Annotated in this window: 47 protein-coding genes and 1 riboswitch (2 of these 48 cut by a window edge); of the genes, 17 read left to right on the top strand and 30 right to left on the bottom strand. The window is 49.4% G+C overall.

Annotated features, from left to right (window positions below):
• On the top strand, positions 1-4,627 hold the 3' portion of the coding sequence (locus tag G9409_RS07235) for a non-ribosomal peptide synthetase (RefSeq protein ID WP_166808134.1). It extends 29 nt beyond the left edge of the window; the window shows 4,627 of its 4,656 coding nt (coding positions 30-4,656); its start codon lies beyond the left edge, outside the window; it ends in the stop codon at positions 4,625-4,627.
• A gap of 27 nt (positions 4,628-4,654) precedes the next feature.
• On the opposite strand, the gene cbiR is transcribed toward G9409_RS07235, so the two are convergent.
• The 20 genes from cbiR to pal form a co-directional block, all read right to left on the bottom strand.
• The gene (gene cbiR / locus G9409_RS07230) at positions 4,655-5,455 is read right to left on the bottom strand and encodes a cobamide remodeling phosphodiesterase CbiR (RefSeq protein ID WP_166808133.1); all 801 of its coding nucleotides are present in this window, start codon (positions 5,453-5,455) and stop codon (positions 4,655-4,657) included.
• Entirely contained in the window at positions 5,452-6,723 is a 1,272-nt protein-coding gene (locus G9409_RS07225; RefSeq protein ID WP_166808132.1) for an ABC transporter ATP-binding protein, read from the bottom strand. The genes cbiR and G9409_RS07225 overlap by 4 nt, the downstream gene beginning before the upstream one ends.
• 13 nt (positions 6,724-6,736) lie before the next feature.
• Positions 6,737-7,777 carry a FecCD family ABC transporter permease gene (locus G9409_RS07220; RefSeq protein ID WP_166808131.1) on the bottom strand — a complete coding sequence of 347 codons (1,041 nt, stop codon included), beginning with the start codon at positions 7,775-7,777 and terminating at the stop codon, positions 6,737-6,739.
• A gap of 4 nt (positions 7,778-7,781) precedes the next feature.
• Complete coding sequence (gene cobO / locus G9409_RS07215; protein WP_235923262.1) at positions 7,782-8,309, bottom strand: cob(I)yrinic acid a,c-diamide adenosyltransferase; 528 nt, start codon at positions 8,307-8,309, stop codon at positions 7,782-7,784.
• A complete protein-coding gene (gene cbiB, locus G9409_RS07210; protein ID WP_166808129.1) occupies positions 8,306-9,289 on the bottom strand; it encodes an adenosylcobinamide-phosphate synthase CbiB in 984 nt (327 codons plus the stop codon). The genes cobO and cbiB overlap by 4 nt, the downstream gene beginning before the upstream one ends.
• A gap of 1 nt (position 9,290) precedes the next feature.
• Entirely contained in the window at positions 9,291-10,373 is a 1,083-nt protein-coding gene (gene cobD, locus G9409_RS07205; RefSeq protein WP_166808128.1) for a threonine-phosphate decarboxylase CobD, read from the bottom strand.
• The gene (locus G9409_RS07200) at positions 10,370-11,884 is read right to left on the bottom strand and encodes a cobyric acid synthase (protein WP_166808127.1); all 1,515 of its coding nucleotides are present in this window, start codon (positions 11,882-11,884) and stop codon (positions 10,370-10,372) included. The genes cobD and G9409_RS07200 overlap by 4 nt, the downstream gene beginning before the upstream one ends.
• A complete protein-coding gene (bluB, locus tag G9409_RS07195) occupies positions 11,878-12,522 on the bottom strand; it encodes a 5,6-dimethylbenzimidazole synthase (protein WP_208019681.1) in 645 nt (214 codons plus the stop codon). Before bluB ends, G9409_RS07200 begins: the two co-directional genes overlap by 7 nt.
• A 196-nt stretch (positions 12,523-12,718) precedes the next feature.
• Positions 12,719-14,659, bottom strand: coding sequence for a TonB-dependent receptor plug domain-containing protein (locus G9409_RS07190; protein WP_166808126.1), 1,941 nt, complete (start codon positions 14,657-14,659; stop codon positions 12,719-12,721).
• A 252-nt stretch (positions 14,660-14,911) separates the two neighbouring features.
• A riboswitch (cobalamin riboswitch) is annotated at positions 14,912-15,151 on the bottom strand.
• Positions 15,152-15,285: 134 nt separating this feature from the next.
• Positions 15,286-15,750 (bottom strand): SRPBCC family protein, encoded by a 465-nt coding sequence (locus G9409_RS07185; RefSeq protein ID WP_166808125.1) that lies wholly within the window; start codon positions 15,748-15,750, stop codon positions 15,286-15,288.
• A gap of 289 nt (positions 15,751-16,039) precedes the next feature.
• Positions 16,040-17,032, bottom strand: a complete 993-nt coding sequence (locus G9409_RS07180) for an aliphatic sulfonate ABC transporter substrate-binding protein (protein ID WP_235923261.1) — start codon at positions 17,030-17,032, stop codon at positions 16,040-16,042.
• Positions 17,033-17,125: 93 nt separating this feature from the next.
• Positions 17,126-18,733 (bottom strand): tetratricopeptide repeat-containing S1 family peptidase, encoded by a 1,608-nt coding sequence (locus G9409_RS07175; protein WP_166808124.1) that lies wholly within the window; start codon positions 18,731-18,733, stop codon positions 17,126-17,128.
• 70 nt (positions 18,734-18,803) lie between these two features.
• On the bottom strand, positions 18,804-19,295 hold the full coding sequence (locus G9409_RS07170; RefSeq protein ID WP_166808123.1) for a DUF4405 domain-containing protein: 492 nt from the start codon (positions 19,293-19,295) through the stop codon (positions 18,804-18,806).
• Between the two features lie 82 nt (positions 19,296-19,377).
• Complete coding sequence (locus G9409_RS07165; RefSeq protein WP_166808122.1) at positions 19,378-20,478, bottom strand: glycosyltransferase family 4 protein; 1,101 nt, start codon at positions 20,476-20,478, stop codon at positions 19,378-19,380.
• Positions 20,475-20,927 (bottom strand): RNA polymerase subunit sigma-24, encoded by a 453-nt coding sequence (locus G9409_RS07160; protein WP_166808121.1) that lies wholly within the window; start codon positions 20,925-20,927, stop codon positions 20,475-20,477. The genes G9409_RS07165 and G9409_RS07160 overlap by 4 nt, the downstream gene beginning before the upstream one ends.
• Before the next feature lie 103 nt (positions 20,928-21,030).
• Positions 21,031-21,321, bottom strand: coding sequence for a sll1863 family stress response protein (locus G9409_RS07155; RefSeq protein WP_166808120.1), 291 nt, complete (start codon positions 21,319-21,321; stop codon positions 21,031-21,033).
• Positions 21,322-21,456: 135 nt separating this feature from the next.
• The gene (locus tag G9409_RS07150) at positions 21,457-22,014 is read right to left on the bottom strand and encodes a YXWGXW repeat-containing protein (protein WP_166808119.1); all 558 of its coding nucleotides are present in this window, start codon (positions 22,012-22,014) and stop codon (positions 21,457-21,459) included.
• A gap of 157 nt (positions 22,015-22,171) precedes the next feature.
• Positions 22,172-22,318 carry a lmo0937 family membrane protein gene (locus G9409_RS07145; RefSeq protein ID WP_166808118.1) on the bottom strand — a complete coding sequence of 49 codons (147 nt, stop codon included), beginning with the start codon at positions 22,316-22,318 and terminating at the stop codon, positions 22,172-22,174.
• Positions 22,319-22,927: 609 nt separating this feature from the next.
• Positions 22,928-23,911: a transcriptional regulator gene (locus tag G9409_RS07140; RefSeq protein WP_166808117.1), complete on the bottom strand. Its 984-nt coding sequence runs from the start codon at positions 23,909-23,911 to the stop codon at positions 22,928-22,930.
• 381 nt (positions 23,912-24,292) lie between these two features.
• The gene (gene pal, locus G9409_RS07135) at positions 24,293-24,763 is read right to left on the bottom strand and encodes a peptidoglycan-associated lipoprotein Pal (RefSeq protein ID WP_166808116.1); all 471 of its coding nucleotides are present in this window, start codon (positions 24,761-24,763) and stop codon (positions 24,293-24,295) included.
• Positions 24,764-25,236: 473 nt separating this feature from the next.
• On the opposite strand from pal, the gene G9409_RS07130 reads away from it, so the two are divergent.
• The 5 genes from G9409_RS07130 (at position 25,237) to purB (ending at position 31,495) form a co-directional block, all read left to right on the top strand.
• Positions 25,237-26,151, top strand: coding sequence for a cobalamin-binding protein (locus G9409_RS07130; protein ID WP_235923260.1), 915 nt, complete (start codon positions 25,237-25,239; stop codon positions 26,149-26,151).
• Positions 26,152-26,229: 78 nt separating this feature from the next.
• On the top strand, positions 26,230-27,492 hold the full coding sequence (locus G9409_RS07125) for an MFS transporter (RefSeq protein WP_166808115.1): 1,263 nt from the start codon (positions 26,230-26,232) through the stop codon (positions 27,490-27,492).
• 51 nt (positions 27,493-27,543) lie between these two features.
• Positions 27,544-28,578, top strand: coding sequence for a Gfo/Idh/MocA family oxidoreductase (locus G9409_RS07120; protein WP_166808114.1), 1,035 nt, complete (start codon positions 27,544-27,546; stop codon positions 28,576-28,578).
• A gap of 28 nt (positions 28,579-28,606) precedes the next feature.
• A complete protein-coding gene (locus G9409_RS07115) occupies positions 28,607-30,046 on the top strand; it encodes a CCA tRNA nucleotidyltransferase (protein ID WP_166808113.1) in 1,440 nt (479 codons plus the stop codon).
• 144 nt (positions 30,047-30,190) lie between these two features.
• A complete protein-coding gene (gene purB, locus G9409_RS07110) occupies positions 30,191-31,495 on the top strand; it encodes an adenylosuccinate lyase (RefSeq protein ID WP_166808112.1) in 1,305 nt (434 codons plus the stop codon).
• A gap of 131 nt (positions 31,496-31,626) precedes the next feature.
• Here the strand turns inward: purB and G9409_RS07105 are convergent, their stop codons facing one another.
• Both G9409_RS07105 and G9409_RS07100 read right to left on the bottom strand, forming a co-directional pair.
• Positions 31,627-33,108, bottom strand: a complete 1,482-nt coding sequence (locus G9409_RS07105; protein ID WP_166808111.1) for a sodium:proton antiporter — start codon at positions 33,106-33,108, stop codon at positions 31,627-31,629.
• Between the two features lie 46 nt (positions 33,109-33,154).
• Positions 33,155-35,038, bottom strand: a complete 1,884-nt coding sequence (locus tag G9409_RS07100) for a chloride channel protein (protein ID WP_166808110.1) — start codon at positions 35,036-35,038, stop codon at positions 33,155-33,157.
• Positions 35,039-35,487: 449 nt separating this feature from the next.
• Here G9409_RS07100 and G9409_RS07095 point away from each other — a divergent pair, with 449 nt between their 5' ends.
• The 4 genes from G9409_RS07095 (at position 35,488) to G9409_RS07080 (ending at position 39,674) form a co-directional block, all read left to right on the top strand.
• A complete protein-coding gene (locus tag G9409_RS07095) occupies positions 35,488-35,841 on the top strand; it encodes a P-II family nitrogen regulator (protein ID WP_166808109.1) in 354 nt (117 codons plus the stop codon).
• Between the two features lie 55 nt (positions 35,842-35,896).
• Positions 35,897-37,447: an ammonium transporter gene (locus tag G9409_RS07090; protein ID WP_166808108.1), complete on the top strand. Its 1,551-nt coding sequence runs from the start codon at positions 35,897-35,899 to the stop codon at positions 37,445-37,447.
• Positions 37,448-37,628: 181 nt separating this feature from the next.
• A complete protein-coding gene (locus tag G9409_RS07085) occupies positions 37,629-39,170 on the top strand; it encodes an ammonium transporter (protein ID WP_166808107.1) in 1,542 nt (513 codons plus the stop codon).
• 156 nt (positions 39,171-39,326) lie between these two features.
• The gene (locus G9409_RS07080; RefSeq protein WP_166808106.1) at positions 39,327-39,674 is read left to right on the top strand and encodes a P-II family nitrogen regulator; all 348 of its coding nucleotides are present in this window, start codon (positions 39,327-39,329) and stop codon (positions 39,672-39,674) included.
• Positions 39,675-39,764: 90 nt separating this feature from the next.
• On the opposite strand, the gene pgi is transcribed toward G9409_RS07080, so the two are convergent.
• Both pgi and G9409_RS07070 read right to left on the bottom strand, forming a co-directional pair.
• Entirely contained in the window at positions 39,765-41,408 is a 1,644-nt protein-coding gene (pgi, locus tag G9409_RS07075; protein ID WP_166808105.1) for a glucose-6-phosphate isomerase, read from the bottom strand.
• A 57-nt stretch (positions 41,409-41,465) separates the two neighbouring features.
• Positions 41,466-41,879, bottom strand: coding sequence for an ATP-binding protein (locus G9409_RS07070; protein WP_166808104.1), 414 nt, complete (start codon positions 41,877-41,879; stop codon positions 41,466-41,468).
• Between the two features lie 260 nt (positions 41,880-42,139).
• On the opposite strand from G9409_RS07070, the gene G9409_RS07065 reads away from it, so the two are divergent.
• Complete coding sequence (locus tag G9409_RS07065) at positions 42,140-42,814, top strand: TorF family putative porin (protein WP_166808103.1); 675 nt, start codon at positions 42,140-42,142, stop codon at positions 42,812-42,814.
• A gap of 100 nt (positions 42,815-42,914) precedes the next feature.
• On the opposite strand, the gene G9409_RS07060 is transcribed toward G9409_RS07065, so the two are convergent.
• Together G9409_RS07060 and G9409_RS07055 are read right to left on the bottom strand one after the other, a co-directional pair.
• On the bottom strand, positions 42,915-44,048 hold the full coding sequence (locus G9409_RS07060) for a GNAT family N-acetyltransferase (RefSeq protein ID WP_166808102.1): 1,134 nt from the start codon (positions 44,046-44,048) through the stop codon (positions 42,915-42,917).
• Positions 44,049-44,066: 18 nt separating this feature from the next.
• Positions 44,067-45,125, bottom strand: a complete 1,059-nt coding sequence (locus tag G9409_RS07055) for a 3-deoxy-7-phosphoheptulonate synthase (RefSeq protein WP_166808101.1) — start codon at positions 45,123-45,125, stop codon at positions 44,067-44,069.
• Positions 45,126-45,405: 280 nt separating this feature from the next.
• Here G9409_RS07055 and serA point away from each other — a divergent pair, with 280 nt between their 5' ends.
• On the top strand, positions 45,406-46,986 hold the full coding sequence (serA, locus tag G9409_RS07050; RefSeq protein WP_166808100.1) for a phosphoglycerate dehydrogenase: 1,581 nt from the start codon (positions 45,406-45,408) through the stop codon (positions 46,984-46,986).
• A 97-nt stretch (positions 46,987-47,083) separates the two neighbouring features.
• On the opposite strand, the gene G9409_RS07045 is transcribed toward serA, so the two are convergent.
• The 4 genes from G9409_RS07045 to mscL all read right to left on the bottom strand — a co-directional run bounded on the left by G9409_RS07045 (position 47,084) and on the right by mscL (position 51,672).
• Entirely contained in the window at positions 47,084-48,268 is a 1,185-nt protein-coding gene (locus tag G9409_RS07045) for an ArsA family ATPase (protein ID WP_166808099.1), read from the bottom strand.
• A gap of 179 nt (positions 48,269-48,447) precedes the next feature.
• Positions 48,448-50,103, bottom strand: coding sequence for a lytic transglycosylase domain-containing protein (locus tag G9409_RS07040; protein WP_328700121.1), 1,656 nt, complete (start codon positions 50,101-50,103; stop codon positions 48,448-48,450).
• A 379-nt stretch (positions 50,104-50,482) separates the two neighbouring features.
• On the bottom strand, positions 50,483-51,217 hold the full coding sequence (gene truA, locus G9409_RS07035; protein WP_166808098.1) for a tRNA pseudouridine(38-40) synthase TruA: 735 nt from the start codon (positions 51,215-51,217) through the stop codon (positions 50,483-50,485).
• Entirely contained in the window at positions 51,214-51,672 is a 459-nt protein-coding gene (mscL, locus tag G9409_RS07030; protein ID WP_166808097.1) for a large-conductance mechanosensitive channel protein MscL, read from the bottom strand. Before mscL ends, truA begins: the two co-directional genes overlap by 4 nt.
• Positions 51,673-51,899: 227 nt before the next feature.
• On the opposite strand from mscL, the gene G9409_RS07025 reads away from it, so the two are divergent.
• The 5 genes from G9409_RS07025 to G9409_RS07005 form a co-directional block, all read left to right on the top strand.
• Positions 51,900-53,813 carry an alpha-amylase family glycosyl hydrolase gene (locus G9409_RS07025; protein ID WP_166808096.1) on the top strand — a complete coding sequence of 638 codons (1,914 nt, stop codon included), beginning with the start codon at positions 51,900-51,902 and terminating at the stop codon, positions 53,811-53,813.
• 65 nt (positions 53,814-53,878) lie between these two features.
• Complete coding sequence (locus G9409_RS07020; protein ID WP_166808095.1) at positions 53,879-54,790, top strand: carbohydrate kinase family protein; 912 nt, start codon at positions 53,879-53,881, stop codon at positions 54,788-54,790.
• A gap of 133 nt (positions 54,791-54,923) precedes the next feature.
• A complete protein-coding gene (locus tag G9409_RS07015) occupies positions 54,924-56,687 on the top strand; it encodes a sodium:solute symporter family protein (protein WP_166808094.1) in 1,764 nt (587 codons plus the stop codon).
• Positions 56,688-56,692: 5 nt separating this feature from the next.
• Positions 56,693-57,271 carry a Maf family protein gene (locus G9409_RS07010; RefSeq protein ID WP_166808093.1) on the top strand — a complete coding sequence of 193 codons (579 nt, stop codon included), beginning with the start codon at positions 56,693-56,695 and terminating at the stop codon, positions 57,269-57,271.
• Positions 57,272-57,523: 252 nt separating this feature from the next.
• Positions 57,524-57,671, top strand: the 5' end (the start) of a protein-coding gene (locus tag G9409_RS07005) for a chemotaxis protein CheB (protein ID WP_166808092.1). The gene runs 2,849 nt beyond the window's last position; 148 of the gene's 2,997 nt are visible here — the first part of the coding sequence; the start codon lies at positions 57,524-57,526; the stop codon falls past the right edge of the window.

Here is a 57,671-nt window from a genome sequence, read left to right as displayed (position 1 = left end):
TTACCCGCTCTCCTCGGTTCAGCGTGAACTCTGGTTCGACCAGGCGCTTTTTCCGGATACTCCGATTTACAACGTAGGGGGTTACAGCTTTCTTAAGGGAGAGCTCGACCTCTGCCTCTTCCGGAAGGCGATCACTATGGTTGCAGAGGAGAACGACGCGCTGCGCATGGTTCTGACCGAGAGGGATGGCACTCCTTTCCAGTCCTTTCCCGATATGGGAGAAGCCGCTCTCACCATTGTTGACGTTTCGGATGCAAATGACCCGGAAAAGCGTGCTCTGAACCATATCCGGAAGGAGCACAACAGAGCGTTCCGGATCTTAGGGGAGCCCTTTTTTCGCCATACCATCTATAAACTTGCCGACAAGAGCTTTATCTGGCAGTATCTCTTCTACCATCTCGCGGTTGATGGCCATGCCATGAGTCTGGTTCTCCATCGGATTGCCGCCCATTACAATGCCCTGCTGCAGGGACACGCACTTCCCTTAAGACAGGAATATGCATACCGGGAGTTTCTCCTTTACGACGCACTCCCCCCGGAGCCTGAACGGCTTGAAGGCCACCGGCAATACTGGAGGGAGAAATTCACCCCGCTGCCCGAACCGCTCTTTTCCCCTGCAAGCCGGGAGGGCAGTACCGGAGAGGTGATCCCCGGATCGGTTCATACCGGATACCTCCCGCGCCGGCAATATGAGAGAGCCGAAGCGTTTGCCCGAATGCATTCGGTATCGCTTTTCCATTTTCTGATCGGAATTCTCTATCTCTATTTCACCCGCGTAGAGGATCAGGATGAGTGTGTCATGGGCGTTCCGATGGCAAACCGGAATACACCCCTCTTCAGGGAAACCATAGGCCACTTTGTCGCAGTTATTCCGGAACGATTCAGCTATGGCCGTGATATCAGCTTTACCGAACTCATCAAGGCTGTCTCCGGAACACTGCGCAGGAGCTATCGTCATCAGGGTCTCCCCTTAAGCGAAATCGTCCGTCAGTCAGGAGCGATGCAGCGAGGCAGAAAACGGCTCTACGATCTTGCATTCTCCTGGGAAAAACAGAATTACTCCTTCAGGTTCGGACCGGCTTGTGCCACAGAGAGCGCTTCGCTCGTTCACGATTTCGAACAGATTCCGCTTGCGATATTTGTGCTTGATTTTAGCGAAAACAGGGATGTTCTGATGCAGTTCGCCTACAACCATGCCTATTTTGATGCACCGGAAATCGAGCTGCTTGAGGCCCGGTTGCTCCACCTGATTGACGAGGTTCTCGCCAATCCCGACATGAAGATCTCTGCTCTTGATATCCTGCCGCAGGATGAGAGAGAACAGTTGCTTGTCGGGTGGAATGCTACGGATGCTCCCCTGCCGGAAAAATTCCTTCATCAGATGTTTGAAGCGCATGCGGCTGAACATCCCGATTCCACAGCGCTATGCTTTCAAAACAGTCGCATTGGTTACGCCGAACTCAATGCGGGATCCAATCAGCTCGCTCACGCCCTGATTGCGCTCGGTATCCAAAGAGATGCGCCGGTAGCCATTGCGCTTGAGCGTACACCGGAGATGATTGTAGCAATGATGGCCGTCCTCAAGGCCGGAGGGTGTTACTTGCCCCTCGACCCATCCTGGCCTCCGGAACGCCTTGCATTCATGCTTGAAGATTCCGGAACAGAGCTGCTTCTCACCAGCGAACTGCTGCGGGGGCGCCTGTCGCTTAAGGCAGTGCAAACGCTCTGCCCCGGTGCCGGTAACCCGTTTGTCTCTTCGCAACCGTCAGGAAATCCCGATCTGGCAATCTCCCCGGAGCAGCTTGCCTACATCATCTACACCTCCGGCTCTACCGGAACTCCGAAGGGTGTAGCTGTTTCGCATCGTGGAGTGGGCAATATGGTGTTGGCCCAGATCAGCGCCTTCGGAGTGATGGCCAAGAGCCGTGTGCTTCTGTTTGCCTCTTTCAGTTTTGACGCATCGGTATCGGAAATAGCAACAGCGCTTTGTTCCGGAGCCGAACTTCACCTTCCTGATGAAGAACAACGTATTCCGGGACTCGCTCTGCGGCACTATCTTGAAGATTCGGCCATTACCCATATCACCCTGCCCCCGACAGCCCTTGCCCTGCTGCCGAAGGCCGGGTTGCCTCTCCTTGAATCGCTGGTCGTTGCCGGTGAACCCTGTCCCCCGGCCCTTGCCGCTTTCTGGTCAAAAGGTCGGCGATTTTTCAACGGATACGGACCGACCGAGGCAACCGTATGCACAACAATTGCAGAGTGCAGGCATGAAGATATCTCACCGGACAGGCCGCTCCCTATCGGCCGGCCGATAGCCAATACACGCCTCTATCTGCTTGATCGGAACAGGCAACCGGTTCCGACAGGTATCGCCGGAGAGCTCTATATCGGCGGTGTCGGCCTGGCTTCCGGTTACCTCAACAGGCCCGAACTTACGGCTGAGAAGTTCATTCCTGATCCATTCTCCTCCCGGCCCGGTGAGCGTCTTTATAAAACCGGTGACCTTGTCCGCTACCGCACGGACGGAAATCTTGAGTTTCTCGGCAGGCTTGATCACCAGCTTAAAATTCGCGGGTTTCGCATAGAAGCCGGAGAGATCGAATCAGCACTTACCGCTATTCCGTCAATACGCTCTGCATTGGTCGATGCCCGCAACGATCCCTACGGTCAGCCGGCACTTGCCGCCTGGCTCGTTGCCGCCGGCTCTCCCCCTTCAATCGCCGGTCTGAGAGCAGATCTCGGGCGAACGCTTCCTGATTACATGATTCCGACATCGTTTCTCTTTCTTGATGCCATGCCGCTGACGGTAAACGGCAAGATTGACCGAAAGTCGCTTCCTGATCCGGAACACTCTGTTTCTGAAAATTCAGCAGCCCCTCCTCGTGATCCGGTTGAAGAACTTCTGGTCGAACTCTGGGCCAGGGCGCTATCGCAAAGGAGCTGCAGCATTCATGATAACTTTTTTGATCTCGGTGGAGAGTCGCTCATTGCAGCAAGACTTACGGTGCTCCTCCATGATGCGGGCGGTATTTCGATACCTGTTCGCTGGATATTCGAGGCTCCCACACCCGCACTGCTTGCCGGGCGGATACGGGAGTCCGGCACTCAGCGTGAGCCCTCTCAGCCTGTTCCGGAGAACCCTCTTCTTGCGGGCACGAAATGCATTACGCCCGACCTCCTGCCGTTGGTTGATCTCTCCCGGGAGGAGATTGATCACCTTGTCACTGCAGTAGAGGGCGGGGCCGGTAACATTCAGGATATCTATCCGCTTACGCCGCTCCAGGAAGGGATCTATTTTCACTCACAACTGCAGCGGGATGGTGACACCTGGCAGAGTTGCCATCTCTTCTCCTTTGACTCGCTTGAGCGAGCAGAAGCATTCACCGGCGCAATGCAGGCGGTTGTTGACCGTCATGACATGCTCCGTACCGCATTTGTATGGGGCGCACTTCACGAACCGGTTCAGGTTGTCATGCGTCACGCTGCAGTTCCGTTTACGCTTCTTCATCCAGACAGAGAGGAAGGTCCAATTGCCGATCAGCTGATGCATCTCTTTTCTCCCCGCAGCAACCGGCTCAATCTGGCAGCTGCTCCCCTTATCAGGACAGCCGTTGCAGAGGATGGAGATCGCTGGCTGATGCTTTTTTCTGCACACCATCTGATTATGGATTATACGACCATGAAGGTGGTGTTTGATGAGATTACTGCTCATCTTGAAGGTGATGCAGGGCGGCTCTCTCCTCCGGTCCCCTTCCGCAATTTTATTCCCCGGCTTTGCGGAGCCCATGCACCGGGTATCAGTGAGCCTTTTTTTCGGGATATGCTTGGAGATATCAGCATCCCGACCGCTCCATTCGGCCTGCTCAACGTAAACGGTGACGGCTCGGCAATCGCTGAAGCAAAGAAGGAGCTGCAAGCTGATCTGGCTCTCCGGCTCCGTTCCGTAGCTCGCCTTTTCAGTGCAACACCGGCCGCTGTTTGCCATCTGGCCTGGGCTCTCCTTCTCTCGCGTATATGCGGTCAGGAGGCTGTGGTATTCGGCACCGTTCTTACCGGGCGAATGCAGGGCGGAGAGGGTGTTGAACGGGTCGTCGGTCTCTTCATCAATACGCTTCCGATTCGCCTGACCTGTGACGCACGACCTGTTTCTGAAGCAGTTCGTCAAGCACGCCATCGCCTGCTTGCTCTCATGCGTCATGAATCGGCTTCACTCAGCATGGCCCAGCAATGCAGTTCCGTGCCGTTGCCGATGCCGCTCTTCACTTCACTGCTGAACTATCGACATACACGTCATAGGGAGCAGGGCCTCTTTCGACATGAAGGCATAGAGATGATCATGCATACTGAAGGTGCAACCAACTATCCGTTCGGGCTCTCCATCGATGATTATGATGAAGGGTTCAGCCTCACGGCACAGATGGACTCATCGATTGATCCCGACTGGATCTGCACGCTCTATCTTTCAGCCCTTGGACTTCTGGTCAGGGCGCTTGAAGAGGCTCCCGATACCCCGATTGCTGAACTGGAGCTTTTCTCACCGGAAGAGAGAGGAAAAATCGCCTCCATGCTGCCCCAAAAGCAGAGAGCGCAGGGTCTGCCGCGCTCCCGCCAGAGCGGGACGTTGTAAGGGGGAAAATCATATGCGATGGATCAGTCAGGAGAGAAAGCGCTCCATGACCGCACAGGATGAGTCAAAATCACTCTCTGAAAAGATCTCCATGGTGAAGACCCGTCCGGGATCAGGATATCGGTAAAGGTGCGACATCACCAGATCAAGAGCTTCCGGTTTCATGCATGCAAGCGAGTTGTGATCCTTCCCGTCAAGAGTGCCGTGCATGTGCAGCACTTTTGCTCTGGAGAGATAGCGTTCGAGGTACGCACCGGTCGGAAAGCCGTAAAACTCAAGATGGCCGACATCCAGCGTAACAGAGAGCGCGAACTCTTCGATCACCGGCCAGACCAGCTCAAAGGGGTAGTTGAGGTTTTCTGCACAGAATGTCGACGCCGGTTCCCCGCACCCGTCAAGAAGCATCCGGAGCGATTCGCGAAGGCCTTCGGTAAAATCCCTCTTTTGACTCGCTGAAAAACCGTTGATATCCTCACCAGGCCCGGATTCAAAGTGCAGAACAAAAGCCGATTTCGGCAGCGTACGGGTCAGCTCGATAATACGAAGGCACTTGCCGACCGATTGCTTTCGTACTGCTCTGTCGGGACTACCGAGATAGCTGTCGAGCGGAAGATGAACCGAGTAGGTAAGCGCGGACTCCCCGGCGAGCTCTGCAAGCCTCTGCATGTCTTCAGGAGATGGAAGGTTGCTGAACTCATCGGATTCAAAGAGAACCAGTTCGATATCGTCCACCCTCTCCCTGAGGTATTCAACATTGGGAATGATATCAGCCGGGATGATATAGGAACTTGTTCCGAAACGGAAGGGAAATCGCTGTTTACAACTCATGGGTTGAAGGTGTGGTGTTGCTGGAGCATGCTCATCAGCTCCGGAATAGTTTGCCAGTTGACAGCACCTGCGCTCAACATACTTTTCGATAGAGCAAGTGCCGCTTTACCTTCGGTATAGTCACGCCCGGCAATGTCCGCAGCAAGAAGAACAGTTTTGCCGCTTTTGAGCGCACCTTCGGCAAGCCGGAGGTTGACAAGATTACCTGAACCGAAGGGAACACTGCTCAGAATTACATAATCGGCCGCATCAATCATTGTTGATGCCTCATTGATAGCATCGCTGCCAACAGGAGAGAAGGGCTGTTCAAGCACCGCCCTTATGTTGAGCGCCCTTGCCGCTTCAGCATCGGAGTCGAGGCGGTTGAGTACGCCGGTAGTCACCTCGTACCCTTCAATAAGAAGCCTGCGGTAGAGTTCAAGTCCGCTCCCTCCTCCGGCAATGACATGAACCGTTTTGCCAAGTTTTCGACGTCGTCGCAGCGTATCCTGCGCACCCGATACCTGGAGATATCCGGTATAGGGATCCTGCAGTACACGCAATTCGCAGTTATAGACCCGGCTGAGCAGTTCCGCCTGGAGCACCTCCGCCGGTGTCCCTGCTTTTACCAGAGCACCCTTGTCCATAAGCAGAAAACGGTCCGAAATTCCGGCCGAGAGCGTCAGATCATGGCTGACGAGCAGGATGGTCATCCGTTTTTGACGGTTGAGGTTCATGAGAATCTGGAGCACCTCCTGACGGTGGTTGATATCAAGATGGGCGATGGATTCGTCAAGCATGATGATTTTGGGCTCCTGGGCAAGCACCATGGCAAGGGCAACGCGCTGCTGTTCCCCTCCGCTCAGCTCGGTAAAAAACCGGTCACGAAGTTCCGAAACATCGGTATAGATCATGGATCGCTCAACGATGTCGTGGTCGAGCGGAGAGGGTGAGCCCCATGGCCCGATGGAACTGATTCTTCCGTTCATGACAATCTGGCTCACCGTAAACGCCATGGGTGAGTCGATTTTCTGGGGCACAACGCCAAGAAGCGAAGCCCGCACGGCAGGCTTGAGGTGCCGGACATCCTGACCGAAGAGCGTCACACTGCCCGACAACGGTTTGAGCAGCGCGGCAGCAGTTTTCAGGAGTGTACTCTTGCCGCAACCGTTCGGGCCGATAAGGGAGACAAACTCCCCCTCCGCGATGGCAAATGAGACCCCGTCGAGTACCACTCTCTCCTTGTATCCGGCCGATACATTATCAAATGTCAGTGCGTTTTCACTCATACAAGGGCACCCATTAAGCTATCCATGCCTGCTTCATCCTCCGTTGCAGAATAATCAGAAAGAAAGGCCCCCCCGCAAGAGCGGTCACGACCCCCACAGGAATCTCTACCGGAGCCATAAGGGTTCTGGCGACCGCATCGCAGAGCACCAGAAAGGTTCCCCCTCCGAGAGCGGAAAGGGGCACGAGCCGGCGGTTGTCCGGCCCGAAAAGCGCACGCATGACATGGGGTACAATAAGACCTACGAAGCCGATCATGCCGGAGAGCGAGACCGCTGTGGCGGCAAGCAGTGTCGCACAAAGGAGACCCGAAACAATGATAAGATCTGCATGTACTCCCTGATAGTGGGCCATCTCCCTCCCGAGTGCAAGGGCGTTGAGCCGGGGGGAGAGGAGCCATATTCCGAAAAGGGCCGAAACGATAAGACCGAGAGAGAGGAGCTGCTGGCCGGTGGAGACGGGCTGCAGGCTGCCGAGCATCCACCAGATGACGTTATGCAACCCCTCTACGCTTGCCGTAGAGACCATGAACATGATAATGCTTGAGCAGATCGAACTGACAATAACACCGCTGAGAATAAGAGAGTAAACCGAGGGTTGACCGCTTGACCCCTGCCGGGCAATGCCGTAGACAACCATCAAGGTCAGAACTGCTGAAACAAAGGCGACAACCGGAAGGCTTAATGAGAGAATAACACTCGAACCCGCAAGGATGCTTATGGTTGCGCCGAGCCCTGCGCCGCCGCTGACCCCGAGAACATAAGGTTCGGCAAGAGGGTTGCGCAAGAGAGCCTGAAAAACCACGCCGGAAGCCGAGAGCGCGGCTCCCGTCATCATCCCCATCAACAGTCGACTGTACCGCAGTGAGAGAATTGCGCCTCCTGCCGGAGAGTTCATATCGGGCAGCCCTATACCGGATGGCCCGAAGAGCAGTGACAGCGCGAGAAGCAGTGGAATTGCCAGAAGAAACAGCACAATGCGGAGCCGCGCTTTTTGAGGCTGATTGCTGGTAAAGCTGTTGTCCCGACAGACCCTGGGAGTGCTGCTCTGCTTCATGGCTTCAGTTTTCTACGCCTGCAGAGGCGGCAATACCCTGCTGGAAAGCATGTTTGAGGAGGGTCATCTCCGTAACGGTATCAGCGGCGGCAACAAGCGACGCCGGAGCATTGCGTCCGGTAAGCACAACAATTTTCCCCTCCCTTACACTCCTGAGCGCTTCAAGCAGCGGTTCAATGTCAAAGAGCTGCTCGCCAAGGGCATAACAGACCTCGTCAAGCAGGACTAAGTCATAATCGGGTGAAGCAAGCGCTGCGAGGGCAGCATCAAGCCCTTCACGGGCGGCACGACGATGACTCTCCATTTCAGCGCTTTCGCGATCCCTCGGCAGAAACCCGAGACCGAACTGCTCCCACTCCACCTCCTGAAACCGGCTGAAAAATTTCTGCTCACCAACCGAGCTGTCAGATTTCACAAACTGTATCACCCTTGCCCGCATACCATGACCCAGTGCCCTTGCGAGCATCCCGAATGCCGCTGTGCTTTTGCCCTTGCCATTACCGGTAAAGAGAAGGATTCTTGTTCGTTTCATTGTATCCATATTTCGATTGGTGTTGTGTGGGTCAACAATATCCTGATTCCGATCCCGCACAAAAGAAAGATAATCGCGGTTGTGCGCATCAGGGTTATGCTTTGGCGGATTGTCCGGGGGGTGCACTCCCCCGTTTTAACTCCGAGAATCGGCGCATGGTGCAGCTCTCCACCGTAAGACCTTGGACCTCCGAACTGAACACCAAGCGCTCCGGCAAAGGCTGCTTCAGGATAACCGGCGTTCGGACTTGCGTGCAGTTTAGCGCTTTTCCGGACAGCAGGAAAGATATCAAAAACCCTGAGTTTATTGAAAGCTGCCCCGAACATGATGAAGAGTACCGTTACTCTTGCCGGAAGCCAGTTGGCAAGGTCATCGAGCTTTGCCGATGCCCATCCGAACGCAAGATAGCGCTCGTTTTTATAGCCGAAAGTGGAGTCGAGGGTGTTGACTGCCTTGTAGGCGATTGCCCCGACCGGGCCGAGGAGCAGCGCATAGAAGAGCGGCGCGGTCACGCCGTCAACACTGTTCTCCGCCACACTCTCCGTAGCTGCAAGAGCAATCCCGCCTGCGTTCATCTCCTGCGTATCGCGTCCGACTATACAGGATACCTTTCGGCGTGCTTCGTTAATATCACCGGCTATAAGCGCCCGCTCTACCGCGGCGGCATGATCGCCAAGATCGCGAACGGCAAATGAGGTGTAGAGCAGGTAGATGCTCATGGCAGCTCCACCGAGAGGATGCAGTTTTACAGCACAAGTGATCAGGAGCCAAGCTGTTCCGGCAGAGGCTCCGACAACAGCAATTACGGTTGTTATACCGGTAACCCGTAACGGGAGGGGTGAGCGACGCATCAGGGATTCAAGGCGGAGCGCAAACCAGCCTATCCCCCTCACCGGATGCGGCATCCATCGCGGGTCACCCAGTGAGAGGTCAAGCAGGAATGCTGAAGCTACAAGGGCTTCCGGAAGTGCGTCAGTCAACTCAGTTCTCCCTGTTTAATCCGGCGGCACCCCGTACAGCTGCCAGAAGACGGTTATTCTCTTCCGGCAACATAATGGCAAAACGGAAATAGTTAACCTCAAGCCCGGCAAAATTCCGGCAGTCCCTGACATGAATCCCGACCGAGCGAAGATACTCCAGCAGTTCGTCCAGCGAAACACCTCTCTGCCACTGGGCAAGAAAGAAGTTGGCCCTGCCGCCATAGAGATGCAGCCCTTCGATTTCAGAGAGAGCGGCAGCAACTCTTGTTCTCTCCCTGAAAATCAGCTCACGAAGCTCCCGGTCAAATCCGTTGCACTCCAAAAGTTTTACTGCGACCGATTCAGCAGCTGAATTGACCGTCCAGGGCTCCTTGTAGTCGAGCAGATGGCAAATGATTTCCGGATGTGCAACAACCGCCCCAAGCCTCAAACCGGGCAGGGCATAGAATTTTGTGAGCGAGTGAATGACAATAACATTTTTCAGTGCATGCACCTTCCCCATGAGGGAGTTATCCGGAAAGGCAGCAGTAAACTGGATAAATGCCTCATCGACAATAAACCATTTATCAGGAAAACGGCTTGCAAGGGCCATTATAATTTCCGGGGGGAGTTTGGTTCCGGTTGGATTATTGGGATTTGCCGCAAAAAAAGCATCGGCCTCTGCAAGCGCAGCGGCAAGTTCTTCAATGCCCGGCAAACGAAATCGGTTCTCTCTCTCCAGATGAATATAGCTGATCTCGGCACCGGCAACTCTTCCTGCCCGCTCATAGTCATAAAAAGAGGGCGAGAGCAGGAGAAGACGACGGATGCAAAGTGCACGCGGAACGAGGTAGATCCCTTCAATGGCACCGTTCAGCGGAAGGACCGAAGCCGGGTTAAGTTCGAATTTATCCGCATAAAAACGCCGTACACCGCGACCATCAATTGAGGGGTAGTGTCGGGGCTGCATATCATCAAACGAAAGTTCTCCGATTGGCGGAACGAGCGGACTGATATTGACACTGAAGTCAAGCACCTCGCGACCCTCGGCTCTCTCTTTGCCTGCCCGTGCACCACCGTGCTCGTGATGAAAGAGTGTTTTCATGGTTGTGACCGATCAATAATGCTGAAAACCTTGTCAAGATCAAGATGCAGGGTGAAGTGTCCGGCAAGACGCTCATAACTCTCCACACTCACATCACTCTCCTGCCCTTGCGGCTGGCAGGAGGGCTGAGAGCGGAGAAGAAACCACTCCTTTACCCCTCTTTCACTGAAAATACCATGAAAATAGGTTCCAAACACCTTTCCATCACAACTTACTGCCCCGTCAAGATCATTTTCCGGATTATTGTTCCGCTCCGAGAGCCGGATAAACGGTCTGCATGCACCCGAAACGGTGCTTCTTCCCATATGGATTTCGTATCCTGAAGCCGGGATATTGCCGTCGACAATGGTTCCTTTTGCGTTTGCAAGGCATTTATCCTTCTCAAGCACGGTTTCAACATCAAGATAGCCGAGAGCCCGTGCCGTTCCGGGAGTGCCTTCAACACCATGAGGGTCGGCAATCGAGTTTCCAAGCATCTGGTAGCCGCCGCAGATACCCATGATGACTCCCCCCTCCTCCCTGAATTTCCGGATTTCACTCTCCCATCCCAGAGAGAGGAGCCAGCCAAGATCGCCACGCACATTTTTCGAACCGGGAAGAATGAGCGCCTTGTACCCCTTCAGGGATCTCGGGTAGTGGAGGTAGTGCAGCTCAACCCTCGAATCATGCTCCAGCGGCGACAGATCGGTAAAATTGGAGATGTGCGGAAAATAGATTGCGGCAACGCCGATCTTATCAGGGGAAGGAGCTCCCGCCGGATCAACTTTGGAGGAGAGGGGTACGGCATCTTCGGCATCAATGCTGAACCCCCTGAAGTAAGGAATAACACCGAGAACCGGAACGCCGGTCATAGCTTCAAGCATGGCAACGCCATCGCGGAAGAGGGAGATATCTCCCCGAAAGCGGTTAATGATAACCCCTTTTACCAGAGCCCGGTCTTCTGGCGGAATAATGGCGAGTGTTCCGGCAACCTGCGCAAAGACGCCTCCCCTGTCAATATCGGCAACAAGAATGACCGATGCTTTTGCCCTTCGTGCAGTTTTGAAATTAACAAAATCCCTTTCGTAGAGATTCATCTCCGCACAGGATCCGGCTCCTTCGATCACGACCAGCTCATGCTTCATCATCAACCGCTCAAGACTCTCAAATGCAGCTTCAGACCACCGTTTGGTGTCGCCGAAATACTCTCTGGCCGTCCGGTCGGTGCACACCTTCCCCTGAAGCACAACCTGGGCCCCGGTATCGGAGTTGGGTTTCAGCAGTACCGGATTCATATCGGCGGAGGGGGCAACACGTGCGGCTTCAGCCTGGGCTATCTGGGCGCGTCCGATTTCGAAGCCGTCATGGGTAACGCCGGAGTTATTCGACATGTTCTGCGCCTTGAACGGGGCGACATCAATACCGGCATTGCTGAATATCCGGCAGAGGGCGGTTGCTACAATGCTTTTGCCGACATCTGAAGCTGTGCCAAAAATTGCAAGGGCACTTGATTTGTTTTCAGCTTTTACCATGTTTCGTAATGAACCAGTGAGTCAAGCTCCATTCTCGGCAGCCAGCCAGCCTGCTCAAGTTCCGGTGTTTCATGAAAAAAGCTTACATAGCCGACACAGAGCCAGGCAACCGGGACAATATGCTCCGGAATACCGAGTACTTCACGGATATGGTCGTTATGTATGATACTGACCCAGCCGACACCGAGGTTTTCCGCCCTTGCCGCAAGCCAGAGGTTCTGCACGGCACAGACCGAGCTGTAGAGATCCATCTCCGGGTTTGCTGTGCGGCCGATCACCACCTCCCCGCTGCGCGTTCGGTCGCAGGTGATGCAGATGCCAAGAGGGGATTCCATAATCCCCTCCAGCTTGAACGAGCGATACTGCTCCTGCTTCTCTTCGCTGAACATTGCCGCAGCTTCGGCGTGAGCAACCTCAAAACCATCCCTGACTTTGCGGCGAACAGCACGATCCTTGACAACAATAAAATCCCAGGGCTGCATAAATCCGACACTCGGCGCATGGTGAGCCGCGTCAAGAAGCCGCGAGATTACCTCTTCCGGTACAGGGTTTGCAAGAAACTGCCCCCGCACGTCCCTCCGGTTGTAGATGACCTTGTAGAGTGCCTCCCTTTCCTGTTCGCTAATGGTCATATTCATAACTATACATTGGTTATTGATTTAATCCTGTTTTTCCCTGCATTAGCGCATTAGAGCTCCTCTATAAATCGTCGTGAGCGGTTTGAGTGCGAGGCGGACGGAGCGCAGAAACCGGAATGTACAAGGAGTACTTGAGGATTTCGAGCACCGACCAACGAAGCAATCGGATCGCGTAACAGATTTATAGAGGTGCTCATTAAAAGGCAATCTTGACTCCTGCATAGGCCGACCTTCCCGGAGTTGCGTAACCCCAGGCCTCTTCGTACCAGGTATTGAATACATTGTCGATGCGTCCGTATAATTCGACCTTTTCGGACAGATTGTATGATCCGTTCAGGTTCAGGAGGAAATAGTCCGGAAGCTTGCCGACAGCTGTTCCGCTGCTATCCTTTGCTGATGCAACCTCTTTTCGTTCATCGACCCACTGCATGCCGGCACCAAATGCGGCTGATTTGCCGATGCGGTATCTGCCGGAGATGCCAACCTTGTTTTCAGGACGACGCACCAGCTGTACACCCAGAGGGTCTTCGGTTTTGTTATGGGTATAATTCATGGCGAGCTGAAGGGCCTGAAGCGGCTGCCATTCAATAAAACTCTCAATGCCCCGTGATTTGGATGTTCCGGCAACCTGGGCATATTTCCATGTTACCATATCAAAATCAATTCTGTCGTCATAGACCGATCGGAACCAGGTAATCCCGGCCCGGAGGTTATCACGAAAGCGATGTTCGACTCCGGCATCAATGCCGGTGCTTGTTTCAGGTTTGAGGGTTTCCGAGCCGTAATCCGAATAGAGCTGATAGAGCGAGGGGGCAAGAAAACCGGTACCGTAACTTGCCTTCAGAACGGTTTCGCCGATTCTGTATGACGGCGCTACCCTTGCCGTAACCTTACTGCCGAAAATCTCATTATCCTCATACCGGACTCCCGCTACCAGTTTCAGATTATCAACACTCCATTGATCCTGCAGCCAGATATTTCCCGAAAGTACCGACCTGTCGATCAGGGGTGCTCCCCAGACAAAGTCATGATAGTTCATACTCTCATTTTTGCCGGATAAACCAATTGTCAGCATATTGGCGTCAGTAACCTGCATATCGCCCTGCCAGCCGATCTCCTGCATCTTGCCGGTGAAGGTGTTTGTTTTTACGCCGTCGTTATCGAAATCGGTTCTCTCCTCATTGGTGAACTGCACGAATAGCGTGTTTCCGATTACCTTGCCGCAATTTTTATAGGCAACCCTTCCGACATACTGACGGCTGTCATTATGCTGCTCCTTCAGACCGGCGGGATTTGCTACATAGGATGGCCACACATAGGTAAACCGGTCACCGGTATAGCCGTTGGCCGACTCATCATACCGTACCGAAGCGTCAGTATAGCGAAAGGTGGTTTCAAGAACCGATGAGGCTGCCAGCTCATAGGAGTAGGATCCGGAGAGTGTCGTGTTTTCATAGCCGTCATGTTCACTGGTATTGCCGCTGTGCGGAATACGCGGATTGCGGTCGTCGGCAAAGGAAAATCCGTCTGACTTCAGTCGGGCAAGTGAGAGCGCATATGCCGATTTACCGGTTTTTCCGCTCACGCCCCCGTTGATTTTATACGTCCCGTATGCTCCCCCTTCGATACCGGCATAGGATTTCATGGGGCCATCGCCTTTTTTGGTCAGGATATTGATAACTCCGGCAGTGGCATTGCTTCCGTAGAGCACACTGAGCGAGCCTCGGACAACCTCAATCTTTTCAACATTGTCGAGTGTAAGGTTGGAGAGGCTTGCCGTACGGTTTGTCGTAGCCGGATCGTTGACCGGAACTCCGTCAATCAGTACAAGCGTGTTTTTGGCATCACCCCCGCGAATAAAGAGCGATGTCATGGAGCCTGGTCCACCGTTAGCGGAAACATCAATACCCGCTACACCTTTGAGCAGATCTTCTACCGTGTGCTTTCCGGAAGCCCGGATCTCAGCCGAAGTAATGACCGTTACCGATGCACCTCCGGCGTTACTGATTGAGTTGATGGTTTTTGTGGCCGTAACAACCGTCTCCTCACCGGTAAAGTGTTTTGGCTGTTCATCAGCAAGCAGACCTTTGCTGCTCAAAAGAGCGGCCATCACCACGAGAAATACTTTTTTGTTCATTGAAGGTGTAAACCTGTTTTCAGTTTTATAGAAGTAAACTGACAGGGGTCTTTCAAAGGCGGCATGTAACCGAAATCGACACTGTCTGCTCAAGATTTCCGCAACAGGTTTTTTGACTTCAAGAGAGTGACAACCGTTCAATGATGCTTAACGGTTCGGGAATATCAAAAAATGCTGTGCAAAAAGATCAAGCGGTGAGCAATGCAAAAGAAGTACAGCTTTGCCCCGACTATAACCCGTAGTCCGATCTTGTAATGCAAATAATAACTGGCAGGTCTCCTGACTATCACGGTCTCAATCTGCTCCGGCCTTCCCGCCGTTCCCCCTGGAGGAGAACATGCAGTGACCTGAAACTGCCACAAAGAGCGTGAGCATGTGGCCATGCCTCGCTTGTTGCGGTTACCGTTGTACAGTTGCGGGTACAGTTTACGATTTTCACGTAATTCCCTATTCTCCGGCTTTTAAGCCGGCACCAGCTACGACGAAAGAACAGTTGTAATGCCACATAGATAAGAAATTCCCGACAAAGAAACAAACTTCATCAATCCGGAATATTCGGTTTCATGTATCATTTACGCAATATCACAGCGTAATTGTGCGGCATCATCGGTAATGTTTTACGCTGCTTATAATCGTCCTAAAATCTCCTCAATCCGCTCTCTTCTGTACCTGAACACCTCCTCAAGTCGCCGGGAAACAATCAGCGTGTTGACGAACTCACCAAACAATCCCATCGGCAGGGCGTACTCAAGAGAGTCCACCATCTCAACACCGCCGGGAACCTCTCTGAAAGCGTGACGATGATGCCAGTACTCATATGGGCCGGAATTCTGGACATCTTCAAAAAAATAGGGTTTCGATACCATGGTGATCTCTGTTTCCCACTGGACGGGAATCATCATGAAGGGATAGAGGGTGTAGGTAATGATCATGCCCTCATATATGCGATTTTCACCCGTTCCGCTGGTTATGGTGACCATCATTTCAGGAGGAGTGATTTTTGACAGATTAGCTGGATTGGAGAAAAAAGCCCAGGCCTCCTCAATGGAGACCGGAATGCGCTGGAGGTATGTAAGGGAATTGATTCCCATGATGATTTTAAACGGATGATTTCATCTATACCAGTAATAACGCTTCAGATAATCAAATAGTAGCAGCACAAATTATAAGGAGAGATTGTCCTGACATATTTACTTTACAAGCATAAGAGGTGTTGGCTCCAGCTCCATGAGTGAGTTGCTCCGGTACCAGGGTCGCCCATCGGGTTCTGTAGAATAAAAAAAGCTGCCTCATTTTGCCTGAGAGGCAGCTTTTCGCAAGAATTTTTATGCACCTACTCTTTTCCGGTTGCGCCTTAACCGCACTCTTTCAGCATCGGTGTTATTTGCCCGGAAGAAAAGCGGGATCAACCAGATCGTCAATCACCTTGTTGGCTACACTGCTGTCACTGACCATCTTCTCCTTCACCAGAACGGGTACGGCTTCCCTCAGATGGATGATGTCTTCCATTGCCGGAACCGGACGGGAAAGATCAACCTTGCTGAGGGTCACCTTCGCAATCGGCAGGGAGATTCCGGATTCATCAGAGTAGATCACCGCCAGATCATCAGGATGGGTTACCGCCCACTTGCGTACTCTTTCATATATTCTGATGACCCGTGAGACCACGTCCGGGTATCTGACTGCAAATGGCTCTGTTATGGTCAAAAAACCATTACTGTTGAATGCCTCGTTACGGTAGATCACACGACTTCCGCTCTCCAGTTGACTTGAAATGCCGTAAGGATCAATGCCGGCCCATGCATCAACTTTATTTGTTTCAAGTGCAATACGCCCCTGCTTATGATTCAGGGGAAGAATTATTACATCACTTTTCTGTAAACCAACCTCATGCAACGCCCGGAGCAGAAAAAAATAGGGTTCAGTAACAGGCGTTGCTGCAATCTTTTTACCCTTTAGGCCACGGACCGATTTAATGGGAGAATCACGATTAACTACCAGTGAAATCCAGTCAGGATGCGAAAAGATATAGACCGCCTTGATCGGACTTCCTTTTGCTTTTGAGATCAGACTGGGCAGCGCTGACGTGGAGGCAAAATCTACACTGCCGTTTGTCAGAAAATCAAGCCCCTGATTACTCCCTTCGCTGAATATCCACCGGACAGCAACATGGTCTGCTTCAAACTCCTTTTCCAGCCAACCGAATTTTTTCAGGACGTAACTGAGCGGATTGTAATCGGCATAATCAATCCTCAATTCCGAGGGCATCGGTGCCGCCCGAAGTTCTGAAGGCATAAGCAACAGTGCCAACAAGCCTATGCATCTGATCATGGTGCGGAGTACGCTATGCTTTCTGATGGATAGAGTAGTCATCTTTCTGTTCCTCTGTTGACCTGCTTGATTGAAAAATCACTACACATAAATTGTTCAGGTGATTCATGACAACTCCCTTTTATGAGCTGCCCTTTACCGCATCGCGGTTTTAAAAAACATCAGCTTGCTGAAATTGTTATAGAATTGCTGGGCAAGATCCTGATTCAGCTCTTTCAGACGGGAATAGACCTCCATACCTTTTTGGCGATTACCGTGTTCAAGATAGTTCTGGCCAAGATTGAAGAGTACCGCATTGTGATTCGGATCAATAAGAAGGGCTTTCAGATAAGCGTCACGCTCCTGAATTTCCATCTTTGATTTATTATAGGCAACCCCCAGATAGAGCCATGCATCAACATAAGCCGGATTGACGACCAGGGCTTTTCTGTAGGCTTCGAGCTGCTTGACATCCTGACCGGCCATGCCATAAGCCTGACCAAGTTTTATCAAATATTGTGCATTGCCGGGAGAGAGCGTTGCCGCTTTCCGGTAAGCCTCGACAGCTTTAATGAATTGGCCGGCATCGCGATAGGCATGACCCATATTATACCAGGACGAAGCGTCCCCTGGTGTGATCCGTAACACCTCCAGGTAAGCAAGGATGGCTTGTTCATACTCCCCGTTCTGAACACAGGCATTGGCAAGGTTGATCCAGCCGAGAGCATAATCATTGTTGAGCCTCACCGCTTTTTTGTAAGCCTCTATTTTTTTGAGCTTTTGCCCCTCCCTGCCATAGGCGGCACCAAGATCTGCCCAGTATTGAGAATATTCAGGACGAATAAGAACCGCAGCCTGATACGCTTCAATTGCAAGGGTCAGATCACCTTTCTGAAGATAGGCGACACCTAAATACCCCCATGCGTTGCTGCTTGATGGAAGCTGTTTTGTCCATCTCTGGCAGAGCTGGACCATCCCTCCCCAATCCTGTTTTTCCTCAAGGGCGGTAACCTGATAGGTCCAATCAATATCGTTGGCATTTACCTTTGACTCTACAGACTGACGATTAGGAAGATCGATAACCCACTCCACAGGAAGGGCGAAATTCAACTGTTGACCCTGTTTGAAAAAATAGGTGGGCAGACCAATCAACCTGGCATTCTCATCAAACAGACCACCCCCGCTTGAGCCGAGTGATATTGGTGCAGTAGACTGAATATAGTGTCCTTTATCGACCGTTCGCAGGCCGGAGATGATACCGTCGGAAAAAGTCAGCTCAAGTCCCTGGGGTGCACCTATGGCATAGACTTTGGATCCTACCTTGAGTTGATTGGTGTCTCCAAGGATGAGTTGCGAGGCTTGCAGGCCGGAGACTGTAAGGGAGCAGACATCCCTGAAACGGTCGGTATAGCGGGCTTTGGCCGGATACTCTTTTTTCTGGTAGATAATCGCCAGTCGTCCGGCTTTTTCAATCACATGACAGTTTGTTGCCACGTTTCCGGAAGGCAGAATAATGCCGCTCCCCATGCTTTGCAGCTTGTTGTTGCTGTCATAGTTCTGTACGACTACCACGCTTCCGGAAATATCCTGGAAAACCTCGGCTGCGGTTTTTGCTTCAACCAGATGCGAATTTGCGGCTGAAAGCAGCAACAGGCAGATCAATGAACGGGCGGTTCCATACAGAAAATGATTGAACCCTGAGGGTTCGGGAGGTGATGCAGGTTGAAGTTCCCGCTTCCGGAGTGCGTTGATCTTCTTTTTCATCTGAGCAACAGGTTGATAATGCGGTTACCCTGGATTTCCCATCTCTGTCAATTGTATTGTACCCGGACCATCATTCAGCGGGTTTACTCCGGCTGTTCATCTCCCCGGCTGATCCCTGAATGCTCTGCGGTTTGTTTACCGGTTTGCCTTCCCATGACTTGGCGATGGTTTTGCCAAACTCAAGGATCGCTGAAAAGGGCTCTATCTTGTAGTAGGTGCCAATTCCGAAGAAGAGCGAGAGCGCCATAATGAAAACAAGCTCTCCGGGACTTTTGATCCCGGCAACGGCTTTTGACTTCACGTAGGAGAAAAAGGCCTTCCAGTTAATCACAAGCAGATGGAAGAGTGAAAGCAGGGAAAAGGCAAACCCGAAAATAATGTGCTGGTTCTGCCACTCCCCTTTAGTGAGGCCGATCATACGCCATGCCGCAGCAGCGGGTGCTCTGCCTGAAGGCCCGATATAGAGAATCACACCCGAAACAAGAATCATCAGAAAGGCGATGAAGAGCCCGAAGCTGATGAACACTCTCCAGGTAAACGATTTATGCAATGCATCAGCCATGATCTACTCTGGTTATTTCATTAATAAAATTCCGCCAATCCACATCATGTGTATTCATCCTGACGTCGTATAGCCATCGGGATCAGCGGAAACTTGGAACTCCATTTTTGAGCAATGGAGCGGATAGTGGATACCGGTTTATTTTTTTCTCCTGCAGGCTATAGTAGAGATCTTCATAGTTCCCCACCATTTCCGAGAGCGAAAAACGCCGTTCAAACTCATTCCGGCAGGTTTTTCGTGACAGGCGATCCACATGATGAATAGCATCAATAAACTCCTGCTTGCTGTTACAGATAAATCCCGTTTTGCCATGCGTGATCACTTCCGGAGCAGAGCCACAACCTCTCACAATCACCGGTGTACCGCAGGCAAGAGCTTCAATCATCACCAGGCCGAAGGGTTCAGGCCAGTCAATGGTGTTGAGCAGCGCTTTGGCATTTTTCAGCAGCCCTACCTTCTGGCGGTCATCCACCTCGCCTACATAGTCTATGAGCGGGTGATCAAGCAGAGGCCTGATTTTTTTGTCAAAATAGTTCTGATCGGCCGGATCAATTTTAGCGGCAATTTTCAACGGGATATTGCACGCTCTGGCAAGCATGATTGCCTGCTCGGGTCTTTTTTCCTCTGAAAAACGGCCGAGGTAGAGGAAATAGTCATCAGGGTGCTCATTAAACTCAAAACAGGATGCGGGATATCCATGATATATGGTTTTAGCCCAGTTGATATCCGGCACCGGAGCACGTTGTGAATCGCTGATGGAAACATAGGCCATTTCAGGATAGAGTCGCAGCACATCCCGGTAGTTGCCAAGATCAAGCCGGCCGTGCATCGTCAGGACGGTTGGCACCTGCGCCTTGTATGCATAGGGGAGGGTGAGGTATTCAAGATGGGAATGGACGATGTCGAACTCCCTGAACATCTTCTCATAGACACGGCTTAACATCATCATGTTGACGATGATCGGCGAGTAACTTTTTCTTCCAAGACGGAGAGCCTCTTTAATCGGGGCAACCAGCCTGGCACTTGTCAGGGAGTCTCCTGAAGCAAAGAGGGTGACATCATGGCCCTTCTCGACAAGCCCCTCTGTCAGATGATAGACAACCCGCTCTGTACCCCCGTACTTTTTTGGAGGTACGCGCTCCACCAGGGGTGCGATTTGAGCTATGCGAAGTTTTTTTTTCATTGCAGTGCTCCGGCAATCGGCAGACACATCTCTATCGGAGGTATTAGCCGTTGTGTGTTGACAAGAGATTTTCGCCCAAGCGACAACCACCATCGAACTGTTAACAGGGGTTTGCCGATTATCTTTGATATATCCCTGTGCCTTATTCCGGGTATCTCTGATAGCAACACCGAGAGTTTTATGTCGGCAAACCGCTGACGCAGTGACTCTTCACTGCTGACGCCAATCAGAGTGGAGACATCAGCAGCAAGCTGCCCTTCGGGCTCAATACTGGTGAAATAGCATGATCTGAAAGTTCTGAATATCTCCTTGTCGGTCATATCCTGATCGATCCTGCTATAGGTTTTGTTGACAAGCTCATTACTCTCTGTTTCTGATCCGGTCATCCAGTATGCAAGAGTGTAGATATTGTTCATTAAATCGAGTGACGTTCGTTTACTCTTGTTCATTGCTCTCTCCATTGTGGTTAACGATTGTCTCATTAACCGTTTTCAGCGCATGTCCCAATCTTTCGTAACACTCATATCCACTTACGGGGCCGAAGCCCTCTCGTCAATGTTTTATTTTGTCTGCAATATCCCGGATAGATGCACTCACCGAGCGCAGAGCACTCTCCACACCATCCTTGAGTTTCTCCCACGCCTCCTCTCCTGCATCACCGAGCTCTTTCAGTTTTCCCTTTGCAACGCCGACTCCATTATCAAGCTCTTCAATCTGTTTTGCATAGTTGACCTGTAAGTCTGCTGACGCACTTTTTGCTTTGGCTTTAAACTCGGCCAATCTTGCCTGAGCGAGTTCAAGCTCTGCAGCGGCTTTCTTTTTATATGCTTCTTTCATGCTCATGAGAGATCTCCCTGTTTTTCATCGTTTCCGTTATTTGAAATCCTTTTCTTCACTACCCATCTGAAATCGAGCACTCCCGGCTCATGAAACAGAATGCATGAGCCGTGAATCACTCTTCATGTTACAACCTGTTCATCAGTTGCGTTGCTGATCGTTGCGCTGCTGCTGGAGCATTCTTCTGTTGTTTTCATCGCTGCGCTGCTGTTCAAGGATTCTTCTGTTGTTTTCATCGCTGCGCTGCTGATCGAGTGTTCTCTGGGTATTTTCGTCGCTGCGTTTCTGCTCAAGAACTCTCCGGTTGTTCTCATCAGTCTGCTGCTGTCGGAGCGTTCGCCTTTGTGAATATTCGCGGCGCCGGTTCTCGGTGTCACGAAATCTCCTTATGTCGTCAATGCTGTAACGGCGGATCTGGTAAGGCAGATTGCTTGAGCGGATGTAGCTCCAGGGCCCGCGATAGCTTGAAGAGCGGTACCAGGTGCCATTCTGGTTAATGTAGTAGCGCTGGCCATAGAAAATGATGTCATAGGGACTTCCGAGGGATACCGATAGCCCCCTGTTTCTCAGAGTGATAAAATTCGGCCGGGAATCAATCACAATAGAAAGCTGCGGATGCACGGCGGCCTGTACCGCTGTTGATGGATTGCCGAGCAGCATGCCGGTAATACCGGCTGCCAGCCAGATTGTTTTTTTCATCGTTTATCTCCTGTTAACATGTTATGCATTGTGATGATACTACCTGCCTTCGGCTGACCATTCAGTTCAAGACCAGTTGCACACCGTTGTTCCGGCTTTTCCGGTATAAAAATCCAGCTCTTCAATCCGCATCATAGTTCAGACTTTTCCTCTCCCCTCAGATACGTCGGCCCTGAATTACTCGAATGAGAATGACTACAATTGCGATGACAAGCAGTGCATGAATAAGTCCTCCCATGGTGTACGAGGTAACCAGACCAAGTATCCAGAGGATCACCAGGATAATTGCGATTGTTTCGAGCATGTTGCCTCTCCTTTTGATTTGTTGTGATGATTCGTCTTTTTTTTTTAATCAGGAATATCAGATATAAAAAGTCCATTTTATTCCATAACTGCACGAGCATGAATAAAGCGTTAATAAATAAAGCTATACTAATGAGTATTGAATACTAAGTACTGAAAAAAGCAATTGCATCGAAATGACTGCCTTTTACACACTACAGCTGTTGAAGAAACAGCTTCTGAACAGGAAAGGATGAAGATGATGGTTTTGCTCTATCCTGTGATTCATTATACACTATAATCTTGCTCTTTCATAGAGCGCTTTACTATTTAAAGCGATAATAATAAAACAAATACACACCGGAATAAATTCCATAGAAACGAAAAAATATATGATATGAATATATTTTGTTTCATTATATGTAGATACAGTCTTTTTAAACCTCAGCGGGCTGTTTTGTCAGGCCTCTCGTCAAGCGAGCATACCGATAGAACCAAGCAGAATGATATGGGGGCGAAGAAGTGTGGTACGGGCATTTGGTGACCTTATGGAGAATGATTTGTTCCATAAGGTATAGAGAAGAGAAGAAGGATGGATCACGAAGCTTTTTTTTATATCGTAACCACCGGATTATGTACCGTACAGACCGGTTATACTCTCCTTGTAACGGACAAAGGCATCATGACCCTTCTGGGTGATGCTGTAGATGGTTTGAGGCTTACGGGCCTGAAGGTCCTTGTCGCAGCTTATATATTCGGCGGATTCAAGCATCCGCAAGTGAACACTTAAATTACCGTCTGAAGTGTGGACCTTCTTTTTTATCTCTACAAAGCAGGCCTGATCAACGGAGAAAAGATAGGAAAGCGCGGCAAACCTGATTCTTGCGTGAATCACCTTATCAATCAGCTGGTGGTTAAAGTCGGGAGCCGTGTCGTTGTTCTTGTTTGACACGCCACTGCCGGGGGTATGAATCACTGTTTTCTTCCTGGCGCTCTGCTCACGTTCAGCCAGTTTTTGCATACTTATATCGGATACTACCGCCCGGCACTCCTTACCGTCAGGGCTCTGGATGGCATCAATACGGATTATGTGGTGATCAGGCACAATTGACTCGTCAGGAGATGCAAAAGAGTTCCGGGAAATGACGGTATTGCCGGCATCAATGCCGAGCCTTACTTCACAGGAACAACTCTTGTGCTGACTGAATACCGTTGCCAGGAAATCATTAAAAACAGGCAGATCGTCTGGAGCAATAAATCGCCCGAACCGGTCTCCAATAAGTTTGGAGCGGTCGATACCAAGAAGTTTTGTTCCGGTCAGGTTGACCTGACGAATTTTGCCGTTTGCAGAGAGCGTCAAATAGGCAAGCGGCGCAAAGTCAAAAAGTTCAGTATAGCACTCCAGACTCTCTTCCAGATCGGTCCTTGTTTGCAGCAACTCATCCTGCTGCATCTCAAGTTCAATCTGGTGAACAGCAAGTTCATGGACAACACGCTGCATCTCCTCATGTGAGTGGGAAAAATCAGGATATTTCCTGGCTCCTGTGTTCAGCAGAGCTTCGGCCTGCTTTCGTAATTCCGAGAAATGGGCCGAATGTGCGTTTCCTTTTTTCATATACTTCTTTTTCGGTTTATTCCTGCTTTCGATGCAGGTCCGGAGCAATTGATTTCAGACAACCGCTCTTAAGAAGGATTACCATGAGCAGTGAGCTGAATGATAATTTCAGGAGAAATTAGGCCAAGCGCGTAAATTATACGTCAAATATTCTTTTCTTGATACATTCTGAAGCCAAAACTGCGATTTAATTGAAATTTATTTATCAGTTTACGAAAAATATTTCAAAACAAATCCACCCCCCATAAAAAAGCAATGCAAGGCTGCAGTGATTAAACAGATGCAGCCTTGCATGCCAACCTGACGAAGAAAGAACAACACACACACACACAAGAACAATGTTCTCTGCCCTCAATTCAGGCAAACAGGTCAGGTAAATGGTTATTCAGAAACAAAGTGTGCTCTTCTGTTCTGAGCCCATGCCTCTTCATTGCTGCCCGCAGCAAATGGCTTCTCCTCACCGTAACTGACCGTCTTGAGTCGAGCAGCATCAACGCCGAGATTAACGATGTAATCCTTGGCCGCATTTGCCCGTCTTTCACCAAGAGCCAGGTTATACTCATTGGTTCCTCTCTCGTCGCAATGGCCTTCAACAACAACGCTTTTAGCTGAATTGGTCTTCATCCAATTGGCATTGGTATCAAGCTGGGCGACAGCATCCGAACGGAGTGCTGACTTGTCAAAATCATAAAAAACATCACCAAGCCCTGGTATAACAACTGCTACAGGTGCCGGAGGAGGTGGTGGCGGTGGTTCAGGAGCAACAACAACATCCTTCTCACAGCAGCAGGCACCGAGAAAGAGCATTCCCGGAATAAAGAGGGCTCTCAGGAGCGGATTAAATGGTTTCATTTTTTTACTATTTAGTTTTTCAGAGACAGGTACAGGTTATTAAAACAAAAAGCCGCGAATCATTATGGGTGTTTTTTTTTATCTGTGTATAGCTAACAAAAAGAAATCCCGCATAACTTGGATGAATATCCTGCTTATAGAGTATAGCTTTATTTGTCAGAGCAACGTCATAAAAAAACAGGTAAAAGCACATTAACCTATTCCTTTATTCTCTATATCAATAAAAGTAAGCAATTAAAAGTTCAATTATTGCTAATGCGTACTGTTTTATTTGTCACTGAGGATGGCCGGGGTTTGCCAAAAGCAGGATGATCTGGTGAAAAATGCAGGGGAGGCGATCATCAGGCCAATCAGTTTTCGAGCACATCGAAAGCTGTTCACTTCCCTTTCTTCTCCCATTGCCATCTGATTTTTATGTAAATTGCATATTTGATGATTGGCATCACTATTCATGCAGGAGCCGTTCTCATTCAATGATTGACAGAGAGATTCGTGATATGCTCACTATTCGACTTAACGCCTTTTTGATGCTTTTTTTTCTCATGCTTCTCACGCTTGAGTCCGGTTGCAGTCAAAAACAGGAGGCACAAACCGCTCTTCCGGACGTAAAGCCGAGAATTGTCAGCCTTGCACCGAGTGTCACGGAGATGATCTATGCCATTGGAGCCGGTGATCAGCTTGTTGGGCGCACCAGTGCCTGCGACTGGCCTCCGGCTGCGTCAAAAGTTCCGGTTATAGGCGCATTCGGCCGCCCTTCCCTTGAACTCCTTGCATCAATTCATCCTGATATGGTTATTGATGTTGATCTGGCCGAAGAGGAGTCCGGTAAAAAGATATCTGCTCTCGGTATTCAACGATCAACCATTTCCTGCAAAAACCCGGATGATATCCCGTTCGCCCTCCGGAAACTGGGCAGACTGACCGGCCATATTCAGGAGGCGGACTCTCTTGCCAGGGTCATCACCGATGGACTGGCGCAGTTCCGGAAAAAGGCAGACAGCGCAAAGCATAAAAACTCGCTCTATCTTGAAATCTGGGATGATCCGCTCTGGACGGGAGGTAAAGGGAGCTATATCTCATCCCTCATCGCCTATGCCGGGGGAAGAAATATAGGCGACGCCGTTGAGAAGGAGTATTTTGAGATCTCCCAGGAGTGGGTTATCGAACAAAATCCGGATGTGATTGCCTGCATGTATATGTCAAAGAGCTCTTCCGCAGCCGGAGCAGTCATGAATCGTCCCGGCTGGCAGCATATTGCAGCAGTGAAAAACCGGCGGGTCTATGAACGGTTTGACAATAATATATTTCTTCGTCCCGGTCCGAGAGTCGTTGAGGGCATCACGAAGCTTTATACAATAATTAATCAGAACGAAGCGTCATCCCGTTGATTTTTTGGTTCTCACTGCCAGAAACCACGGTTAATTTTTTATCTTTGTGGCTTTAGCGGAACAAAACAGCACGCATGCATGAAGCGCTCCCCACTGGTCATCTTACTTCTTACTGTTCTTCTGGATCTGATCGGGTTCGGGATTGTACTGCCGCTGCTGCCTACCTATTCCAAGGATCTCGGTGCTAATCCGTTTATGATCGGATTGATTGCCGCGATTTTCTCCATTATGCAGTTTATATTTTCTCCCCTCTGGGGCAAGCTGAGTGACAAAATCGGCCGACGCCCTGTGATGCTTGTCAGCATTTTCATCACTGCGCTCTCCTATCTTGTTTTTTCCCAGGCAGACACGATTGCGCTGCTCATATTTGCCAGAGGACTCTCCGGAATCGGATCGGCTAACATAGCTGCGGCACAGGCCTACATAACTGACGTGACCGACAGCAAAAGCCGTTCGGGAGCAATGGGGATGATTGGAGCTGCTTTCGGCATAGGATTTATCATTGGACCACTTATCGGAGGTGTTCTCAAGCACAACTACGGCATTCAAATGGTCGGATATGTCTCGGCCGCACTTATCGCCTTTGATTTTATCCTTGCTGTGTTTCTGCTTCCCGAGTCCAATGCCAATGCAAAGAAACTGAATTTCAGTTTTTTGAAAAAGGATAGTGATGAAACAGCATCCCGACAATCAGCGGGTCATTTCCTTGGAGAAAAATTCAGGGAGTATGGAGAGGGACTAAAGCTGGTTTTCCGATCCCGTCCCCTTGCACTGCTCATGACAGCCAACTATGTCTACACCTTTGCCATTGTAAACATGCAGGTTGCCTCAATTCTGCTCTGGAAGGAGTATTTCAGGGCCACTGATGAGCAGATAGGTTACATTTTTGCCTACGTAGGGATCTGGTCGGTAGTCGTCCAGGGCGGTCTTATAGGAAAGCTGATTAAAAAACTCGGGGAGCACAAACTCTTTTTGTGGGGCCACCTCTTTACCTTTGTCGGTGTCTTTTTCGTACCGTTCGCTCCCCGTGATTCACTTTTTTCACTTGGACTCATTATCCTCTTCTTTTTTGCTATAGGCACCTCACTTGTATCGCCTATTAACTTCTCCATGATCTCTCTCTACAGCTACAAAGAGAAGCAGGGGCAGATTCTTGGTCTTTCACAATCGGTAAACTCTTTTGCCCGTATCATGGGTCCGTTCAGCGGCAGTATTCTCTATGGCATGAATTTCCATGCACCCTATATTGTTGCAGGAGTTCTGACTCTTCTGGGTACAGTCATTGCAATCGACCTGTTCAAGTACAAAATCGAAGCGCTTGAACCCTCTGCCGAATCCTGAAATTCCTGAAAAAACTTGTTTGACCACCATATTCAGAGAGGAGCATAACAGATGCAGATAGGTGTTATCGGTGTTGGCAAGCTGGGAGAGTTTCACACAAAACTGCTCACTGAAATCGCCCGTGAGCTGCCGGATGTAACGTGTGCCGGTATCTTTGATCTCGACCGGAACCGTGCTGATGAAATGGCTGCAAGGTACCATGTTCCCCGCTTCAGCTCTCTTGAGGAGCTTGCCATAAGATGCGACGCCGCCGTCATAGCGACAACGACAAGCTCACATTTCACGATTGCCACCGCACTTCTTAAACAGGGTCTACATCTTTTTATAGAAAAGCCGGTAACCACAACCGTTGAAGAGGCTGATGAGCTTATCCGGCTTGAAAAAGAGAACGGTGTTCGCATACAGGTCGGCCACATTGAACGTTTCAACCCCGCCCTGCGTGCTGTAGAGTCCTATATCGGTCGCCCCATGTATATCCAGGCTGAAAGACTAAGCGGATTTTCCCGGCGTGTTACCGATGTTTCCGTTGTGCTTGACCTCATGATTCATGACATTGATCTGGTACTCTCCCTTATCCCCTCGGATATCAGGCACATTTCAGCATCGGGAGTACGGGTGTTTTCCAATGAACTCGACATGGCGACAGCCCGGATAGATTTTCTCAATGGAGCAACAGCCAATGTCACGGCAAGTCGGCTCAGCCGAAGCAGAATGCGAAAGCTCCGTTTTTTTGGTACCAATCCGAAAAGTTATGCTTCACTTGATCTTACAACCGGAAAGTCTGAAGTATTCCGGCTTGTAAAACCTGAAGAGGCTACATCAAAAAATCCGCTTAAATCATTTGCAGCAAGGAAGATTCTTGAGCAGTTCGGTGAAATTCAGGACGCAATGCAGGGGATGGTACTGGATTATATCCATCCCGAAATTCCAAAAATAAATGCACTGCGTGATGAACTTGAACACTTCATCAATGCCATTAAAAACAATACCCCTATTGCCGTAAGCTCATCCGATGGCAGAAGGGCGATCATGGTGGCCGGCAAAATTACGGCCGAGATAGCTGCCAACGCTGCCTCCTTTGAATGACAGACCATTTTTGCACAGCAGACCAGTAATGACAACACGCGCTCAATTCACACTACCCGAAATACTTTACCGTATCGGCGACCTCGCTGACAGCAGCAGACTGAACTGCTACCTTGTCGGCGGGTATGTCCGGGACCTCCTTATGCAGCGGCCATGCAGCGATATCGATATTATGGTGACCGGTGATCCGGTTCCTTTTGCCAGAATGGTACAAAGTGAACTGCATGGCCGGAATTTTGTTCTGTTCGAACGGTTTCGTACAGCGCAACTTGAACTCTCTGATACGCTGCATGGCCCGTTCAAGGTTGAGCTGGTCGGAGCACGCAAAGAGTCATACAATCCGGATTCACGAAAACCGGTAACGCTGATCGGAACACTCGATGATGACCTATCCCGTCGTGATTTCACCATTAACGCGCTTGCGATGGTGCTCAACCGGGATGGCCGAAACGATATTATCGATCATTTCAACGGACTTGATGATCTCCATTCGGGCATTCTGAAAACACCGCTCGATCCCGAGCAGACCTTTTCCGACGATCCGCTGCGCATGATGCGGGCTGCCCGATTTGCCGCACAGCTCGATTTCAGGCTTCTTCCTGACGTTTTAGCCGCCATGAAAAGCATGCATGAGAGGATTCGGATCGTGTCAATCGAGCGGGTCAGCCATGAGTTTTTCAAAATCATGCAGGCTTCCCGTCCATCGGTCGGACTGATCATTCTTTACGAAACAGGGCTGCTGCATGAAATACTTCCTGATGTTGCAGCGATGGCGGGTATTGAGCAGGTGGATGGAATGGGCCACAAGGATACGCTCTTTCACACCTTCCAGGTGATAGACAATCTTGCGGCACACAGTGATAACCTCTGGCTCAGAGTTGCGGCACTGCTTCACGATATAGCCAAGCCTGCAACCAAACGCTTCAGCAAATCTGCAGGATGGAGCTTTCACGGTCATGATGCCGTGGGTGTCAGGGTTGTCGGCAAAATATTCCGTCAAATGCGATGGCCTCTTGATCCGCTTGACTATGTACAGAAAATGGTGCGCCTGCACCACCGTCCTATTCCGCTCTCAAAAGAGGAGATAAGCGACTCGGCCATACGACGGCTTATGTTTGATGCCGGTGAGGATCTGCAGGATCTCATGAATCTCTGCCGGGCTGATGTGACCAGCAAAAATCCGAGAAAGGTTATTCAGATCATGAGCAACTTCAATAATGTGGAGAAGAAAATTGCTGAAGTTGGTGAGAAGGATCTGCTTGCCCGATGGCGTCCACCCATCAGCGGAGAGGATATTATGGAGACACTCGGTCTTGGAGAAGGCAGGGTTGTCGGGATGATCAAAAAAAAGATGGAAAATGCCGTTATAGACGGTCTTATTCCCTACGACCGTGAGGCTGCGCTTGCCTACATAAAAGAGATTTTCAGGGCGCTTTCAGATACAGATAACACTTCCGGACGCAAATAACAGCTCTTGTTCCGGAGTGTGGTTTTTCTCTGATGAGCTCATTATATTGCTCGCATTATCGCCATCCGGTAAGAACAGAACGCAGTTCCTGTCTGATAAGGCAAACAGTTTTAATTACTCCTAACACACTAAACACATCAAACCTTGATACCACGTTATTCACCAAAAGAGATCTCGGCAATCTGGACAGAAGAGGCGAAATTTCAGCGCTGGCTGCAGCTTGAAATCGCGGCAGTAGAGGCCCGGATGGAAGCCGGACTTGTGCCTGTTGAGGCCCTTGCGGTCATCCGCGAAAAGGCAACCTTCAACGTTGAGGAGATCCTTGAGATCGAAAAGGAGACCAAGCACGATGTTATTGCCTTTCTGACCAACGTTGCCGGATATGTCGGCCCTCACTCCCGATATATTCATGAGGGGCTCACCTCCTCTGACGTTGTTGATACCTGCCTCGCCATGCAGATGCGCGATGCCGGTAAAATCCTTATTGCTGATATCAAGAGTCTTGTTGAAGTCCTTGCAAAACGGGCGCAGGAGTTCAAATACACCCTTGAGATGGGCCGCACCCATGGTATCCATGCTGAACCGACCACCTTCGGCCTGAAACTGCTGCTCTGGCACCAGGAGATGCTCCGGAACCTTGAAAGGATGGAGAAAGCGGTTGCAACCATCTCTGTCGGCAAGATTTCGGGTGCTGTCGGCACCTATCAGCATCTCTCCCCTGATATTGAAGCGGCAGTATGCCGTAAACTCGGGCTCGAACCCTCTTCGATCTCGACACAGATCCTTCAGCGTGACCGCCACGCCGAGTATGCTACAACCATGGCGATCATAGCCTCTTCCATTGAAAAATTCTCTGTTGAGCTGCGTCACCTTCAGCGAACGGAAGTGCGTGAAGCCGAAGAGTTTTTCAGCAAAGGCCAGAAAGGCAGTTCCGCGATGCCGCACAAGCGAAATCCGATCACCTTTGAACGCCTTACCGGTATGGCCCGTGTTGTGCGTTCCAACTCCATTGCAGCAATGGAGAACGTTGCACTCTGGCACGAACGGGATATCTCCCACTCCTCGGTTGAGCGCATCATCATGCCGGACTCTACGACCGCACTCTGCTACATGCTTCGCACCTTCAGCGAGGCACTCACTACCCTGCTGGTCTATCCGGAGAGAATGGAGGAGAACTTCAACTCCTCTTACGGTCTGACTACCTCCCAGACACTCCTGCTGGCTCTTACCGCCAAGGGTCTGACCCGTGAAGATGCCTACAGAATGGTTCAGCGCAATGCCATGGAGAGCTGGTCAACCAAAGTTCACCTGCGTGAGCTGGTTCTCGGGGATGAGGAGCTGATGAAAAACTTCACCCCGGAAGAGATAGCAGAACTCTTCAGCGCGGATCACATTCTCGGGAAACTGAAAACCAGCGTCGATACCATTTTCAAACGCAACGGTTTCTGATTCTGCGCTCTCAGTTTGTATCACTACCAACAAAGCCGCAATGAACCCCGTTGCGGCTTTGTATGGTATAACGATTCCCCTCTCTTCTATTTCTTTGTGAAATCGGCAGGGCGGGCTTCACAAGAAGGTGGTCAGGCATTGAAAAACAGCAGCCAGAGAAGGATAAAAAACGGCAAAAGTATCGGCAGCGAGTATTTGTAGATGTACTCCAGAAAATCCGGAACCTCAACATCGGCCTGTGCTGCAATATTTTTCACCATGAAGTTCGGAGCATTGCCAATGTAGGTCATGGCGCCGAAAAAGACCGAAGCAACCGAGATAGCCATAAGATAGATATCCGACGTGAGATCTCCCGAAACCGGAGAGGCCACGCCGTTGGCAAAGAGTTTAACATCAGAGGAGAGTCCGATATCAAGGCCGAACTTCCCCAATGAACCGGCAAAGAAATTAAGGTAGGTGGGGGCATTATCAAGAACACCCGAAAGCGCGCCGGTCATCCAGTAGAAACGGGATACCGAGAGCTCACTGGCATGTGTTTTTGCAAAATCACCAATAAGAGCCAGCGCAGGAATCATGGTGGCGAAAATACCTATAAAAAGAAATGCAACCTCTTTTATGGGCTCAAAGTTGAACTCATTGCCCTTGAATGCGTCTTGATTCGAGAATTTATAGGCAAGAAGAGCAATCATAAACATGAGCACTTCCCTGATGCCGAACGGCAGATGAAAAAGCTCCTGAAGACTGGGAAACCCCGCGATCACGGCCGGGTCAAGAAAGACCGCACAGATAATACCGGCGAGTAAAATCAGGTTTCGCTTTCCTGTAATACGCACTCCTCCTCCTTCGATTGATTCGACACCTCTCAGATCACCAACTCCTGCCTTTGCATCAAGAATGATAAAAATGATGAGCAGTGCTGAGACCGTAATGACCCACGGTAACAATACTTTGGATAGAACCCAGAAAAACGGCACACCCTTTAAAAATCCGAGAAAGAGTGGTGGATCACCTATCGGAGTTAGTGCCCCACCGATATTGCTGACAATAAAGATGAAAAACACAATATGAAACGCCTTCAATCGGCCGTCATTGATGCGCATATAGGGACGTATGAGCAGCATGGATGCACCGGTTGTTCCAACGAGATTTGCAATCACCGCTCCGGTAAAGAGCAGCAAGGCATTAATAAGAGGAGTTCCTCTCCGCTCAATCCTGATCAATATTCCCCCGGATACCACAAAGAGGGATGAGATCAGGGCTATAAACGAGATGTACTCTTCAAGGGTATGCTCCAGAACGGAGAGCCCGTTCTTTACGAGAAAACCATAGTAACCCGCCACAAGAAGAGCCAGACCTGTCGAAACAACCGGATAGTTCCGCTCCCAGAAGCGATGGAAGAGGAGAGGTCCTGTCGCTATCATGAACAAAAGCGCTGCAAACGGGGTGACAAGCCAGAGTGGAGGCAGTTGGTTTGATGGCTGAACAGCTAAAAGTGTTGCACTCTTTACCCCCTCTATACTTTCAGCAGCTTGAAGGGGCAGACCTGTTGATGTACAGAAAATAACGGTAAGCCCTAATACGATCAAGTGTAAATACCCAGTTGATTGCTTCATAAAAAGTATCTGTTAAAAAAGTCAGATGAATTAAATAAGTGGGAAATCATGATCTCTGACTTTCATACTGGTCAGACCCGTAAAGATTGAGCTGCTTCCGATAAAAGGCAAAAGCCTCTTCCTGGCGGACCACTCCAAGCAGTTTGCCGTTGTTTGTATCAAGAACCGGCAGCATATCATAATCAGAGATTTCAAAAAGCTTCAGTGCTTCATCAAGTTTTGAGGTTTCATAAAGGACAGGCACATCCTTCTTGACAATATCTTCAGCAATGAGTCCTACCAATAAATCCTCTCTCAGCAGTGCTCTCATCTCATCAAGGCTGATGATTCCTGAAAACATACCTTGATTATCTGTAACCAGGAAGCTTGATTCCGGTGTATTAAAAAAAACATCGATCATATTTGCAGCGCTCTCTGAATCGCTGAATGTCACGTAGTCTGTTTTCATGACTTCAGCAATACTGATATGTTCTGCAACTGATAGAGCAATGCCAAACCCTACTCGAACACCCTCCTTTTCAAGTACATAGCTCTCCATACTATGACGATAGGCAAGCCGGGCAATCAGCGATGAGGTAACAGCAGCAAACATGATTGGCAGCACAATCTCGTATTGACCGGTCACTTCAAAAAGAATAAGTATAACGGTCAACGGCGCCCTCATAATACCAGCCGTTAATGCACCCATACCGACAAGAGCATAAGCGCCTGATGTGGCTGTTATTGCAGGGAAATACATATGAACAATATTGCCGAACATTCCACCAAGCATTGCACCCATTTTCATGGCTGGAGCAAACATCCCGCCTGATCCTCCGGAACCGATACTGAGACCGGCAACAACAGGTTTGAAGAGATAAATACCGATCATGTTATTCCAGCTTTCACTCCCATGAACTGCATTATTTATTGCTTCATAGGTAAATCCATAGAGCCCCGGAAACCAGATACAGATAACCCCACTCATTAGGCCGCCGATTGCAGGCATCGCCCATACAGGTATCTTCCATCTCTTTTCGACTCTCTGAAACCACTCCTCGATAGCGTAGTAAATTTTAATGAACATCACGGCTGAAAGGCCGGCAAGTATACCGAGCAGACAATAAAACAGCAGTTCGGTATTCGACACCAGAGCGTATTCGGGAACCTGAAAAGTCGGAGAGTTACCAAGAAAACTTCTCGAAAGTACGGTACCAATGACAGCCGCAATAACAATGGGGCTGAAGGTTTTGACGCTGAAATCTCCCAGCAGCACTTCAACAGCAAACATTACACCGCCAATGGGTGCATTGAATACAGCAGCCAGCCCTGCTGCTGCTCCGCAACCAAGGAGTGTACGGGTCTTGTTAGGCGAAAACCGGAGCAACTGGGCTACTGTTGAACCGATTGCAGCGCCAACCTGGACAATTGGAGCTTCACGACCGCCACCACCTCCTGAACCGATACTCACAACCGATGTAATACTTTTATGAAACCAGAGTTTGCGGTCAATAATACCATCATTTTGTGCCACAGCCTTGATGACCGATGCAAGTCCATGCCCGGGCCTTGCTTTTACTATAAATGCGTTGTAGAGCCCTACAATCAGTCCCCCAAAGGCAGGGATGAAGGGCAGCAGAACCTTCCAGTAGTCGTCGATGAAGGTATGTTTGCCGAATGATCGAAGACCGGTAAAGCTTAAGGTGCTTATCGTCACAATGGCATCATGAAAAACCACAGCAACATAACCGGTCAGAAGGCCGACGATGACAGCAACAAATAAAAACGGGATGTCCTGATTAAGATTGAGCTGAACAAGAAGATAATCGAGAGTAAGCTTGAAAAACTGCCGGGAAGTTCCATTAAAGTAACGGGTTCGTCGGATGATGCCATAGAAAAAAGCTAACAGCTTTCTGCTGATACGTCCATGTATATAAGATGATAGTTTCATTACTTCAATGTGCTAAAAATCGATGCATAAATAAAATGCAACGCTTCTCCAAACATTGTTTTACGGCATTGTTTCTTCATCGGAACGCTCCGCCCTTCCGTTTTTGCGACGTGCATTTATCTTTAAAAAAGCAATTATCACCTCAAAATATAAGGAGAATTAACACCAGGAGCACCGGATCTTCATGAGAAACGTGAAAAATCTTAACATTATTTACATAATTGTATTTTATTATTAATAAATTTCAGTTATTATTGAGCTGATCCTAAAATATTAACAATAACATCCGCTTTCCCTAAAAAAAGGAGGTAATGAGCTGATAAAGGGCAAAAGACAGATAAAAATAATGCTGTAATCTCCTGCTTGATCTCCCGCGATCATCAATATCAGCTTCAGCGGGGCAAAACAGAGGGATTGATTCAAGAAAAAGAAAAGTAACCAACTACATCATGAAAAAAATCGAAGCTATCATACGATCAAGCCAGTATGAAGAGGTCAAAAAAGCTTTGCATGACATCGACATTGATTTCTTCACCTGGTGGGATGTCACGGGCCAGGGCAATGACACAAAGCACAAGACTGAAATATACCGGGGAACAGTCAGGGATACATCATTCATATCCCGGAGATATCTCTCCCTTGTTGTTCGCGATGTCAATCTGCAGAAAACTATCGACTGTCTGCTTAAGACCGCCTATACCGGTGAGGTTGGCGACGGGAAGATATTCGTTTCCGAAATCGTTCAGTCCTACAGAATCAGGACTGGAGAGAGCGGTGATGAATCACTTTTCAACAAGGACTGAATAAAAGAGAGATCATCCTGGTATTAAACGTTTTACAATTTCAACAAACAGGCCAATGTCAAAGAAACTACTTATTATTCTGTCAGGTGTATTCCTGACTCTCTGCATCGTGGTGGGAGGCGATGCATATGCACTGAAGTCCCTGGATCCAAGTGGAGCAACAACCGGCCTTACCGTTGATGTTACTGCAGCAACTGCCGGTTCACCTACAGCAACTGAAATAACTGACCAGATCGGAAAAAACAAGGTCTCCATCAACATGATGTGGGTCCTGATAACCGGTTTTCTTGTCATGTTCATGCAGGCAGGTTTTGCCATGGTCGAAGCCGGCCTGACAAGGGCAAAAAATGCGGCACACACCATGTCGATGAACATGATGATCTATCCTATAGGAATGCTCGCATTTTTTATATGCGGATTCGGAATCATGTTTGGCGGAGTCGGACCGCTTGCAACGCTTGGAGGCTATGACGGCCTGAACCAGGAGTTTGCAATAAGCCTCTTCGGACACACTTTCGGACTCTTTGGCACAAAGGGGTTCTTCCTCAGTGGAGTCTATGATGTCAGTGTTTTTGCGCTCTTCCTCTTCCAGATGGTTTTCATGGATACCACGGCAACCATACCGACCGGCTCGATGGCAGAACGCTGGAAGTTCTCATCCTTCGTTGCCTACGGTTTTTTTGTAGGCACGATACTCTATCCGGTTTACGGTAACTGGGTATGGGGCGGCGGATGGCTCTCCCAGCTTGGCAACCAGTTTGGCCTCGGCAATGGACATGTTGATTTCGCTGGTTCATCGGTGGTTCACCTTACCGGTGGTGTACTTGCTCTGGTCGGCGCGATTGTTATCGGACCTCGAATCGGCAAGTTCAATAAAGATGGTTCACCTAATGCCATTCCGGGTCACAACATCCCTATGGCTATTGTTGGTACCTTTATCCTTGCTTTTGGTTGGTTCGGTTTCAACCCCGGCTCAACCCTTGCAGGAACAGATCTTCGCATGAGTATCGTTGCTGTTAACACTATGATTGCTTCGGCAACCGGTGCTATTGGCGCAATGCTCTACATGTGGTGGTTCAAGACCAAAAAGCCTGATCCAACCATGATGATCAACGGACTTCTGGCCGGTCTTGTGGCGATTACAGCTCCCTGTGCGTTTGTCACTGTTCAGGTGGCGGCATTGATCGGACTGATTGCCGGTATTCTGGTTATTGAAGCTGCATTTTTCATTGAGAAAGTGCTCAAAATTGATGATCCGGTTGGTGCAGTTGCAGTTCACGGTGTCAATGGCGCATGGGGGTGTATTGCTCTTGGTCTCTTTGCTGACGGCACCTATGGCGCAGGCCTGAACGGTGTAGCCGGTCCGGTTACCGGACTCTTTTACGGCAACCCCGGTCAGCTTTATGCTGAACTCATAGGAATCTCGGCCAATATCATCTACATCGGTGCATTAGGATGGGTGGTCTTCAAGTTGATTGATCTTGTTATTGGCAACAGGGTCAAGCCTGAAGATGAACTTGACGGTCTTGATATTCCTGAAATGGGAGTTGAAGGCTATTGCGGTATCAGACTTGACAAAAACTCTGAGACGCCGCTCTCCAAGTAATACGCAAGGAACTCTACCCTACAAAGAAAAGCCGCCTTTCTGCAGGGCGGCTTTTCTTGTTATCACGCAAAAGTCAATGAAGTGAGAGCTATGGACTTGCCTTTTGCCGTGTAAAGAGCTGCCAATCTGAAAGTAACAACAGAACTATTGCGTAATTAGCAAACATTCAAAAATCAATACCATGAATTCAGGAACTATCAATCTCGAAAGGGGGCAGTATTTCGCCCGGATCAGGGAGAATCTGGTAAAACAGAAAAACTGGAAACTCGGGGCTACCATCTTTGCCGGCAAGATGATCGGGCTTCTTGTTGTCCTCTTGTCCATGAACATGTTGACGGGAGTTATCGGTGTTCCGGCAATGGCCGCAGATGCCTACTCCCCGGCTGAAACCAATATCATCAACGCAATTAACACGGTCTGGACGTTGGTCGCCGCGGCACTCGTTTTCGGCATGCAGGCCGGCTTTGTCATGCTTGAAGCCGGTTTCGCCAGAAAGCGTGAAACGGTGAACGTGCTTATTGAGTGCGTGCTTGATACGGCAATCTGCGGTATCTCATTCTGGGCTATCGGCTACGCATTCATGTTCAGTACCGGCAATGGCTTTATCGGCCAGGAGTGGTTTTTTCTGCAGGGTACACCGGCAACCTATGGATCAACCGGTGTAGCATTGCTTGCTCACTGGGTCTTCCAGTTTGCATTTGCCGATACCGCATCAACCATCACCTCTGGTGCTATGATCGGACGTACCAGCTTCCGTGGAGATATTCTCTACAGTATTTGTGTGACGGCATTTATCTATCCAATCATCGGTCACTGGGCATGGGGTCCGGACGGTTTTCTTGTAACCATGGGTACTCCCGGAAACTTCCTGCCTGAACTTGGTAACCCTTTCCGTGACTTTGCCGGTTCAACAGTTGTGCATACCATCGGCGGTGTAGTATCCCTTGCCGGAGCTATTGTTTTAGGGCCACGTATCGGTCGTGTATTCCTTCGTGACGACAAAGCGAGAGGTGGACTGCCAGCAGCACACAACCTGCCGGTTGCCGTTACAGGTGCTTTCCTCTTGTGGTTCGGATGGTACGGATTCAACCCCGGAAGCACGCTATCGGCTATGGATGCAGTTGGTATTGGCCGCGTGGCAGCAAATACGACACTCGCGGCATGTGCCGGAGCACTCAGCGCCATATTTTTAGCCTTCTATTTCGGCTCATTCAAAGGGAAGTTTGACGTCGGCTTTACGGTGAACGGTCTGCTTGGCGGTCTGGTCGCAATCACCGCTCCCTGCTACTGGGTCTCTCCGTTTGGTTCGATCATCATCGGCCTTATTGCAGGTGCGATTGTGTTTGGTGGTATCTACCTTCTGGAGTATCTCCGTATTGATGATCCGGTCGGAGCTGTTCCGGTTCACGGAATGAATGGTATTTTCGGCACTCTTTCTATCGGATTGTTTGCCAGTGGAGAGTACGGTTTTGCAACACCTCTCGGTCCTGATAACGCGGCTCCTGTAGCCGGTCTCTTCTACGGTGGCGGATGGAATGTATTCCTTGCGCAGCTCACCGGAAGCGCAATCATTACTCTTACAACCTTTGCTGTTGCCATGATTCTGATGTTCGTCATCAATACATTACCCTATCCATTCAAACTTCGTGTCGAGCCTGAAGCTGAAACCGGAATTGGAGGACTGGATGTGTTCGAGCATGGTGCAGAAGCCTACTCCAACTGAGTGAGTTACAACAGAATGAAAACAGGAAAAGAGTATTCTCCTGTTTCATTCGTTGAGATGCTGTAAAAAGGTGATGTTTTGATTCTTATACACGAATATCGTGATTATTGCAGGCTCTCATGAGATGGCGCATTAATTACTAAAAATTTATCGATTATGAAAAAAATTGAAGCCGTTATACGGCGCTCCAAATTTGAAGAGGTAAAAGCCGCACTGCATGCCATTGATATTGACTTTTTCTCCTATACCGAAACATACGGAGTGGGTAATGAGAGAAAAAAGAAGGATGTCTTCCGCGGCTCTGCCGATACCGACTACATATCACGACTGACGCTCTCTATTGTTGTTCGCGATATCAATCTTCGGAAAACTGTTGACTGTCTTTTGAAATCAGCCTATACCGGCGAAATCGGTGACGGCAAGATTTTCGTCTGGACTATTGAGGAGTCCTACCGTATCCGTACCGGCGAGAGTGGTGACGACTCCATGTACAACAAAGATTAGTTCTTCTTTTACATCGAAAAATAGACACAGAAAAGCCGCCCTCAAAAAGGCGGCTTTTCTGTGTACAGGATGAAAAACAAATGCAGGTTATTATTTCCTCCTCGCCTCCCGATAGGCATTGATCAGCGCATTGGTTGAACAGTCATGAGCGGTAACCGTTTGCGTTCCCTGAATTTCCGGATAGATCGCTTTTGCAAGCTGTTTGCCGAGCTCAACACCCCATTGATCAAAGGAGTTGATATCCCAGATCACACCCTGAACAAAGACCTTGTGCTCATACATGGCGATGAGCTTGCCAAGATTGAATGGCGTGAGTTCATTGAGGAGAATGGTGTTGGTCGGCCTGTTACCCTGAAAAACCTTGTGCGGAAGCAGCGCTTCAAGAGCGGAAGGCTCCATTCCCGCAGCCTCAAGCTCAAGACGGACCTCCTCGGCGGTTTTACCTTTCATAAGCGCTTCGGTCTGGGCAAAGCAGTTGGAGAGCAGAATATCATGATGCTCCCCTGCCGGATTCTGACTTGTAAGCGGCACAATAAAATCTGCAGGAATAAATCCGGTTCCCTGGTGCAGAAGCTGGAAAAAAGCGTGCTGGGAGTTGGTACCGGGCTCACCCCAGATCACCGGTCCGGTCGCATAATCTACGGTGTTACCATCCCTGTTGACCCTCTTGCCGTTACTCTCCATATCAAGCTGCTGGAGATAGGCCGGAAAGCGGTGAAGATACTGGTCATAGGGAATGACTGCGTGTGAGGAGACACCGAAAAAGTTATTGTACCAGATGCCGAGCAGTGCGAGCAGAACAGGGATATTATGCTCAAGCGGTTCGTTCTGAAAATGCTCATCCATCGCCCAGGCTCCCTGAAGGAGCTCTTCAAATCGCTCAAAACCGAGATAGAGCGCAATAGAGAGGCCGATGGAAGACCAGAGGGAGTAGCGCCCCCCTACCCAGTCCCAGAATCTGAACATGTTGGCCTCATCAATTCCAAACTCGATAACCTTTGCCCTGTTGGTCGATACGGCGGCAAAATGCCTTGCAATATGCGATTCACTGACGGCACACCTTAAAAACCACTCACGGGCACTCAGGGCATTGGTAAGTGTCTCCTGTGTTGTAAAGGTTTTGGAGGCAATAATAAACAGGGTTGTTTCCGGATCGAGTTTTTTCAGGGTTTCGGTGATATGGGTGCCATCAATGTTGGAAACAAAATGCACCTGAAGTCCTCCATGAGCAAAGGGGCGAAGTGCCTCTGTGACCATACAGGGACCGAGATCGGAGCCTCCGATACCGATATTGACCACATCGGTCAGTACTTTACCGGTATAACCCTTCCAGGTTCCTGATATAATCCGCTCACAGAACCCTTTCATCTGCAAAAGGACATCGGCAATCTCATCTGACAGATTGAGACCCTCAACTTCAAGTGCATATCCTGAAGGCCTGCGAAGAGCCGTATGGAGCACCGCACGATTTTCGGTTGAGTTAATAGCCTTGCCTTCAAACATCGCGCGCCGTTTTGCTTCCACTCCTGCATGGCGAGCAAGTTCAACCAGCAGCTCCATGGTGCGCGGGGTTATCCGGTTCTTTGAATAGTCAAGAAGCAGTTCCCCGCAACTGAGAGAAAATCGTTCAAACCGCTGAGAGTCGTTCCGGAACAACTCCCTCATGTGCATTCTTTCTGTTTCATGCTGGTGTGAGGCGAGGGCACTCCATGCAGCGCTTCGTGACAGGTCCATGACAGGTAGTTTATTTGTTATAGAATAAAGGCTTGAAAAGAAGGGCCAGTTACAGAATCAATAGGGAATATAACGCAACATCAGGGTTGATCCATCCCGGCTGCGCTCGAGATTGATGCTTTCTGCAATACTTTTGATAATATATACCCCCCGACCGGAGAGTTGAAAGCGATTATGAGGATCGAGAGGATCCGGAAGTTCTTCAGGATTGAATCCCTCTCCGCAATCCTTTATGGTTGCAAGAAGCATATCCCCTTCGGTGCGGAGTGAACATGATACGGAAAGTTCATCACGCTCCAGATTTCCATGTTTGACAGCATTGATAAACGCCTCTTTCAGAGAGAGCTGCAGGTCGTCCGAAAATTGAGCACTATACCCTTTTGATGCGGCAAAAGATGCTATGAAATCGTGAAGAGCACTGTATTGGCTATCTCTTCCGGTGAGCACTATCTCATGTCGGTAAACAGGCATGATTAATTCAGGAGAGCGTGTGAAACGGCGTCAGGTGCGACATGAACACCATAAAAACGGGAACAAAGAGCCATAAACGTAATATTCTTAGTCATGTGCAGTGTATTAGTTAATAATTTATTACTAATTTGTAATATTTAGTTAAATTATTATATTTAATTAATGCGGATGAACAAGAGCAGGTGCCTTTTTATTTCAAGAGTCGAAAATAAGAATTGATTCCGCAAACAACACACAAAAACATAACAAGGAGTTCATCAATGAAAAAAACAGCAAAATTATTAACGCTCGCTGTTGCAATTTTTGCAGGCTCGGTCGGAACAGCCCAGGCTGAAGGGTTTAAAGTAGGCGCTGATGTCGTGAGCAGCTATGTATGGAGAGGCGGAGAGCTTGGTAACTCACCTGCTATCCAGCCGGCACTCTCCTACACACTTCCCGGAAGCGGTATTGTAGTAGGTGGATGGGGATCATATGCCATTTCACAGGATGCTGGAACCCGATACAAGGAAGTTGACCTTTTTGCTACCATTCCGGTCGGACCGCTCAGCTTTACGGTAACCGATTACTATACATCAACGGCCACCAGCAGGTCATTTGACTTCACCAATGACGGTCCGAATATTGTTGAGCTCAGCGTTGCCTATGCAAAAGAGAATGTCTCCCTTCTTGCCGCAATCAACGTAGCAGGCAACAATACCGGAGCCAACAAAAACGCCAAATACTGTGAAGCCGGCTACAAGTTCTATGACAAGGATGGCTACACAGCCAAAGGTGTTGTAGGTCTTGGCGATGAGGATGTGTATGGTGACAAGCAGGGCGACAAAATCGCTGTTGTCAACACCGGCGTATCGGTTTCCAAAGACCGCTACACCGCATCTTACATCTACAATCCTGATACGGAAGCTTCACACCTTGTCTTTATGGCATCGTTCTGAAGATGATTACTGTCTGAGTTTTGTGCTCTCAGGCAATACAAACGAAAAGAGACCGTCAAAAGCGGTCTCTTTTCGTTTGTATACAATTAAAAGGCGATGATCAAATATCGGCTTCGTAGATGATATACTCCTTGTAGGGTTTGCCTCCGATCACCTTGGCCAGTTTGCTCATGGCTTCATTGCACTTGAGAACCCAGCTCATTTCACTGGCAAAGACACCATGTTTGCCTCCGTAATCGGCAATATGAGTGTTCAGGATGCTGTCTACACCTTTTTTTCGATATTCAGGCAGCACACCCATGGTTATGGTACGGACCATGGTGATTTTACGGCTGTACCAGAGATATTTAAGAAGGCCGAAGGGAGAGAATGGGTTTCCGTTGACATGCCTGAGCGCCTGGTTGACATCCGGAAGAGAGAGGGAAAAGCCGACCGTGCGTTTGTTTCGATCTTCGACAAAGTAGATATAGTGAGGATTCGCAAGCGGTTTCAGACTTTTTGCGAGGCAATCGAACTCTTTTGTGGTCATGGGCACAAAGCCCCAGTTACTCTCCCAGGCTCGGTTGTAGATCTCTCTGATTCGTTCAATCTCGCCATCAAAATCCTTCATATTCAAAATCCGTATCGAGAGCCCCTCCTTTTTCATGACATGCTCCGAGATGCGGCGAAGACGTTCAATATCAATTATTTTCTGGTCGATATACCAGGCAAGAAGCTCCTGGCCGACACGGTGACCATAGTTTTTGGTCAGCTCATTGTAGTAGGGTGGATTGTAGAGCATGAGAAAAACCGGCGGACTGTCGTAACCTTTTGTCAGCATGCCGCACTGGTCGTTCATGGAGGGACTGACAGGTCCGCGCATCGCATTGAGACCTTTCTTCTTCAGCCATGCCGCAGCAGCATCAAAAAGGGCATCGGCAACCTTCTGGTCATTGACCGATTCAAAAAAACCCCAGAACCCGACCTTGTCGCCGTGAAACTCGTTATGCCGGCGGTTTTCAACTGCCGCAATTGTACCAGCCATAACGCCATCCCTCCATGCCGTAAACATGGCAAGATCGGCATGTTCATAGAGGGGGAACTTCCCGGTATCGAGCGTTTTCATATAATCGTCAATGACCGGGGGAACCCAGTATTTATTGAGTTCAGGATCATTCCGATAGATCTGCCAAGCAAATTTGATGAACTCCTTGCGCTCTCTTTTGTTGCTGACCTGTCGAATCTCAATAGCCATAAACCCTCTCGTTATGAATTAATGCTTCCCGGCAAGCGTGCGCATAACCGCAGCACCCTCCCGGAGCATCCGTTCGGTCTCTTCCCATGAAATACACTCATCGGTAATGGAGACTCCGTAGCGGAGTTTTCCCGGCTCTTCAGGAAACGGCTGGTTACCCGCACAGATGTTGCTCTCGATCATAACACCGATAATACTCCTGTTCCCTTCGCTTTTCTGCTTGAGAACATCCTCCCAGACCTTAAGCTGCTGTTCATGTTTTTTGCCTGAATTGGCATGGCTGCAGTCCACCAGCAGTGACTGTTCAAGGCCTGCCTTTGCAATCCAGGACTCGGCAAGAGCAATGCTTTTTGCATCATAATTGGGTTTGTCGCCCCCCCGAAGCACAAGATGACCGAAAGGATTTCCCTTAGTCGTTATAACACTGCTGTATCCGTCAGGGTCAATGCCAAGAAAACTGTGCGGGTGCATTGCTGAACGGATCGCATCAACAGCCACATTGATACGGCCATCAGTAGAGTTTTTGAAGCCGACAGGCATTGAGAGCCCACTGGCCATCTGCCGGTGGGTCTGCGACTCGATAGTTCTTGCTCCGATGGCTGCCCAGCTTACAACATCGGCAACATACTGGGGCGATATGGGATCAAGAAACTCCGTCGCTGCCGGAAGACCCATCTGATTGATTTCAAGCAGGAGTTTGCGGGCGTAAAAAAGACCGTGTTCAATATCGTAGGTATCATCAAGATGAGGATCGTTGATAAACCCTTTCCACCCGACTGTGGTGCGCGGCTTTTCAAAGTAAACCCGCATCAGGATACAGAGATCATCCTTGAGTTCGATCCTCAAAGCAGCAAGTTTGCGGGCATACTCAAGAGCAGAGTCCATATCATGTATGGAACAGGGCCCGACAATAATGAGCATCCGTCTGTCCTTGCCGGTCAATATATTTTCAACTTCACGGCGACCGTTAACGATAGTTCCGGCGGCCTTCTCATCAACAGGTAACTTCTCCTTGAACTCCCTCGGTGAAGAGAGGCGAATAATTCGTGAAACCCTTAAATCATGTAACTGTTCCATCAGCTTTACAACAATAGTATCGTCATTAAAATTCACTGGATGCAAGATAAAAAAAACCTTTATATATAATCAGTATCGAATCCTATAAATTCCGGACAAGAGCGCTGCAAGTTGAAGAGGGTAATTGAATGCAACCGTGATATACGGAAAAGAGAGACAATATTTCCTGATTCTTATCGTCCTAAAAAAATATATTATACTCGTAAAGAGATGCGGGAGTAAAATCTGAATGCAACGCCTGCACTCATAACATAACGGGCAATCCTAATCATTCAAGAACATGAAAGTACTGATCACTGACGGTATTGATTCTCAATGCGCTCAAATCCTTAAACAGAACGGTTTTGACGTTACCGAAAAACCAAAAATAAGCAAAGAGGAGCTCAAGGAGATCATCGGCGACTTTGACAAGCTGATCGTCAGAAGTGCAACAAAGGTAACAAGCGAAATTATCGAGGCGGGAAAAAAACTGCAACTTATCGGCAGGGCCGGAGCAGGTGTTGACAATATTGATATTGAGGCCGCCACCCGGAACGGCATCATTGTTATGAACACTCCGGGAGGCAATACGATTTCCGCTGCTGAACATACATGTGCCATGATGCTTTCTGCTGCACGCCTTATTCCCCAGGCTACAGCTGACCTGAAACTGGGCAACTGGAACAAAACCAAATTCACAGGGGTGGAACTTGAGGGAAAAACCCTCTCGATTATCGGCCTCGGCAAAATTGGCCGCGAAGTTGCCAGCCGTATGCAGGCGTTCGGCATGAAAACGATTGCCTATGATCCGATGATCCCCGATGAATTTGCCGCACATCTTAACATAGAGCTCCTGCCGCTCCACGAAAATTTTATTCGGGCTGATTTTATCACTATCCACTCCTCACTCAACGAGTCCACCCGCAATCTCATTTCTGAAGGGACCTTTGAGCTCATGAAACAGGGTGTGATTATTGTCAACTGTGCCAGAGGCGGAATAATCAATGAAGCTGATCTGGCTGAAGCCATAGAGTCCGGAAAGGTGGGAGCCGCCGCGCTTGATGTCTTTGAAACCGAACCGGTAAGAGCTGATAATCCCCTTCTGAAGCTTGAGCGCGTTATTGCCACTCCCCACATTGCAGCATCCACCAATGAAGCGCAGGAAAAAGTTGCTGTACAGATAGCCGAACAGATTGTTGAATGGAAACGACGAGGCAAACTTGAAGGAGCAGTCAATGCTTCCGCCGTAGAACTTGCCCAGGCTCCCGGTGTTAGTGCATATCTGGCTCTCGCCGAAAAACTTGGCGCCACACTTGCCCAGCTTGCTCCGTCACAAGCCAATAAAATGACGGTATTTACTTCCGGCGAGTTTCTGCATAAATTCAATGAAGTCATTACAGCGGCTGCATTGAAAGGATTTCTTGATGTCCGTCAGTCAAAAGACACCAACTATATCAATGCATTCACGATGGCCAAAGAGTGCGGTATAGGACTGGAGCAGAAGTTTGAAAAGGAAAACCCTGATTATACCAACCTTATCCGCATAGAACTTGAAAACGGAAGTGAAAAACGCATGATTGGCGGTACCGTTTTTGGCGACAAGGAGATCCGGATTGTCATGATTGATCAGTTTCTTGTCGAGTTCAAGCCGGAAGGCCACATTATCATCTACAATAATATCGACAAACCCGGCGTTATCGCCCATGTTACCCAGCTTCTGCTTCAGCATAACCTGAATGTCGCCTATGTAGCACTATCAAGGGACGAGGAGAAAAAGGTTGCCATGACGGCAATTGTTGTTGATGGCGAGGTATCTGATTCGCTACTCGAAGCCGTAAGCAGTGTCAACGGCGTATCAAGCGCTAATCTTGTTTTACTCTGAAGTGATCAGCTTATTAACGGTCAACAAAAAACCTGCCGGCTGGCAGGTTTTTTGTTTTTTTCAAACGTGCAGATCAGTTATTACCTGAGGGAGCAATTCAGCCCTTTGTGAAATCAATACTGAGCCACTTGTCTTCGTATGATGCTCCGGTTGACTCCATGCCGGCAAGGAAGATAGGCAGTGCAACAATCTTCTGGTAATCGCCGATGCGGATAGTCAAATCATCGCCGAGTTTGAGGATTTTCGGTTCAAGACCCATGTTCTCCATAAACGGCAGTCTGACACGAACCTTGTAGTGGCCGTCCGAAACCTTTTTGATATCAATCGGGTTCTCGGTGAAAAACACATCCAGCGGATTCTGGTCGGCATAGACCTTTTCGCCTACCCTGCGGAGCATTGCCAGACCGACAACCTCATCATCAAACAAGGGTACTTCAGCAATAGGAATCGGAGCAAATGCTTCGGTGATCTGCTCAATATATTTCTGCTGAATACCGCGCCATTTCTGGAAGTATGGATCAGGGCTCTGATCCGGCATAACACGGTTGATGGTGATGCGGTCAACCGTAATACCGTAAAGGTTAAGATAGGTAAGCGCACGCATCGACTCCTTGATAACCATCTTCTCGGGGTTCATGACAAGACGCATGGTTGTTTTGGTGCCATCAGCAAGCAGGTCAATAATACCTTCCGTTGAAGAGAAGAGATTGTCGACCTTGTCATAAACCTCTTCGGGAGCCACAAAGTCATCAATTTTCTTGATCTTCTTTGAAAGAGGACGAAGCACCGGTTTGACCATGAATTTCTCGACGTTGCGAATCATCTTGATAAACCAGCCGAATGTTTCAGGCAGGGAGAGAAGTCGCAGCGTCTCTCCGGTAGGGGCACAGTCAACAACAAGAAGATCGTACTCATTCTGTTCATTATAACGCTTGATATAGGAGAGTGAAAAGAGCTCTTCCATACCTGGCAGCACGCCCATCTCTTCTGCATAGACGCCTTCAATTCCACGGGCTTCCATCAGATGAGCAAAGTGCTCTCTGACTACATCCCAGTTCAGATTGAGATCACCAAAAACACTGACCTCCTGACCCCAAAGATTCTCGGCAATTTTAACAGGTGAAGGTCCAAGCTGTACATCGAGCGAGTCACCAAGACTGTGAGCCGGATCGGTAGACATGATCAGGGTTTTGTACCCCATGTCTGCGGCTCTAAGAGCTGTTGCTGCAGCAATCGAGGTTTTTCCAACACCACCCTTTCCGGTAAAAATGATATTACGCATACGTTTTAATGATTCTCATTAAAGAATTATTGAATAAAGCAGTTTCTGCCAAACATTATTCTCCCTCAGTCGAGCAATCCGAAAAGGCTAAAGATAAAAAAATCTTATGTAATCGCACAGGTTTAAAGCCCATAATTATCGATGCAATAAAATAAATAACACAATTTCAGAAGCTGCACTCAACGCTTTTTCCTGCGTTTGGAAGAGGCTTTTTTTACCGCTTTCGACTTTTTGCTTTTTTGGACTTTCTCAATCCTTGTTCGCCTGGAGCTATGGCGGGCCGGATTTGAAACTACCGCCTGAGCCTCCCTCTCAACCTTTATCTGTTGGCCTGGAGTAATACGGCCACCTTTCAATCTGTTCAATTCACTGATTCGCTCAACAGTTATTCCATACTTTCTGGAAATAGAAGAGAGCGTCTCCCCTTTTTTGACCTTGTGACGCAACGTTATTTTCTTTTGCGTTGAGGTCTTTACTGAAGAGCTCCCGGAATTGTCATTCACGGATACCGTGCTGTTGTCATTACCTCCGAAAACGACAAGCTTCTGGCCGGGAGTAACATCAGCATCTTTCAGACTGTTCCATACGATAAGCTGACTGATATAGGTCCGGTAGAGTCTTGCTATTGATCCGAGGCTTTCGCCCTGCTGAACAATATGAGTCTTCTCTGTCTTTCCGGTTGTGCTGTTACGGGAATTGATACCTGCATTAAGACTTTCAACCCTGGCAAGCAGTTGTTCGCGCTCAATTGTTTTCGGCGACTTGTAGGCATAGATCTCCTGCTCCCTGCGCTGAAACTGGGAAATATATTTTCTCGGAAGACGGAGCACATTGCCGGTACCGTCAGAGGGGATGATACCAAGCTTGTACTGTGGATTAAGAAACTGGAGATCGCGCATCGGAACCCCTATGGTCTCATTGATCTGATCAAAGGAGAGCATGCGTGAAGTTCTGAGGGTATCAATATCCTTATAGAGAAAACCCGGCTCGACAGGGCGGATATTGTGCTCATTGTAATAACTCATGATGTAGTTCACCGCAATAAATGCCGGAACATACCCTCTGGTTTCAGCCGGCAGATAATCCCATATAGCCCAGTAGTTCTTGACGCCACCAGCCCGTCTGATAGCCTTGTTGACATTTCCGGGGCCGGAATTATAGGCCGCAAGCGCAAGGAACCAGTCTCCATAGATGTTATGCAGATCCCGGAGATGACGGCATGCAGCAATGGTGGCTTTTTCAGGGTCATACCGGTCTTCGATAAATGAGGATGACTGCAGGCCGTACATTCTTCCAGTACCGTACATAAACTGCCACAACCCTTTCGCTCCGGCTGAAGAGACCGCGGTCGGATTAAGAGCGGACTCGACAATGGCGAGATACTTCATCTCAAGCGGAACATTGTAGGCATCAAGTTTTTCCTCAAAGAGAGGGAAGTAGATCTTGGTCAGACCAAGAATTTTTCCGGTCATGTTACGGCGGTCAACGGCATAGATTCTTATAAAGCCGCGTACATGTTCATTATAGACAAGATTAAAAGGGGTTTTACGGGCAAGGGCCGAAATTCTGGCGGCATAGACGGAGTCGCTGTACTGGGGCACAAAATTGGCAGGAAAAGCGAATTTTTCCGTCTCCCTGGTTGAGCGGGAAAAGTACTCATCCTTGAAGTAGGTTGCCGTAACAAGACTGTCAAGAATATCCGAAACAGATGACTTTCTGAACACGGCCCGGTCGCTCGAGAGAGGATCAACAGCAAAAACCGGAAGAACCGGCAACTGCAAAACCAGTACAGTCAGTAACACCTTGAAGATCTTGTAATAGAAGCTGATTTTCACAAGCGGTACGTTCTTTAGAGGGGGGAATACTAAAAGATCAATACTTGTTAGGCAAAAATCTTTCTTGAAAAGATAACATAAAAACAGTTCAGGACTAATACAAGGGAGCGCCGTTAATTGTCAACCAGAGAGAGCACTCTGTCCTCTTTTGTCATCCCGAACTGAAAGGAGTAATCTGATTTTTGTAAAAAGAGATGTCTCACGTTGTTCGACATGACAGAATAAAAAGATTGTCCACGAAATGGTGCAGGGGCAAACCTGCGTGTTTGCCCTGCTGAATAGCGGGTAAAGGTTGCCAATACTCTTCGTCATTGCTGTCCCTGACGTCATTCAGGTCCTTTTTCATTTTAAAAGAGAGATAGCTCACTTCGTTCGAGCTTCAGTAGGTTACTCTCCAGAGAAAGAGTCCCGAGGGAGAAGCAGGATTAAGCTGTGTCGTCATAACCCCTGTTTCAAGCATCCTTTTGAACTCCTCGGCGCTGAGTGTTCCTTTTCCGGCCCGGAGCATCCCGTCAACAAGATATCGAACCATACTGCGCAGAAACCGGTTGGCTGAAATACTCAGGACAAGGAAGTGCTGATATCGATACCACTGACAGGCAGTAACCGTACAGAGTCGTCCGGGACTATCCCGGTCCTCCCTCGAAAATGCTGAAAAATCGTGAACACCCAGAACCGAGCGTGCAACCTGCTGCATCACGGCAAGATCAGGTGTCCCGAACGAACAACCGGAAAATCTGCCGTATATCGCCGATGGCTCTGCTATCAGAAAATATCGGTAGTGACGCACCCTGGCGCTGTGGCGGGCATGAAATTCCTGCGGCATCTCAAGAGGATCACTGATCCGGATGGTATCGGGCAACAGTGCATTGAGCGAGTGGACCATTCTTGAGATATCCATCGGTGATGCGGTCGAAAAGTTTGCAATCTGTGCTCTGGCATGCACACCCTTGTCTGTTCTTCCGGCAGCGGCCAGAGAGATCTTCTCCTGCAGAATCATCCTGAGTGCCGACTCTATCTCACCCTGAACGGTTACACACCCCTTGCGGTTCTGTCGCTGCCACCCGGAGTAGGGTGTGCCATCATACTCAACGGTGATCCTTATGTTCTTCATATCTGGGATGTGCAGCCGGGGCAGCGGGTCGCCTTAAGGGAGACGCTGCTCAGGCAGTATGGACACTCTTTTGTGGAGGGTGCAGGAGGAGGAGCCGCCGCCGGCGTTTTCTCCATCCGTCGAAGGGTGTTGATGGCCTTGACAAGCAGAAAGACGGCAAATGCCATAATCAGAAAACTTATCACCGAATTCAGGAACACGCCGTAGTTGATGGTGACGGCTCCGGCCGCTTTTGCATCAAGCAGGGCTGAATAGGGGCCCGCCTTGGCACCCTCTTTCAGGACGATGTAGAGGTTTGAAAAGTCCACGCCGCCAAGCAGCAGGCCGAGAGGAGGCATCAGAACCTCGGATACGAGGGTTGTAACAATTGAGCCGAAGGCGCCGCCGACAATGATGCCGACCGCCATATCAACAACATTTCCCTTTACAGCAAACTCTTTAAATTCTTTCAGCATAATATGCAATCCGGTAGAAGTTTGATTGATGTCGTGATTCCGGTCTCCGTTTCCGGATAAAATAACATTCTTTACAACCCGCCGAAAGAACAAACCCTCTTAAATCCATAGACCCTGAAACCCTGAAGCGAGCGGCACCTCTGCTGTTATGCAGGGATGATTATCTTTAGTACATTCCTCTTCATAAACCGTTAATTTCTCCTTTTTCCTGCTTAAAATATAATACGTTGCAAACAACTTACCTTTCACTGCTTTTTCAGGCACTGGAAAACCTGCCTGATCCGTTACCCGGAACCACCTACAGGGTTCCAGCCATCTGGACCGGAGATGAAACCGGAACACAGCAGGTCAATCCCGCTAGATACTTCGCCAGCATAATCAATGAGATTCTGAAAAACCACGACCATGCCGGGTACGATCACGCCGGGAGTTCGTGGCGGTCGGAAGCTGTAGTCTATAACCTTTTTGTCCGCCTTGCGGCCGCATTTGATCATAACGGCGATGGCCGGATAGAAGCCGATGCTCTTGATTGCGGTTTCCGGGAGACCGGAACCCTTCTTAAAGCTATTGCTCTCCTCCCCTATATCAAAAAGCTTGGCGCCAATACGGTCTATCTTCTCCCGCTGACTGAAATAGGATCAGCCTGCAAAAAAGGGTCGCTTGGATCGCCTTATGCCATAAAAAATCCGCGCAAGCTCGACTCCCTGCTCACCGAGCCTGCACTCGGCCTCTCAGCGGAAGTGCTGCTCAAGGCTTTTGTAGAAGCAGCTCATCTGCTTGATATACGGGTTGTTCTCGAATTCGTTTTCAGAACAACATCAGTTGACAGCAGCTGGATTCAGAAGCATCCGGAGTGGTTCTACTGGCTTCGTGATGATGAAAGCACCGCTCACTACGGGCCTCCTGGTTTTGATCCTGATACACTCGGAAAAATTTACAGTCAGATAGAGCGCCATGATATGCAAAACCTCCCCGCTCCATCCTCTGAGTATCGTGACAAGTTCGTTTCCCAGCCGGTTACCGTTACCAGAAATGATGGCGGACTTCACGGAAGCACTGCGGATGGTTCGCCATGCAAAGTGGCTACGGCTTTCTCCGACTGGCCCCCTGACGACAAGCAACCGCCATGGAGTGATGTCACCTATCTGAAAATGCACACCCACGAAGCCTTCAACTACATCGCCTATAACACTATAAGGATGTACGACAGTGCACTCGACAATCCGGAAACCTTCAATACCGCGCTGTGGGATGAGATAGCTGATATTATTCCATCCTTCCAGGAGAGCTACAATATCGACGGTGCCATGATCGATATGGGTCATGCCCTGCCATCGCTCCTGAAAAGGACCATTGTCAGAAAAGCCCGTGAAAAAAGAGCGGATTTTGCATTCTGGGATGAGAATTTTGATCCATCGCCCTCAATACGGGAAGAGGGATTCGATGCGGTCTTCGGTTCACTTCCGTTTGTGATCCATGATATTGTCTTTATCCGGGGACTTTTAAACTACCTGAACAAAACCGGAGTGGCACTCCCCTTTTTCGGCACCGGAGAGAATCACAACACCCCGCGTGTCTGCTTCCGTTATCCCCGTCAGGAGGCCGGACGAAACTTTTCGATGTTTATCTTTACGCTCACGGCGGTTCTGCCGGCCATACCATTTCTGCAGTCAGGTATGGAACTGTGCGAATGGTATCCGGTAAATCTCGGCCTTAATTTCACCGACGAAGACCGCGAGCTCTATCCGCCGGAAAAACTCCCCCTTTTCAGTCCCTTCAGCTATGACTGGGAAGGCGGCAACGGCCTTAAGCCCCTCAACAGCTATATCGCAAAGATTCTCTCCATCCGCAGCCGATTTCTTGATCTTGTACTCTCGGGAGAACCGGGGTCAATGACCATCCCCTATGTCAGTGAACCGGAGCTTTTTGCCGTCATGAGAAGTTCAGGTGCTCAATCGCTGCTCTTTGTCGGCAACAGCAATCTTTACGAAGAGCGAAGAGGCACCCTTGAGTTCAGCATGCAAAACAGCACCCTGACAGAGCTGATCGGAGGCGAGACGCATTCGATATGCGAGCACAAACTTGAGATCAGCTGTAAACCGGGAGCGTGTATGCTTTTTGAACTTCCTGATACGCAATGAGTTACAGAAAAGTTGCAAAAATAGTATCTTGCGTCATTTTCCATAAACCAAACTCTCTTTAAACTATGTCTATTCTCATTGTCGGTTCTCTTGCCTTTGATGACATCGAAACCCCCTTCGGGCGTTCGGACAACACCCTTGGCGGATCATCAACCTATATTGCCCTGTCGGCAAGCTACTTTACCGACAAGGTAGAGATGGTCGGTGTTGTCGGCTCCGACTTTGAACAGAAGCATTTTGATCTCCTCCATTCAAAAAACATCGACACCAAAGGAGTCCAGAAGGTCGAAAACGGAAAGACCTTCCGCTGGGCCGGACGTTACCATTACGATATGAACACCCGCGATACGCTCGACACCCAGTTGAATGTCTTTGCGGATTTTGATCCCGTGGTTCCCCTTCAGTATCAGAATGCCGATTTTGTCTGTCTCGGCAACATCGATCCGGAGCTGCAGCTCAAGGTTCTTGACCAGATAAGCAAGCCGAAGCTTGTCATCCTTGATACCATGAACTTCTGGATTGAGGGAAAACCTGCCGAACTTAAAAAAACGCTTGAACGTGTCGATATCTTCATCCTCAACGACAGTGAAGCCCGACTCCTGAGCGGTGACCCGAATCTGGTAAGATCAGCAAGAATCATTCGCAACATGGGCCCCAAAACCCTGATCATCAAAAAAGGTGAACATGGTGCACTGCTCTTTACCGACAGCGGGATTTTTGCAGCACCGGCATTCCCTCTTGAGTCCATTTTTGACCCTACCGGTGCCGGAGATACCTTTGCGGGCGGCTTTATCGGCCACCTGGCACGCTGCGAAACAATCAATGATCTGGAGATGCGCAAGGCGGTGCTTTACGGCAGTTCAATGGCAAGCTTCTGTGTTGAAAAATTCGGTACCGAAAAAATTGCAGCGCTTGATCTGCTTGAAATCGAGGATCGCTATCAGAGCTTCCTTGAACTTTCAAGGACCGACAACTGACGGTGAGCGGGAAATATTCATCACGGTGACGACAAGACAGGCAGGAGAACAAAGGGCGCCTCTGAATCATAAGAGGTGCCCTTTGATTGTCAAGGAAGGCCTCCCCCGAAAACAGTTTAATAGTACCTGAACTATGGAACAGCTCAATCTGCTCGATTATGGGTTTATCCTCGGATACCTTCTCCTGACCCTTGTTATCGGTCTCTGGTTCTCGAAACGGGCCTCGGAGAATGTTGACGAGTTTTTTCTTTCCGGACGCCAGCTCCCCTGGTGGATCGCCGGTACCGGTATGGTTGCGACCACCTTTGCGGCTGACACCCCGCTTGCTGTTGCCGGATTTGTTGCAAAAAACGGCATTGCCGGCAACTGGGTCTGGTGGACCTTTGTTTCCGGAGGAATGCTGACGGTCTTCTTTTTTGCCCGGCTCTGGCGACGAGCAGAGATCCTGACCGACCTTGAGTTCATCGAGCTTCGCTACAGCGGCAGAGCTGCACGCTTTCTTCGTGGATTCAAGGCGGTCTATTTCGGCCTCTTTATCAATGCGGTTATCATCGGCTGGGTGAACCTGGCCATGTTCAAGATCATCCGGATCATGCTCCCCGAGCTTAATCCGGAGTGGGCAATTGTGGCCCTTGTTGTACTGACCACCTTCTATTCAGGACTTTCCGGGCTATGGGGTGTATCCATTACCGATGCCGTGCAGTTTGTAATCGCCATGGCAGGCTGTATTATTCTTGCGGTTCTTGCCGTCAACTCCCCGGCTGTTGTCTCGGCCGGAGGCCTGACCAAAGCTCTGCCTTCGTGGATGTTTGACTTTTTCCCCTCATTCAGTCCGGCAGGTACCGATCGGTCGGTAACCGGAGCTGCCGCCCTCACCTTCGCCTCTTTTGCCGCCATGGCATTTGTGCAGTGGTGGTCATCCTGGTACCCGGGGGCTGAGCCCGGCGGCGGCGGTTACATTGCCCAGCGCATGATGAGCGCCAAAAACGAGAAACATTCGCTGCTTGCCACGCTCTGGTTTACCGTAGCCCACTACTGCCTGCGGCCATGGCCCTGGATTATTGTCGGTCTGGCAAGTCTGGTGATGTTTCCGGATCTCCCCATGAACCAGAAGGAGGATGGATTTGTCTATGTGATGAAAGCTGTTCTTCCTCCCGGACTGAAAGGGCTCCTGATTGCGGCCTTTCTTGCTGCCTACATGTCTACACTCTCGACCCATCTGAACTGGGGCACGAGCTATCTCATCAACGACTTCTACAAGCGGTTTCTTAAAACCGACGGAGATGAACGGCACTATGTCAATATTTCAAAAATAACCACCTTTCTGACGGCTGCTTTTGCCCTCTACATCACCTTCTTTGTGCTTGAAACCATTACCGGGGCCTGGGAGTTCATAATCCAGTGCGGAGCCGGAACAGGCTTTGTGCTTATTCTCCGCTGGTTCTGGTGGCGCCTCAACGCATGGTCGGAAATCACCTCTATGGTTGTTCCTTTTATCGTGTTTGGCTGCATCAATTTCTTTACCACAATCACCTTCCCCTTTTCGATTTTCATTATCGTTGCCATTACCATTGCCGCAACCCTTGTCGTAACCTATTTGACAAAACCGACAGAACAGGCACAGCTCGAAACATTCTACAGAACCACAAGGGTCGGCGGTCTGCTCTGGAAAAAGGTTTCCGTTAACCTTCCTGATGTCGAGTCCGATAAAGGGTTTGTCATGCTCTTTGCCGACTGGGCTCTCGGCATTATTATGATCTACGCCATTCTCTTCGGCACGGGCAGAGTGATTTTCGGTGACCTCGTTCAGGGAGTGCTCTTCCTTGGCGGCGGTCTTGTTGCCGGAGCACTCATTTTTGCCGACCTGAATCGCAGGGGCTGGAACAATCTCAACTGAATACCATGTATCAACCCCGATTGATCCTTGCGTCGCAGTCTCCGCGTCGCAAGGATATACTCTCGCTGATTCAGCTTCCGTTTGAAACACTCGCGGTTGATACCGAAGAGAGTCTCGATCCCTCACTTTCGATTGAAGAGAACGTCACCTTGATAGCTCTCAGAAAAGCAGAGACCGCTGCTTGCATGATAGAGAAAACCGGGCAAAGAGCAGTGATTCTGGCGGCTGATACCGTAGTGGCCAAGGGTAACCGCATCTATGGTAAACCTGCAGATTTCGATGATGCATTCGGGATGCTTAAAACGCTCCAGAACCGTGCACACCGGGTCTATACCGGCTTCGTTCTGCTTTCGGGCGACAGATCGCACACCGAGTGCGTCACAACTACCGTTGAGTTTGAGCCGATGAGCGAGCGGGAGATCACCCGCTACCTGCTCTCTCTCCAGCCTTACGACAAGGCCGGATCCTATGGCATACAGGATCCCCTGATGGCCTGTCATATAAAACGCATTGAGGGGTGCTACTACAACGTCGTCGGTCTTCCCCTCTCAAGGGTCTTCAAGGCGCTCAAAGCGTTTTTGTAAACCTGCATAACCTCCCCCGCATTATTACCGGCCGCATGACACCATGGATTATTTCGAAAAAAAACCTTATGGTCAGAAGAGCATCAGAATGAAGGGCTGACGCCACGGTCATAAACAGTGCCTTTAGAAGAAGTGTTACATCATTATATTGGTGTTGATCAACTCCTGACTTATGCTGTCAGGAACTCACGCCTTCAAGAATAGTTATCTGCAGGATTCAGGCTACCATCATTCACGTTCAAGGTCTCTATCATGAAAAAACAGTCCTCAGCAAGGCAAAAAGAAATTAAGCACAGTGAAATAGTGCTCAAAGAGACATCACCTATACCATTTCCTGTGATCGGTCTTGGATCTTCTGCCGGAGGACTCGAAGCGCTTGAACTGTTTATGAAAAATGTTC

The organism is Candidatus Chlorobium masyuteum, assembly GCF_011601315.1.
Taxonomy (GTDB): domain Bacteria; phylum Bacteroidota; class Chlorobiia; order Chlorobiales; family Chlorobiaceae; genus Chlorobium; species Chlorobium masyuteum.
The sequence above is the reverse complement of the archived record's forward strand: the minus strand, read 5'-3'. Positions and strand labels throughout refer to the sequence as shown.

Coding starts and splice junctions, on each gene's coding strand:
- cbiR (WP_166808133.1), bottom strand. CDS start 5,455: ATGAGTTGTAAACAGCGATTTCCCTTCCGTTTCGGAACAAGTTCCTAT.
- G9409_RS07225 (WP_166808132.1), bottom strand. CDS start 6,723: ATGAGTGAAAACGCACTGACATTTGATAATGTATCGGCCGGATACAAG.
- G9409_RS07220 (WP_166808131.1), bottom strand. CDS start 7,777: ATGAAGCAGAGCAGCACTCCCAGGGTCTGTCGGGACAACAGCTTTACC.
- cobO (WP_235923262.1), bottom strand. CDS start 8,309: ATGAAACGAACAAGAATCCTTCTCTTTACCGGTAATGGCAAGGGCAAA.
- cobD (WP_166808128.1), bottom strand. CDS start 10,373: ATGAAAACACTCTTTCATCACGAGCACGGTGGTGCACGGGCAGGCAAA.
- G9409_RS07200 (WP_166808127.1), bottom strand. CDS start 11,884: ATGGTAAAAGCTGAAAACAAATCAAGTGCCCTTGCAATTTTTGGCACA.
- bluB (WP_208019681.1), bottom strand. CDS start 12,522: ATGAATATGACCATTAGCGAACAGGAAAGGGAGGCACTCTACAAGGTC.
- G9409_RS07190 (WP_166808126.1), bottom strand. CDS start 14,659: ATGAACAAAAAAGTATTTCTCGTGGTGATGGCCGCTCTTTTGAGCAGC.
- G9409_RS07185 (WP_166808125.1), bottom strand. CDS start 15,750: ATGGGAATCAATTCCCTTACATACCTCCAGCGCATTCCGGTCTCCATT.
- G9409_RS07180 (WP_235923261.1), bottom strand. CDS start 17,032: ATGACTACTCTATCCATCAGAAAGCATAGCGTACTCCGCACCATGATC.
- G9409_RS07175 (WP_166808124.1), bottom strand. CDS start 18,733: ATGAAAAAGAAGATCAACGCACTCCGGAAGCGGGAACTTCAACCTGCA.
- G9409_RS07170 (WP_166808123.1), bottom strand. CDS start 19,295: ATGGCTGATGCATTGCATAAATCGTTTACCTGGAGAGTGTTCATCAGC.
- G9409_RS07165 (WP_166808122.1), bottom strand. CDS start 20,478: ATGAAAAAAAAACTTCGCATAGCTCAAATCGCACCCCTGGTGGAGCGC.
- G9409_RS07160 (WP_166808121.1), bottom strand. CDS start 20,927: ATGAACAAGAGTAAACGAACGTCACTCGATTTAATGAACAATATCTAC.
- G9409_RS07155 (WP_166808120.1), bottom strand. CDS start 21,321: ATGAGCATGAAAGAAGCATATAAAAAGAAAGCCGCTGCAGAGCTTGAA.
- G9409_RS07150 (WP_166808119.1), bottom strand. CDS start 22,014: ATGAAAAAAACAATCTGGCTGGCAGCCGGTATTACCGGCATGCTGCTC.
- G9409_RS07145 (WP_166808118.1), bottom strand. CDS start 22,318: ATGCTCGAAACAATCGCAATTATCCTGGTGATCCTCTGGATACTTGGT.
- G9409_RS07140 (WP_166808117.1), bottom strand. CDS start 23,911: ATGAAAAAAGGAAACGCACATTCGGCCCATTTCTCGGAATTACGAAAG.
- pal (WP_166808116.1), bottom strand. CDS start 24,763: ATGAAACCATTTAATCCGCTCCTGAGAGCCCTCTTTATTCCGGGAATG.
- G9409_RS07130 (WP_235923260.1), top strand. CDS start 25,237: ATGATTGACAGAGAGATTCGTGATATGCTCACTATTCGACTTAACGCC.
- G9409_RS07125 (WP_166808115.1), top strand. CDS start 26,230: ATGAAGCGCTCCCCACTGGTCATCTTACTTCTTACTGTTCTTCTGGAT.
- G9409_RS07120 (WP_166808114.1), top strand. CDS start 27,544: ATGCAGATAGGTGTTATCGGTGTTGGCAAGCTGGGAGAGTTTCACACA.
- G9409_RS07115 (WP_166808113.1), top strand. CDS start 28,607: ATGACAACACGCGCTCAATTCACACTACCCGAAATACTTTACCGTATC.
- G9409_RS07105 (WP_166808111.1), bottom strand. CDS start 33,108: ATGAAGCAATCAACTGGGTATTTACACTTGATCGTATTAGGGCTTACC.
- G9409_RS07100 (WP_166808110.1), bottom strand. CDS start 35,038: ATGAAACTATCATCTTATATACATGGACGTATCAGCAGAAAGCTGTTA.
- G9409_RS07095 (WP_166808109.1), top strand. CDS start 35,488: ATGAAAAAAATCGAAGCTATCATACGATCAAGCCAGTATGAAGAGGTC.
- G9409_RS07090 (WP_166808108.1), top strand. CDS start 35,897: ATGTCAAAGAAACTACTTATTATTCTGTCAGGTGTATTCCTGACTCTC.
- G9409_RS07085 (WP_166808107.1), top strand. CDS start 37,629: ATGAATTCAGGAACTATCAATCTCGAAAGGGGGCAGTATTTCGCCCGG.
- G9409_RS07080 (WP_166808106.1), top strand. CDS start 39,327: ATGAAAAAAATTGAAGCCGTTATACGGCGCTCCAAATTTGAAGAGGTA.
- pgi (WP_166808105.1), bottom strand. CDS start 41,408: ATGGACCTGTCACGAAGCGCTGCATGGAGTGCCCTCGCCTCACACCAG.
- G9409_RS07070 (WP_166808104.1), bottom strand. CDS start 41,879: ATGCCTGTTTACCGACATGAGATAGTGCTCACCGGAAGAGATAGCCAA.
- G9409_RS07065 (WP_166808103.1), top strand. CDS start 42,140: ATGAAAAAAACAGCAAAATTATTAACGCTCGCTGTTGCAATTTTTGCA.
- G9409_RS07060 (WP_166808102.1), bottom strand. CDS start 44,048: ATGGCTATTGAGATTCGACAGGTCAGCAACAAAAGAGAGCGCAAGGAG.
- G9409_RS07055 (WP_166808101.1), bottom strand. CDS start 45,125: ATGGAACAGTTACATGATTTAAGGGTTTCACGAATTATTCGCCTCTCT.
- serA (WP_166808100.1), top strand. CDS start 45,406: ATGAAAGTACTGATCACTGACGGTATTGATTCTCAATGCGCTCAAATC.
- G9409_RS07045 (WP_166808099.1), bottom strand. CDS start 48,268: ATGCGTAATATCATTTTTACCGGAAAGGGTGGTGTTGGAAAAACCTCG.
- truA (WP_166808098.1), bottom strand. CDS start 51,217: ATGAAGAACATAAGGATCACCGTTGAGTATGATGGCACACCCTACTCC.
- mscL (WP_166808097.1), bottom strand. CDS start 51,672: ATGCTGAAAGAATTTAAAGAGTTTGCTGTAAAGGGAAATGTTGTTGAT.
- G9409_RS07020 (WP_166808095.1), top strand. CDS start 53,879: ATGTCTATTCTCATTGTCGGTTCTCTTGCCTTTGATGACATCGAAACC.
- G9409_RS07015 (WP_166808094.1), top strand. CDS start 54,924: ATGGAACAGCTCAATCTGCTCGATTATGGGTTTATCCTCGGATACCTT.
- G9409_RS07010 (WP_166808093.1), top strand. CDS start 56,693: ATGTATCAACCCCGATTGATCCTTGCGTCGCAGTCTCCGCGTCGCAAG.